Source organism: Fluctibacter halophilus (assembly GCF_020687825.1).
GTDB lineage: Bacteria > Pseudomonadota > Gammaproteobacteria > Enterobacterales > Alteromonadaceae > Fluctibacter > Fluctibacter halophilus.
The window spans coordinates 856009-913679 of sequence record NZ_JAJEWP010000001.1; the positions used below are offsets into that span (position 1 = coordinate 856009).

Annotated in this window: 52 protein-coding genes (1 of these 52 running past the window's edge); 34 read left to right on the forward strand and 18 right to left on the reverse strand. The window is 52.3% G+C overall.

Annotated features, from left to right (window positions below):
• Positions 1-1218: the 3' portion of an NADP-dependent isocitrate dehydrogenase gene (locus LJ739_RS03990; protein WP_229157301.1), read on the forward strand. The gene continues 1014 nt to the left of window position 1, outside the view; the window shows 1218 of its 2232 coding nt (coding positions 1015-2232); its start codon lies off the left edge, out of view; it ends in the stop codon at positions 1216-1218.
• Positions 1219-1316: 98 nt separating this feature from the next.
• Here the strand turns inward: LJ739_RS03990 and cspD are convergent, their stop codons facing one another.
• The gene (gene cspD / locus LJ739_RS03995) at positions 1317-1535 is read right to left on the reverse strand and encodes a cold shock domain-containing protein CspD (RefSeq protein WP_229157302.1); all 219 of its coding nucleotides are present in this window, start codon (positions 1533-1535) and stop codon (positions 1317-1319) included.
• A gap of 207 nt (positions 1536-1742) precedes the next feature.
• Here cspD and clpS point away from each other — a divergent pair, with 207 nt between their 5' ends.
• The gene (clpS, locus tag LJ739_RS04000) at positions 1743-2063 is read left to right on the forward strand and encodes an ATP-dependent Clp protease adapter ClpS (RefSeq protein WP_229157303.1); all 321 of its coding nucleotides are present in this window, start codon (positions 1743-1745) and stop codon (positions 2061-2063) included.
• 19 nt (positions 2064-2082) lie between these two features.
• Positions 2083-4350, forward strand: coding sequence for an ATP-dependent Clp protease ATP-binding subunit ClpA (gene clpA / locus LJ739_RS04005; protein WP_229157304.1), 2268 nt, complete (start codon positions 2083-2085; stop codon positions 4348-4350).
• A 71-nt stretch (positions 4351-4421) separates the two neighbouring features.
• On the opposite strand, the gene infA is transcribed toward clpA, so the two are convergent.
• From infA to trxB, 4 genes are all read right to left on the reverse strand, one after another.
• Positions 4422-4640 carry a translation initiation factor IF-1 gene (gene infA / locus LJ739_RS04010; protein ID WP_229157305.1) on the reverse strand — a complete coding sequence of 73 codons (219 nt, stop codon included), beginning with the start codon at positions 4638-4640 and terminating at the stop codon, positions 4422-4424.
• 71 nt (positions 4641-4711) lie between these two features.
• Entirely contained in the window at positions 4712-5413 is a 702-nt protein-coding gene (locus LJ739_RS04015) for an arginyltransferase (protein WP_229157306.1), read from the reverse strand.
• A complete protein-coding gene (aat, locus tag LJ739_RS04020) occupies positions 5410-6120 on the reverse strand; it encodes a leucyl/phenylalanyl-tRNA--protein transferase (protein ID WP_229157307.1) in 711 nt (236 codons plus the stop codon). The genes LJ739_RS04015 and aat overlap by 4 nt, the downstream gene beginning before the upstream one ends.
• Before the next feature lie 58 nt (positions 6121-6178).
• Positions 6179-7135: a thioredoxin-disulfide reductase gene (gene trxB / locus LJ739_RS04025; protein ID WP_229157308.1), complete on the reverse strand. Its 957-nt coding sequence runs from the start codon at positions 7133-7135 to the stop codon at positions 6179-6181.
• A 287-nt stretch (positions 7136-7422) separates the two neighbouring features.
• Between trxB and LJ739_RS04030 the strand changes: the two genes are divergently transcribed.
• The gene (locus LJ739_RS04030; RefSeq protein ID WP_229157309.1) at positions 7423-8052 is read left to right on the forward strand and encodes a PEP-CTERM sorting domain-containing protein; all 630 of its coding nucleotides are present in this window, start codon (positions 7423-7425) and stop codon (positions 8050-8052) included.
• Positions 8053-8238: 186 nt separating this feature from the next.
• The gene (yfbV, locus tag LJ739_RS04035; RefSeq protein WP_229157310.1) at positions 8239-8691 is read left to right on the forward strand and encodes a terminus macrodomain insulation protein YfbV; all 453 of its coding nucleotides are present in this window, start codon (positions 8239-8241) and stop codon (positions 8689-8691) included.
• Between the two features lie 35 nt (positions 8692-8726).
• On the opposite strand, the gene LJ739_RS04040 is transcribed toward yfbV, so the two are convergent.
• The 3 genes from LJ739_RS04040 to LJ739_RS04050 form a co-directional block, all read right to left on the reverse strand.
• Positions 8727-9212 (reverse strand): SprT family zinc-dependent metalloprotease, encoded by a 486-nt coding sequence (locus tag LJ739_RS04040; protein WP_229157311.1) that lies wholly within the window; start codon positions 9210-9212, stop codon positions 8727-8729.
• Positions 9213-9276: 64 nt separating this feature from the next.
• The gene (gene sppA / locus LJ739_RS04045) at positions 9277-11133 is read right to left on the reverse strand and encodes a signal peptide peptidase SppA (protein WP_229157312.1); all 1857 of its coding nucleotides are present in this window, start codon (positions 11131-11133) and stop codon (positions 9277-9279) included.
• A gap of 104 nt (positions 11134-11237) precedes the next feature.
• The gene (locus LJ739_RS04050) at positions 11238-11435 is read right to left on the reverse strand and encodes a hypothetical protein (protein ID WP_229157313.1); all 198 of its coding nucleotides are present in this window, start codon (positions 11433-11435) and stop codon (positions 11238-11240) included.
• 62 nt (positions 11436-11497) lie between these two features.
• Here LJ739_RS04050 and LJ739_RS04055 point away from each other — a divergent pair, with 62 nt between their 5' ends.
• The gene (locus tag LJ739_RS04055) at positions 11498-12118 is read left to right on the forward strand and encodes an HvfX family Cu-binding RiPP maturation protein (protein WP_229157314.1); all 621 of its coding nucleotides are present in this window, start codon (positions 11498-11500) and stop codon (positions 12116-12118) included.
• Positions 12119-12173: 55 nt separating this feature from the next.
• Entirely contained in the window at positions 12174-12725 is a 552-nt protein-coding gene (locus LJ739_RS04060) for an NAD(P)H nitroreductase (protein WP_229157315.1), read from the forward strand.
• 120 nt (positions 12726-12845) lie between these two features.
• Here the strand turns inward: LJ739_RS04060 and pyk are convergent, their stop codons facing one another.
• Entirely contained in the window at positions 12846-14282 is a 1437-nt protein-coding gene (gene pyk, locus LJ739_RS04065; RefSeq protein WP_229157316.1) for a pyruvate kinase, read from the reverse strand.
• A 162-nt stretch (positions 14283-14444) separates the two neighbouring features.
• Complete coding sequence (locus tag LJ739_RS04070) at positions 14445-15296, reverse strand: MurR/RpiR family transcriptional regulator (RefSeq protein ID WP_229157317.1); 852 nt, start codon at positions 15294-15296, stop codon at positions 14445-14447.
• A 287-nt stretch (positions 15297-15583) separates the two neighbouring features.
• Here LJ739_RS04070 and zwf point away from each other — a divergent pair, with 287 nt between their 5' ends.
• Genes zwf through LJ739_RS04095 form a run of 5 tightly spaced genes read left to right on the forward strand, consistent with a single transcriptional unit; the run spans position 15584 to position 21209 of the window.
• Positions 15584-17074 (forward strand): glucose-6-phosphate dehydrogenase, encoded by a 1491-nt coding sequence (gene zwf, locus LJ739_RS04075; protein WP_229157318.1) that lies wholly within the window; start codon positions 15584-15586, stop codon positions 17072-17074.
• Positions 17074-17766 carry a 6-phosphogluconolactonase gene (pgl, locus tag LJ739_RS04080; protein WP_229157319.1) on the forward strand — a complete coding sequence of 231 codons (693 nt, stop codon included), beginning with the start codon at positions 17074-17076 and terminating at the stop codon, positions 17764-17766. The genes zwf and pgl overlap by 1 nt, the downstream gene beginning before the upstream one ends.
• An 8-nt stretch (positions 17767-17774) precedes the next feature.
• Entirely contained in the window at positions 17775-19610 is a 1836-nt protein-coding gene (edd, locus tag LJ739_RS04085) for a phosphogluconate dehydratase (protein ID WP_229157320.1), read from the forward strand.
• A complete protein-coding gene (locus LJ739_RS04090) occupies positions 19600-20553 on the forward strand; it encodes a glucokinase (protein WP_229157321.1) in 954 nt (317 codons plus the stop codon). The genes edd and LJ739_RS04090 overlap by 11 nt, the downstream gene beginning before the upstream one ends.
• 5 nt (positions 20554-20558) lie before the next feature.
• A complete protein-coding gene (locus tag LJ739_RS04095) occupies positions 20559-21209 on the forward strand; it encodes a bifunctional 4-hydroxy-2-oxoglutarate aldolase/2-dehydro-3-deoxy-phosphogluconate aldolase (RefSeq protein ID WP_229157322.1) in 651 nt (216 codons plus the stop codon).
• Positions 21210-21270: 61 nt separating this feature from the next.
• Here LJ739_RS04095 and LJ739_RS04100 read toward each other — a convergent pair whose 3' ends face one another.
• Positions 21271-22104: a D-hexose-6-phosphate mutarotase gene (locus LJ739_RS04100; protein ID WP_229157323.1), complete on the reverse strand. Its 834-nt coding sequence runs from the start codon at positions 22102-22104 to the stop codon at positions 21271-21273.
• A 66-nt stretch (positions 22105-22170) separates the two neighbouring features.
• Positions 22171-23166, reverse strand: a complete 996-nt coding sequence (gene gap / locus LJ739_RS04105) for a type I glyceraldehyde-3-phosphate dehydrogenase (RefSeq protein ID WP_229157324.1) — start codon at positions 23164-23166, stop codon at positions 22171-22173.
• 232 nt (positions 23167-23398) lie between these two features.
• Here gap and malQ point away from each other — a divergent pair, with 232 nt between their 5' ends.
• From malQ to LJ739_RS04160, 11 genes are all read left to right on the forward strand, one after another.
• The gene (malQ, locus tag LJ739_RS04110) at positions 23399-25600 is read left to right on the forward strand and encodes a 4-alpha-glucanotransferase (protein WP_229157325.1); all 2202 of its coding nucleotides are present in this window, start codon (positions 23399-23401) and stop codon (positions 25598-25600) included.
• 38 nt (positions 25601-25638) lie between these two features.
• A complete protein-coding gene (gene glgB / locus LJ739_RS04115) occupies positions 25639-27828 on the forward strand; it encodes a 1,4-alpha-glucan branching protein GlgB (RefSeq protein ID WP_229157326.1) in 2190 nt (729 codons plus the stop codon).
• A complete protein-coding gene (gene glgX, locus LJ739_RS04120) occupies positions 27825-29894 on the forward strand; it encodes a glycogen debranching protein GlgX (RefSeq protein ID WP_324254894.1) in 2070 nt (689 codons plus the stop codon). The genes glgB and glgX overlap by 4 nt, the downstream gene beginning before the upstream one ends.
• A gap of 58 nt (positions 29895-29952) precedes the next feature.
• Complete coding sequence (gene gndA / locus LJ739_RS04125; protein WP_229157327.1) at positions 29953-31485, forward strand: NADP-dependent phosphogluconate dehydrogenase; 1533 nt, start codon at positions 29953-29955, stop codon at positions 31483-31485.
• A 99-nt stretch (positions 31486-31584) separates the two neighbouring features.
• Positions 31585-31971 (forward strand): peptide-methionine (R)-S-oxide reductase MsrB, encoded by a 387-nt coding sequence (msrB, locus tag LJ739_RS04130; RefSeq protein WP_229159421.1) that lies wholly within the window; start codon positions 31585-31587, stop codon positions 31969-31971.
• A 308-nt stretch (positions 31972-32279) separates the two neighbouring features.
• A complete protein-coding gene (locus tag LJ739_RS04135; protein WP_229157328.1) occupies positions 32280-33728 on the forward strand; it encodes a glyceraldehyde-3-phosphate dehydrogenase in 1449 nt (482 codons plus the stop codon).
• Between the two features lie 44 nt (positions 33729-33772).
• Positions 33773-34306 carry a TlpA family protein disulfide reductase gene (locus LJ739_RS04140; protein WP_229157329.1) on the forward strand — a complete coding sequence of 178 codons (534 nt, stop codon included), beginning with the start codon at positions 33773-33775 and terminating at the stop codon, positions 34304-34306.
• A 69-nt stretch (positions 34307-34375) separates the two neighbouring features.
• Positions 34376-35503: a M14 family metallopeptidase gene (locus LJ739_RS04145; protein WP_229157330.1), complete on the forward strand. Its 1128-nt coding sequence runs from the start codon at positions 34376-34378 to the stop codon at positions 35501-35503.
• A gap of 42 nt (positions 35504-35545) precedes the next feature.
• Positions 35546-37222, forward strand: a complete 1677-nt coding sequence (locus LJ739_RS04150; RefSeq protein ID WP_229157331.1) for an alanine/glycine:cation symporter family protein — start codon at positions 35546-35548, stop codon at positions 37220-37222.
• Between the two features lie 130 nt (positions 37223-37352).
• The gene (locus LJ739_RS04155) at positions 37353-37679 is read left to right on the forward strand and encodes a hypothetical protein (RefSeq protein ID WP_229157332.1); all 327 of its coding nucleotides are present in this window, start codon (positions 37353-37355) and stop codon (positions 37677-37679) included.
• 1 nt (position 37680) lies between these two features.
• Positions 37681-37962 carry a YeaC family protein gene (locus LJ739_RS04160; protein WP_229157333.1) on the forward strand — a complete coding sequence of 94 codons (282 nt, stop codon included), beginning with the start codon at positions 37681-37683 and terminating at the stop codon, positions 37960-37962.
• On the opposite strand, the gene LJ739_RS04165 is transcribed toward LJ739_RS04160, so the two are convergent.
• Complete coding sequence (locus LJ739_RS04165) at positions 37947-39368, reverse strand: sensor histidine kinase (protein ID WP_229157334.1); 1422 nt, start codon at positions 39366-39368, stop codon at positions 37947-37949. The two genes, LJ739_RS04160 and LJ739_RS04165, sit on opposite strands and share 16 nt — an antisense overlap.
• 238 nt (positions 39369-39606) lie before the next feature.
• Between LJ739_RS04165 and LJ739_RS04170 the strand changes: the two genes are divergently transcribed.
• Positions 39607-41742, forward strand: a complete 2136-nt coding sequence (locus LJ739_RS04170) for a methyl-accepting chemotaxis protein (RefSeq protein WP_229157335.1) — start codon at positions 39607-39609, stop codon at positions 41740-41742.
• A gap of 2 nt (positions 41743-41744) precedes the next feature.
• Here the strand turns inward: LJ739_RS04170 and ansA are convergent, their stop codons facing one another.
• Complete coding sequence (ansA, locus tag LJ739_RS04175; protein WP_229157336.1) at positions 41745-42752, reverse strand: asparaginase; 1008 nt, start codon at positions 42750-42752, stop codon at positions 41745-41747.
• Between the two features lie 149 nt (positions 42753-42901).
• Here ansA and LJ739_RS04180 point away from each other — a divergent pair, with 149 nt between their 5' ends.
• The 6 genes from LJ739_RS04180 (at position 42902) to LJ739_RS04205 (ending at position 51815) form a co-directional block, all read left to right on the forward strand.
• Positions 42902-44734, forward strand: coding sequence for a DUF885 domain-containing protein (locus LJ739_RS04180; protein WP_229157337.1), 1833 nt, complete (start codon positions 42902-42904; stop codon positions 44732-44734).
• Between the two features lie 111 nt (positions 44735-44845).
• Positions 44846-45325, forward strand: coding sequence for an Mpo1 family 2-hydroxy fatty acid dioxygenase (locus LJ739_RS04185; protein ID WP_229157338.1), 480 nt, complete (start codon positions 44846-44848; stop codon positions 45323-45325).
• Positions 45326-45464: 139 nt separating this feature from the next.
• Entirely contained in the window at positions 45465-46547 is a 1083-nt protein-coding gene (locus LJ739_RS04190) for a sensor histidine kinase (protein WP_407646759.1), read from the forward strand.
• Positions 46531-47355 carry a LytR/AlgR family response regulator transcription factor gene (locus LJ739_RS04195; RefSeq protein WP_229157340.1) on the forward strand — a complete coding sequence of 275 codons (825 nt, stop codon included), beginning with the start codon at positions 46531-46533 and terminating at the stop codon, positions 47353-47355. The genes LJ739_RS04190 and LJ739_RS04195 overlap by 17 nt, the downstream gene beginning before the upstream one ends.
• A 214-nt stretch (positions 47356-47569) precedes the next feature.
• Complete coding sequence (locus LJ739_RS04200) at positions 47570-50701, forward strand: efflux RND transporter permease subunit (protein ID WP_229157341.1); 3132 nt, start codon at positions 47570-47572, stop codon at positions 50699-50701.
• 28 nt (positions 50702-50729) lie between these two features.
• Positions 50730-51815 (forward strand): efflux RND transporter periplasmic adaptor subunit, encoded by a 1086-nt coding sequence (locus tag LJ739_RS04205; RefSeq protein ID WP_229157342.1) that lies wholly within the window; start codon positions 50730-50732, stop codon positions 51813-51815.
• On the opposite strand, the gene LJ739_RS04210 is transcribed toward LJ739_RS04205, so the two are convergent.
• The gene (locus tag LJ739_RS04210; protein ID WP_229157343.1) at positions 51812-52810 is read right to left on the reverse strand and encodes an ATP-dependent 6-phosphofructokinase; all 999 of its coding nucleotides are present in this window, start codon (positions 52808-52810) and stop codon (positions 51812-51814) included. The genes LJ739_RS04205 and LJ739_RS04210 overlap by 4 nt on opposite strands.
• Before the next feature lie 170 nt (positions 52811-52980).
• Here LJ739_RS04210 and LJ739_RS04215 point away from each other — a divergent pair, with 170 nt between their 5' ends.
• The gene (locus tag LJ739_RS04215; RefSeq protein ID WP_229157344.1) at positions 52981-53829 is read left to right on the forward strand and encodes a DUF6279 family lipoprotein; all 849 of its coding nucleotides are present in this window, start codon (positions 52981-52983) and stop codon (positions 53827-53829) included.
• A gap of 6 nt (positions 53830-53835) precedes the next feature.
• Here the strand turns inward: LJ739_RS04215 and LJ739_RS04220 are convergent, their stop codons facing one another.
• The 3 genes from LJ739_RS04220 to LJ739_RS04230 all read right to left on the reverse strand — a co-directional run bounded on the left by LJ739_RS04220 (position 53836) and on the right by LJ739_RS04230 (position 55725).
• On the reverse strand, positions 53836-54507 hold the full coding sequence (locus LJ739_RS04220; RefSeq protein ID WP_229157345.1) for a 2OG-Fe(II) oxygenase: 672 nt from the start codon (positions 54505-54507) through the stop codon (positions 53836-53838).
• Positions 54508-54585: 78 nt separating this feature from the next.
• Positions 54586-54909 (reverse strand): hypothetical protein, encoded by a 324-nt coding sequence (locus LJ739_RS04225; protein WP_229157346.1) that lies wholly within the window; start codon positions 54907-54909, stop codon positions 54586-54588.
• A 258-nt stretch (positions 54910-55167) separates the two neighbouring features.
• Complete coding sequence (locus tag LJ739_RS04230; RefSeq protein ID WP_229157347.1) at positions 55168-55725, reverse strand: PEP-CTERM sorting domain-containing protein; 558 nt, start codon at positions 55723-55725, stop codon at positions 55168-55170.
• Positions 55726-56295: 570 nt separating this feature from the next.
• Here LJ739_RS04230 and LJ739_RS04235 point away from each other — a divergent pair.
• The 3 genes from LJ739_RS04235 (at position 56296) to LJ739_RS04245 (ending at position 57598) form a co-directional block, all read left to right on the forward strand.
• Entirely contained in the window at positions 56296-56646 is a 351-nt protein-coding gene (locus tag LJ739_RS04235) for a hypothetical protein (RefSeq protein WP_229157348.1), read from the forward strand.
• An 88-nt stretch (positions 56647-56734) separates the two neighbouring features.
• Entirely contained in the window at positions 56735-57160 is a 426-nt protein-coding gene (locus LJ739_RS04240; RefSeq protein WP_229157349.1) for a DUF1761 domain-containing protein, read from the forward strand.
• Between the two features lie 87 nt (positions 57161-57247).
• The gene (locus LJ739_RS04245) at positions 57248-57598 is read left to right on the forward strand and encodes a hypothetical protein (RefSeq protein ID WP_229157350.1); all 351 of its coding nucleotides are present in this window, start codon (positions 57248-57250) and stop codon (positions 57596-57598) included.
• The last annotated feature ends 73 nt before the right edge of the window (positions 57599-57671 follow it).

Here is a 57671-nt window from a genome sequence, read left to right on the forward strand (position 1 = left end):
ATTTCTAATTTGCACGTACCCAGCGATGTTATCGTTGATGCCTCAATGCCGGCCATGATCCGTAGTTCAGGTCAGATGTGGGGACCGGATGGCAAGTTGCATGACACCAAAGCGGTGATCCCGGAAAGTACCTATGCCACCATTTACCAGGAGATGATCAACTTCTGTAAAACCCACGGTGCGTTCGATCCGACCACCATGGGTACCGTACCGAACGTTGGTTTGATGGCGCAGAAAGCGGAAGAATACGGTTCTCATGACAAGACCTTTGAGATGAGTGCTGACGGTACCATGCGCATCATCGATCAGGATGACAACGTGCTGATTGAGCATGAGGTCGAAGAAGGTGATATCTGGCGCATGTGCCAAACCAAAGATGCACCCATCCGTGATTGGGTGAAACTGGCGGTGACCCGTTGTCGTCAGTCCGGCATGCCAGCGGTGTTCTGGTTGGATGACGAACGCGCGCACGATGCTCAACTGATCCTGAAAGTTAACGAGTACATGAAAGAGCATGATACCGATGGACTTGATATTCAGATCATGTCGCCGGTACGCGCGATCCGCTACACCATGGAACGCGCGATCCGTGGTTTGGATACCATTTCCGTGACCGGTAACGTGTTGCGTGATTACCTGACCGATCTGTTCCCAATCCTTGAACTGGGTACCAGCGCCAAGATGCTGTCGATCGTGCCGCTGATGGCGGGCGGTGGTCTGTATGAAACAGGCGCCGGTGGTTCTGCGCCGAAACACGTACAGCAGTTTGTTGAAGAGGGACATCTGCGTTGGGATTCATTGGGTGAATTCCTGGCGTTGGCGGTGTCACTGGAAGACGTGGCGATCAAACACAGCAACAGCAAAGCGAAATTATTGGCCAAGTCGCTGGATGCCGCCACAGAAAAGCTGTTGAATGAAGGTAAATCGCCACTGCGCAAAGCCGGTGAACTGGACAACCGCGGTAGTCACTTCTACCTTGCGATGTACTGGGCCGAAGCGATGAGTCAGCAAACGGAAGATGCGGCACTGGCAGAACAGTTTGCGAAGCTGCATCAGCAACTCAAAGACAGCGAGCAGAAAGTGCTGGCTGAGATTGATGCAACCCAGGGTCAGGCGCTGGATATTGGTGGTTACTACTATCCGGAAGAGGGCAAAACCAAAGGGGCAATGTGTCCCAGCGAAACCCTCAACAGCGTACTGTCCGCACTGGCACAGTAATCAGTTACGGGGTCTTCGGACCCCGACAGATTTCAGACACAGAAAAAAGCAGACCATTGGTCTGCTTTTTTGTTAAGTCTGTTCTCAGTCAGGTCTAACTAGCGATCAGGGTCGTCGGCAATACCGATATTTTCGGCATGCAAACCTTTGGGGCCTTGTTGCACATCAAAGGTCACTTCCTGCCCTGCTTTGAGTGAGCGGTATCCTTCCATTTGAATTGTTGAATAATGGGCGAATACGTCTTCACCACCGTCATCGGGGATGATAAACCCGAATCCTTTCGCGTTGTTAAACCATTTGACTTTGCCAACCGCCATACTTCTGCTTCCTCTGTATCCCTTGAACTGACACTTCTTTGCCCCCACAATAGATCGTAAGGGCGGATCGCTTTCCTACTGCAGAATGAAAAGGTCACAGTTAAAAATGTAGGTTTTTTGACCACATTATGTCAAGGCGAATTTCCGGAATTAATGAAAAAGTAAAAAAACCATCGTTTTTTACACCAGCGGCACTATTATTTTGATATGAGTAAGCAAAACACCATCAGTATCGACCGTGAACGACAACTTGACACGGTGAAAAGGAAAGTTCAGCCACCGCCGATGTATAAGGTGGTCCTGAATAATGATGATTACACGCCGATGGATTTTGTGATTGAAGTGATCATGCGCTTTTTTAACATGGATGCCGAAAAAGCCAATCAGTTGATGCTGACCGTGCATTATCGGGGCAAAGCGGTTTGCGGTATTTTCACCGCAGAAGTGGCTGAAACGAAAGTGATGCAGGTTAATCAGTATGCTCGAAAACATCAGCATCCGTTGATGTGCTCGATGGAACAGGCGTAAGCAGTAAGAGGGTCCGTTAATGTTGAACAAAGATTTAGAGCAAACCCTGAACGAGGCATTTATATTTGCCCGTGAGCACCGCCATGAATTTATGACGGTCGAGCACCTGTTGTTGGCATTGCTGGACAACAAATCCGCCCGAGAGGCACTGAAAGCCTGTGGCGCCAATATTGATGTGATTAAAGGCGAGCTAACGGATTTCGTGAAAGACACCACGCCATTGCTGCTGGAAGAACAACTGGAGGAGCGGGAAACTCAACCAACCCTCGGCTTCCAGCGCGTATTGCAGCGTGCGGTGTTCCATGTTCAATCATCTGGTAAGGACGAAGTGACCGGCGCAAATGTGCTGGTGGCGATTTTCAGTGAGCAGGAATCTCAGGCCGTTTATATTCTCAAAAAGGCCGACGTTACCCGTCTTGACGTGGTCAACTTTATCTCCCACGGCGTCAGCAAAGCCGATGATGAAGGCAGTGCGGTTGAAGGGGATGAGGAGCACGTTGAGGGCGAAGAACAAGAGTCCGTGTTATCCCGCTATTCAACCAACCTGAACGTGCAGGCCAAAGAAGGCAAGATCGATCCTCTGATTGGCCGTGATCTGGAATTGGAGCGGACCATTCAGATTTTATGTCGTCGGCGTAAAAACAACCCGTTGCTGGTGGGTGAAGCCGGGGTAGGTAAGACCGCTATCGCTGAAGGCCTGGCTTACCGCATCGTTCAGGAGCAGGTGCCGGATGTCATCGCCGATGCCACGGTATATTCGCTGGATTTGGGTGGTCTGCTGGCCGGTACCAAATACCGCGGCGATTTTGAAAAACGCCTGAAAGCGATTTTGCGTGAATTGACCAAGGATCCAAACGCGATTCTGTTTATCGATGAGATCCACACCATCATTGGCGCCGGTGCCGCGTCCGGTGGGGTGATGGATGCCTCCAACCTGCTGAAGCCTAAACTCAGCAGTGGCGAACTGCGCTGTATCGGTTCTACCACCTACCAGGAATACCAGGGCGTGTTCGAGAAAGACAGAGCATTGGCGCGACGTTTCCAGAAAGTCGACATCGTCGAGCCCAGTGTGAGCGACACCACCAAAATTCTCATGGGTCTGAAATCACGCTATGAAAAGCATCATAGCGTCAGGTTTACCCAAAAAGCGCTGCGTGCGGCGGCGGAACTGTCGGCCAAATACATCAATGAACGTCACCTGCCGGACAAAGCCATCGATGTGATGGACGAGGCGGGGGCGAGTCAGCGGTTACTGCCGACGTCAAAGCGTAAAAAGACCATCAATGTGGCGGATATTGAGCACATCATTGCCAAAATTGCCCGTATTCCAGAGAAATCGGTCTCAGCATCCGACAAAGAAGTGCTGAAAAACCTGGGTCGCAACCTGAAAATGGTGGTGTTTGGTCAGGACAAAGCCATTGAAAGCCTGACCGATGCCATTCGTCTTTCCCGCTCCGGGTTAGGCAACGAAGAGAAGCCGATTGGTTCTTTCATGTTTGCCGGCCCGACCGGGGTAGGGAAAACCGAAGTGACCCAGCAACTGGCCAAGATCATGGGCGTCGAACTGGTGCGTTTTGATATGTCAGAGTATATGGAACGTCACGCCGTGAGTCGCTTGATTGGTGCGCCTCCTGGCTATGTCGGGTTTGACCAGGGCGGGTTGTTAACCGACGCGGTGATCAAGCACCCATACTCCGTTGTGCTGCTGGATGAAATTGAAAAGGCCCACAGTGACATCTACAACATTTTGTTGCAGGTTATGGACCACGGGACCCTGACCGACAATAATGGCCGCAAGGTCGATTTCCGCAACGTTGTACTGGTGATGACAACCAATGCCGGTGTGCAGGAAACGGTGCGTAAGTCTATTGGCTTCAAGCAACAGGATCACAGTCACGATGCGTTGTCTGAAATCAACAAGGTGTTCACGCCCGAGTTCCGCAATCGACTGGATGGGATCATTTGGTTCAATCACCTTGAACCTGACGTCATTCTGCAGGTGGTCGACAAGTTTATTATTGAACTGCAAGCTCAGCTGGACGTGAAAGGCGTGTCGCTGGAAGTCAGTGAGCCGGCGCGGCAATGGTTAGCCAAACAAGGTTATGACAAAGCAATGGGTGCCCGCCCAATGGCTCGGCTGATCCAGGAGAAGGTCAAAAAAGAGTTGGCCAATGAATTGTTGTTCGGTTCATTGGTGGACGGCGGTACAGTGAAAATTGGCCTTAAAAAAGGCGAATTAACCTTCGATTGTAAATCCCAGGCCAAAGCGTCGGAAAAAGAAACCTGAAATCAGGTGCACTAACGTCATAAAAAAAGCCCGGTATCAGCCGGGCTTTTTTGTCACAACAAGGCAGAAGATTAACGCGCGCGATAAACGATACGGCCCTTGGTCAGATCATAGGGCGTCAATTCAACGGTCACCTTGTCACCGGTCAGAATACGGATGTAATTTTTCCGCATTTTTCCGGAAATGTGTGCAGTGACGACGTGTCCGTTCTCGAGTTCAACGCGGAACATCGTGTTTGGAAGGGTGTCCAATACAACTCCTTCCATTTCAATGCAGTCTTCTTTCGCCATGTAGTGATAATACCTCAGATAGTGTCAAAATAGCCGCGCAGATTTTGCCCAATTCACCCGACGCTGTAAAGTCAAACCTCTGTTTTTTTGCTGACTCGGTGCCATTTATTGTCAAAAAAGCGCTCATGTGGGTAAAAACGCGCCTTATAGTTCATTTTTTGACAGGCATCGATCTGGTAACCCAGGTACAGGAAATCCAGTTGCCATTGTTGTGCCTGTGTAATTTGTTGCAAAATCGCCAGTGTGCCTATTGAGCGATGCGCGTATGTCGGGTCAAAAAAGGTGTACAACGCTGACAGGCTATTGGGAAACCGATCCGTGACCGCAACCACCACCAGTTGACCGTCATCATAGCCTTCAATAAACAGCGGTTCAGACCAACTGCACTGCACAAAGCTTAGGTATTGTGCCCGTGTCGGAGGGTACATGCTACCGTCCTTGTGTCGTGCGCAGATGTACTGGTCATAAAGCTGATAGTAGGCATCCTTGTCCGTATGGCTGACCTGCCAGCGCAATCCTTGATTGCGCTGCAGAATGCGTCGCTGGCTGCGCGACGGTGTAAAGGCACTGACCGGTATTCGGATGGCCTGACAGGCACTGCAACGGGGACAGTGAGGGCGGTAGATTTGTTCGCCGCTGCGTCTAAAGCCCGAAGCAACCAGCATTTCTGCTGTGTGTGGGGTAATGGGACTGTCAGCCACGTGCACCAGCAGCTGTTCATCCTGGTCGGGCAGATAGCTGCATCCGAACTGTTGGGTCAGTCCGAATTTCACGGCGTATATTCCAAGGATTGTGGAGTATAGGTATTGTTCGCAACAGGCATGTCTTGTAACACCGATAGCTCTGCGAGAAACGTGGCTCGTGACATGGCCTTGCACCCCAGACTTTGCAGGTGAGGCGTTGGCATCTGGCAATCGATTAGGTGACCGCCGTGTGTTATCAGGTGCCTGACAAGATAGAAAAAGGCCATTTTCGAGGCATCAGCCTGATGACTGAACATCGACTCGCCGCAAAACACAGCACCGACGGCGACACCGTATAGGCCACCAACCAGCTCCCCCTGTTCAGACCATATTTCAACGCTGTGCGCATCACCGCTGCGATGCAATGCCCGGTAGGCGGCTTGCATGTCTTGCGTGATCCAGGTGCCTGATTGATTACGAGGAATGTTGGCGCATTGCTCAACGACCTTGTCGAAGGCGTGGTTGAGGGTCGCTGTGTGAGCTGTTGTGCGCAACCGTTTGCGCAGGCTTCGACTGCAATGAAACGCTTCAGGTACCAACACGCCGCGGGGATCCGGAGACCACCACAAAATGGGCTCTCCGTCACTGTACCAGGGGAAAATACCCTGGCGGTAGGCTTCCCTGAGACGAGGCACACTGAGATCGCCGCCAAAGGCCAACAGCCCATTGGGGTCGTCCAGTGAATACTGGGGGGAGGGAAAGCACAGCTGTTGATCGAGTTGGTGTAATGCAATCATGACAAAACGGCCCCTTGACGGGGCCGTGAATAACTGACGTCTATGGATCCGTTATAGTTCAGGATTCCAATGCATCCAAGTATTTTTCGGCATCCAGTGCGGCCATACAGCCAGTTCCGGCAGAGGTGATCGCTTGGCGATAGACGTGGTCGCATACATCCCCGGCGGCAAAAACGCCCGGTACGCTGGTTTGGGTCGCATTGCCATTCAGACCACTGTTAATGGTGATGTAGCCGTCTTTCATCGCCAACTGACCTTCGAATATACCGGTGTTGGGTTTGTGGCCGATAGCAATGAACAGGCCCATTACATCCAGTTCTTCGGTAGTGTCAGACTGGGTGTCCTTGATGCGAATCTTGGTCACACCCATTTCATCGCCCAGGACTTCATCCAACGTGCGATCCAGGTGCAGCACGATATTGCCGTTTTTCACTTTGTCCATCAGCCGATCGGTGAGAATTTTTTCACTGCGGAAGGTATCGCGGCGGTGCACAAGGTGAACTTCGGAAGCGATATTTGAAAGGTACAGCGCCTCTTCAACGGCGGTATTGCCTCCGCCGACCACGGCCACTTTCTGATTACGGTAGAAGAAACCATCACAGGTTGCACAGGCAGACACACCTTTGCCCATAAAGGCTTGTTCTGATTCAAGCCCCAGGTATTGAGCACTGGCACCGGTACAGATGATCAATGCGTCACAGGTATAGGTTGCATTGTCGCCCTTAAGTACGAACGGACGTTGCTTGAGGTCAGTTTCATTGATGTGGTCAAAGATGATTTCTGTGTCGAATTTTTCTGCGTGCTTTTGCATCCGCACCATCAGATCCGGGCCGGTCAGACCCTCAGGATCACCAGGCCAGTTCTCCACATCGGTGGTCGTGGTCAGCTGTCCACCTTGTTGAATCCCTGTGAGCAGCACCGGGTTGAGATTGGCGCGCGCAGCATAAACAGCGGCTGAATAGCCTGCCGGGCCTGAACCAAGGATAAGCAAACGTACGTGTCTGTTCTCTGACATGAAAAACTCCGAAAAAATGTTTGGCCGGGATTCTACGCAAAATGCCCAACCGGGGTAAAGGGGGGAAATGCCCATCAATGCTACAGGAGATGTGGGCAGTTGAGATAAATTCAATGGCTGGTAAAAAAGCTATCCCAATCGTCTCGACTGATTGTCGGAATACTTAACAGTAGCTGTATTTCTTGGCATGGTTGAATTTATATGTTGTTGAATATAAAGGAATAAATAATATTGGTATTAAATGTGCTTGTATGTCTTCACTACTCTTTTTGATTGCAGGTGCCATCATGAAATTTTCTACCAAGTTATTCCTATCCGGACTACTCGCGTTATCTGCCTCCACTGCTTCAGCCAGTCTGATCACAACGGCTGACTTTAACGAGCAGTTGTCATTGCCTACCTTGGTGGGTCCTGACGTACGTGAGTTTGAAGTGCTTGGTGCCGCTGTTGGTGCTGGTAATGAACTGACCGATGCGAACGAAATCGCCAATCCCGGTGGATACAGTGGCCATGCCAACATGGATTTGGATCAGTCTGGCTTGCTAACCCTGACCGGCCAGGAGCCCGCAGGTTTTGCCGATTATCAACTGGCAGTGTTCACGTTGACCAATATTTTGTTCGATACGTCTACAGTGATCGCCGGTGTGACGGTGATCGGTCAGGGTAACGAAATTTTTGATGGCCAGAATCAGACGTTGTTCCCCATCCCGTCAGTATCCTTCACCGACAATTCGGTCACCATTACTTACCATGTGGGTCAGCAAAGCATCTCTGATGAGTTTAATTTTGGTCAGGATTTGCAAGCCCAGTTTCAACTGGTGATGCGTGATGTACAGGGTCAGGTGCCTGAGCCGGCTTATCTGGGCCTGACCGGTCTGGTATTGCTGATGCTGAGCATGCGTCGCAAACATCACTGATTTCGCCTTACTCCGCGAATTAAGAACCCGCACTGATTAGGCCCAGTGCGGGTTTTTTCGTTTTGATATTCAATTTGTGGGCGTTTTTATCTTTTCTATAACATTTGGTTTTGGCGAAGTTTGCCGATTCGCGTTACCCTTAAATGACTGTTCGGCATTTGCCGCCACCATGGGGTTCCTGTAGTTATGTCCATGTCTGTCACAACCTTGCTTAAAAGCGGTCAGCAATACATGCGTACCTGGCCCATGCAGAAGGAACTGTATAGCCTTTTTCCTGAGTGCAAAGTCATCAAGGCGACCCGTTTCGCCAATATGGTGATGCCACCGGCGGCGGTGGTGTGCAGCATGTTGCTTTATCAAGCCAATGGGGCGGATGCGATCCCTCAGATATTAACGGTCATGGCGGTGTTTCTCAGTATTCCGCTGCAGGGCGTGTTGTGGCTGGGGCATCGCGCCAATCAGGCGTTACCGCCTTCCATGCGGCGTTGGTATTTTGAAGTGCAGCAGAAAATGCGCAGTGAAGGGTGCTTTGTCGGCCATAGTGGGTCTGACAGTAAATTGCGCTATATGGAACTCGCCCGCTTACTGAAGACGGCCTTCGATGAATTAGACCGGGTATTTACCCGCCAGTGGTTCTAAGTTAATCGGATCGCTATCAAATAGCGATTGTGCTGTCAGTTCTGCCTTGTGAGCGCGTCACCACAGGTCTTGCATACGTACCGTAACTGGTTGCGTGCCACCTTGTTGTGTCGTCGCACCGTCAGTCTCACCGGTCCACAGGCGCATTGATACAAAAACGTTCGACCTTCTACACGCCGGGTGTCGAAACCATGGGTGACCTTGGGCGGCAAACCAAACAATCCTCTCATCAGTGTCTGCCATTCTTTGCCGTGGGGCTTGACGCGTCCATGCTGCTGGTAGACCAGAATATGGCAAAGCTCATGGGGGATCACCGTGTGTTCGAAGGCTTCGATATTGTCCGCCAGTAAAATCGGATTAAGGCGTATTTCATTGCGCGACAAATGGGCACTGCCGGCAATTTTACCCCGTTGATTAAACAGCAAAGTCGGCACGTCAATTGAAAAGGGCAGTTGCGTTTGCGCTTCTGCAATACATTTGTTCAGTCGCCGCTGGGCTCGAAGTTGGAGTGTTTGTGTCATTGGTCTAAATGAGTTCATAAAAAAGCCACGCTGAGCGTGGCTTTTTGAAACGCTAACAAGCTGCTCAGAACGTACATTCCAGGCAGTAAACGTAGGTGCCACGGGGGTCGTTTAGCCGTTGCAAAACACCAAATTCGGACATCACACGGTTGATCATTTTGATCAGTTGCTGATCTGAATCCGCAAAGGCAACTTTGCCGGTCATGGCGCTGGCCTGACCGAACACATCCTGCCAGAAGCGCTCTTGGGCCGACAACGAATGTTCAACGTACTGGGTATCATACTTTTCCAGGTTGGCCAGTTCAGCTGCTGCGCTGACGGCGTCATCCAGGTAACCCAGCTCATCGACCAAACCAAGCTCCAGGGCTTTTTCACCGATCCAGACCCGACCTTGGGCGATACTGTCTACATCCTGCTTGGGAATATCCCGTGCTGTAGAGACCAGTTCAAGGAATTGATCATAGACGTTTTCAACGCTGAGTTGGATCATTTGACCCACCTTATCATCCAACGGGCGTGTAGCGCCTAGGCCAGCGAATTCAGTCGTACCCACGCCATCGGTATGGATACCCAGGTGCGCCAGACTGTTTTCAAAGGTCATGAACATACCAAACACACCGATAGAGCCGGTGATGGTGGTGGGGGCCGCGATGATTTTATCCGCGCTGGCAGAAATCCAGTATCCGCCAGAGGCCGCATAGGTGCTCATCGCAGCAACGACAGGCTTACCGGCGGCTTGCAACTGGGCAACTTCCTGTCGGATCACCTCTGACGCAAACGCGCTGCCGCCGGGCGAATCAACGTACAGGACGACCGCCTTGACGTTGTTGTCCATACGCGCTTTTCGCAGCAAGCGGGCAGTGCTGTCACCACCAATGGTGCCTGGCTTTTGCTCGCCGTCCAGGATTTCGCCTTTGGCTACTACAATGCCCACTTTCTGCATATCGTTGCCCAGTGCAAAGGGCGGTTTGATAACGTGCAAGTAGTTTTCGTAAGAAATGTTGGTATAGCCGCGACGTGAGTCGTCTTTGCCCAACAGCGCGATCAGTTCGTCACGCACCTGTTCACGGGTTTTCAGGGCATCCACCCAGCCGTTGTCCAATGCGTATTGGGCAAAATCGCCATCCGCTTCACGGAACTTGGCCATAAAGTCATCGACGGTGTCATCAAAGTTCTCTGGCGCAAAGCCCCGGGCCTGAGCGACGCTCTGCTTGTATTGACCCCACAAGCTGTCTAGCCATGCTTGGTTGGCTTGGCGGGCAGGCTCTGACATATCGTCGCGAATGAAGGGCTCAATGGCAGATTTATAGGTTCCGACCTTAAACACGTGTGTGGTTGCTTTGAGTTTTTCCAATGCTGACTTGAAATACATGCGATAGCGGCCGTAGCCTTCCATCAACATGAACCCCATTGGATTGAGGTACACATGATCGGCATGGGCAGCGAGAAAATACTGGCTCTGGGTATACACATCGCCAATGGCGTAAACCGGCTTGCCACTGGTTTTGAACGTATCCAGCGCAGCAGCGATCTGTTGTAGCTTGTCCATTCCGGCCCTTTGCAGACCTTGCACATCCAGAACTAAGGCTTTGATACGCTTATCATGCTGGGCATTCTCGATGGCGAAAACAACATCCCGTAACAACACTTCCGGATGTTCTTCCTTCTGACCGAAGGCTTCCTGCATAAACCCTTCAAACGGATCGACGCGGCGTTCCTCAATGACCAATTCACCGTGCAGGTCGAGCACCAGGGCTGAATCTGACGGTACGGTAATTTTGCCGTTATCACTGCTGATAACGATCACAAGGCCGACAACAATGACGATGAAAACAATGTTAAAAAACACTTTTCGGCAGAAATTCAGTACAGTCCAAAGACCGATAAACAGCCCTTTGGTCCAGTTCTTTTCCGATGCCATACTACTCTCTCGCATACTGATTAGACTTTTTCACAGGCTATCGTAATGATTTTTGCCAGGATCACCAGAGTGCAAATGTAATTAAATGTGATTGTTGGTGATGCTTAGCGGGGTTTTGGCGGTTTACGTGAGCTTTCATCTATCCATCGCGCCAGCAGGGCTGCGATGGCGCGGTAATCGTCATCGGCAAAGGTTTTCAGCAACGCGGAATGTCGCTGTGTTGTGTTGAGTTTGGGCTGTTGGCGGGCGTACAGTTTATGCAACGCTGATGAGCGTTTGTCTGCCCCAGAACCATCTGTCATGAAAGATTTCAGTTCGTTGGCCTATCCTTACTCACAGTGTAGCAATTCAACGAGGGTGATTCATGTTGTTATCAGTGGTACGTCAAAGTCAGTCGGTGTGGGAAAGCATTCGCAAGATAGAGGGCATCGGGCCGTTGTTGTTGCGGATTTATCTTGCGCCGATTTTTATCCAGGCTGGCTACGGTAAGCTGACCGCATTCGAGGACACCGCTGCCTGGTTTGGGAATCCTGATTGGGGGTTGGGGCTGCCATTTCCTGAACTGATGGCCGCGCTGGCCGGTGGTACGGAGTTGATTGGGGGCTGGTTGTTGCTGTTTGGTATTGCTACCCGCATTGTCACCTTGCCCTTAATGGCAACCATGGCGGTTGCTGCCTGGACCGCGCACTGGCAATACGGATGGCATGCGTTACCAGAAACCCAGCTCACAGTACCGTGGGAGTGGCGCATGGATCTGATAGAACAAGCCAATGAGCGTAAAGAGGCGGCGCGTAGCTTGCTGCAGGAATATGGCAACTATGATTGGTTGACCCAGGCAGGCCCCATTACCGTGCTCAAAAACGGTATTGAGTTTGCCGCTACGTATTTTGTGATGCTGCTGATGCTGTTGTTCAGCGGGGCAGGGCGCTATACCAGTGTTGATCATTGGGTGGTTGAATGGGCCAATCGTCAGCCGCGCCCTTGATTTCTCCTACTGGTATCCCAACACTGATGGTTTCAACCTTTGTAGGAGGAACGCCATGGATGCTCTGTCGCTGTTATTGAACCGTCACTCTCAACCCCGTCTGGTTGCGCCCGCACCGGAAGGTGAAGCGCTGGAAAACATACTGCAGGCGGCCCTACGTGCTCCTGACCATGGGATGCTGACGCCGTGGCGTTACGTGGTGTGCCGAGGCGAAGGTCTGACCCGATTGGGTGAGGTTTATGCGCAGGCGGCGCAGCAAGGGGACTACACTGAGCGAGATATTTCTCGGGCGCCTACCTTGCCATTGCGAGCACCCATGGTGATCGTCGCGATCAGTTCCTACACAGAGCATCAGAAGGTGCCTTGGGTTGAGCAGGTTGCTTCTGCCGCTTGTGGGGTGCACGCGATGCAGCTCGCGGCACTTGCGCAGGGATATGCAGGCATTTGGCGCACCGGGCCCTATGCCAGGGATCCCCTGGTCAAGGCCGCGTTTGACCTACGCGACGAAGACGAAATCGTCGGTTTCCTGTATCTGGGTACGGCGGAATATGAAACCTCGGCAAAGCCTGCCCGGAATATCGCCGATTTTGTTTCGTTTTGGCAATAACCCATAGAATATGCAACTAGAGTGGCCAGGTGGACTGGAAAACAAGCCACAGCCCGTTCAGTTAGGCACAAAAAAAAGCCACCTGTAAGGTGGCTTTTTTTGTTTTACGTCCGTCAGAGACTAGGGGACCCGCACAATTTTTAACGCGTTGGTCGAACCGACAGTTTCCATTTCGTCGCCGTAGGTCATCACAAACTCGTCACCGCTTTGCAGCAGGCCTTTGCTGGTCAGCACGTCAATCACGTCTTGTTTTAACTGACCGGGCTCGCTACCGGTAGAGTCAAAGTACACCGGTTTGACCCCCCGAAACAACGCCATCGCATTGAGGGAGGCGTCGTGTCGTGACAGGGCATAAATCGGCAGAGAGGTGGTAATGCGTGAAACCAGCTTCGGTGTATTGCCGCTTTCGGTCAGTGCCACAATGGCTTTGACGCTGCTCAGGTGGTTTGCTGCATAGACCGCTGATAATGCGATGCTTTCACTGACGGAGGCGAAGGTTTCATCAATGCGATGTTTGGACAATTTGACGCTGGGGTGGGTTTCCGCCCCTTCACAGACTCTCGCCATGGCTTGTACCGTTTCAACCGGGTAATCGCCTGCCGCGGTTTCGGCTGACAACATCACCGCATCTGTACCGTCCAGAACGGCGTTGGCCACATCCATGACTTCGGCGCGGGTCGGCATTGGACTGCTAATCATCGATTCCATCATCTGGGTTGCAGTGATCACCACTTTGTTGAGCTGACGGGAACGGGCGATCAGCTTTTTCTGCACACCCACCAGTTCTGCGTCACCGATTTCCACGCCCAGATCCCCACGGGCAACCATCACGGCATCGGAGGCGCTGATGACATCATCCATGGCTTCGTCGGTGGCAACGGCTTCAGCCCGCTCGACTTTGGCGCAAATCATTGCATTACAGCCTGCAGCCTGCGCCAAATCTCTGGCATAGCGCAGATCATCGCCACAGCGAGGGAATGAAACGGCAAGGTAATCGACGCCGATTTCGGCCGCTGTTTTGATGTCTTGCTTATCTTTTTCCGTCAGTGCCTCGGCCGATAGTCCGCCACCGAGACGATTGATGCCCTTGTTGTTTGACAGCTTACCGCCCACCGTCACTTTGGTGTACACCTTTTCGCCGTCCACCCGAGTGACCTGCAATTGAATGCGGCCGTCATCGAGCAACAAAATGTCGCCGTTGCCGACGTCTTTGGGCAGGTCTTTGTAATCAATGCCCACCTGTTGCTGATCGCCAGCATCACCGGGCAACGAGGCATCGAGAATAAAGTCTGCACCAATTTCCAGATTCACCGCGCCTTGTTTGAACTTCGCGACCCGTATTTTTGGTCCTTGCAGATCACCGAGGATGGCTACGTATTTGCCCAACTTAGCCGCACAAGCGCGAACCCGTTTGGCGCGCTGAATGTGGTCTTCGGCAGTGCCGTGTGAAAAGTTCATCCGGACCACATTCGCACCTGCGGCGAGGATCGCCTCTATACGCTCTTCGGTGTCAGTTGCTGGGCCAAGGGTGGCGAGAATTTTGGTTCGTCTTAACATGTTAACGTTGCTCGTTGTCTGTCATGGATGGAGAGAATACTACCATCGCGCAAATTAATGTAATTTTATTACAGGAATTGTAGTGCCGATTCCGGTAAATGTGAAATTTTTTAACAAAAAAAGAGCCGTTGGCCCTTTTTGATCGTTTTGCAACTTGCCGTGCTAGTCAGTACGTTTTTCGAAACGAGAACCACGCAGCGTATCTTTAACCCGCTTCAGGTTCTCGCGGAACTTGCCGCCCCGGCGCAGGGTAAACCCAGTTGCCAGAATGTCGATCAGGGTCAGCTGAGCGATGCGCGATGCCATTGGCATGTACATATCAGTATCCTCAGGCACTTCGAGCGACAACACCAGGTTGCATTCCCGCGCCAATGGACTGTTTTTGGAGGTTATCCCGACCACTGTGGCATCGTTGGCGCGGGCTATTTGGGCAATTTCAACCAGACTTTTGGTCCGACCGGTATGAGAAATCAGTACCACAACGTCATCTTCAGAGCAGTTCATACAGCTCATGCGTTGCATCAACACGTCTTCGAAATAGACCACCGGTACATTGAAGCGGAAAAACTTATTCAATGCGTCATGAGCAACGGAAGCTGAAGCGCCCAATCCGAAGAATGAAATCTTCTGCGCCTGAGTGAGCAAATCCACTACGCGGTTGACCACATTGATATCGATGGATTGGCGGGCCACTTCCAGCGATGCCATGGTCGATTCAAAGATCTTCTTGGTGTACTCCTCCGGTCCATCGGTTTCTTCAACATGTCGGTTTACATACGGGGTTCCATTGGCGAGGCTCTGTGCAAGGTGCAGTTTAAAATCCGGATAGCCTTTGGTATCCAGGCGCCGACAAAACCGGTTCACTGTGGGTTCGCTGACATCGGACATCTTCGCCAGAGTGGCAATACTGCTGTGAATTGCGGTCTGGGGATTGGCCAAAATGACTTCCGCAACCTTACGTTCAGACTTACTGAAGGCTGCCTTGCTCTGGGTGATTTTTTCGAGAATATTCATACGCGCCAATGAATCTTACTTATAATTGTCATATGCTTTGCGGCTACAGTAACACTGTCAACCGCGGACTGGGTACAATTGTTGTAACTTTTTGACAAAAAAACCAGCTTTTTGTCCTCCGATGAGGCAATAAATGACCCAGTGAGTTGGTAAAAATTCCGCTAATAAGTTGTAAAATTACTACATTTAGTGCTAGTTTACGCCTATACATCGCAAAGACCCAGCTAAAAATGCGTAAGATTTTACAAAGTGACCCTTCGTTTACACAGATTACAGGTTAATTACATATGGTGTTGGAAAATTCTTTCGAGCCCTGCGATTTTGTACTTTTTGGAACCAAAGGCGATCTGGCGCGCCGAAAATTGTTGCCAGCGCTCTATCAACTGGAAAAAGCTGATCTCATCCACCAGGACACCCACATCATTGGTGTAGCCCGCGATGACATGTCAGTGGAAGATTATGTTGCTCTGGCGAAGAAGAACATCGAAACTTTCAGTGGCTCTCCACTGTGCGAAGAAGCTTGGGCACGTTTCAGTGCGCGATTGGATTACGTACAGGTCGACATGAAAAACGAAAAGGCCTACAACGCCTTTAAAGAGCACGTTGACAGCAGCCGCACCATGGTGTGCTACCTGGCCACACCGCCGTCCATTTACGGGGATATTTGTCGCGGCCTAAATGCGGCCGGTGTGATTGACCCCAGCGTGCGGGTGGTGTTGGAGAAACCCATCGGTCACGACCTGGCGTCTTCCCGAGTTATCAATGATCAGGTGGCGGAATTTTTCGAAGAAAAGCAAATTTATCGCATCGATCACTACCTGGGTAAAGAAACGGTACTTAACCTCGTTGCTCTGCGGTTTGCCAATTCAATTTTTGCCACCAACTGGGACCATAATTGTATTGATCATGTGCAAATTTCGGTGGCTGAATCGGTGGGGATCGAAGGCCGCTGGGGTTACTTTGATGAAGCCGGTCAGATGCGTGACATGGTGCAAAACCACTTACTGCAAATTTTGACCCTGATTGCCATGGAGCCGCCAACGACATTGGATGCGGACAGCATTCGAGATGAAAAGCTGAAAGTATTGAAGGCGCTACGCCCGATCAACGCAAGTAACGTGCAGGCAAATACCGTTCGTGGTCAATACACTGCCGGTTTTGTCAAAGGTCAGGAAGTGCCCGGTTATCTGGAAGAAGAGGGGGCCAATACCCGCTCGACCACAGAAAGTTTTGTTGCGCTGAAAGTGGAACTCGACAACTGGCGCTGGGCCGGCGTGCCGTTTTACCTGCGTACCGGTAAGCGGATGCCGAGTAAGGTCAGTGAAGTGGTGATTTACTTTAAACGTCAACCACACAACCTGTTCCAGGAAAGTTTCCCGCAACTCCCACCCAACAAGTTGACCATTCGTTTGCAGCCCGATGAAGGGGTTGAGGTCACCGTGATGAATAAGGTGCCGGGCCTGACCGGCTCCAAAGCGATGGATTTACAAAAATCAAAGTTGAACCTGAGCTTCTCGGAAGCCTTTAAAGACGATCGCATTGCCGATGCGTATGAAAAACTGTTGCTGGAAGTCATGATCGGTAATCAGGCCCTGTTTGTGCGTCGCGATGAAGTGGAAGCAGCGTGGAAATGGGTGGACGGCATTTTTGCCGCCTGGGAAAGCACAAACGATGAGCCTGAACCTTATCAGGCGGGAACGTGGGGGCCCGTAGCCTCCATCGCGATGTTGGCCCGGGAAGACCGAGCCTGGTATGAAAGTAAGATAGGAAAGAAATAATGACCGTTCATCAGCATATTTTCGACACAGCCGCGTCGCTGAACGCCGATATTTGCAAACGCATCGTGGATATCCTGCAAGACGGAATTGAGCAACATGGTCGCGCCAGTCTGGTGGTGTCTGGCGGTCGCACCCCGGTACCCCTGTTTGCCGCGTTGTCTGAACAACCTCTGGCCTGGGATAAGGTGGATGTGACTCTGGCTGACGAGCGTTGGGTCGATAACAACCACGAGGCCAGCAATGAAAAGCTGGTGCGCGAACACCTGTTAGTCGGTCGCGCTGCCAACGCCAATTTTGTGCCGCTAAAGACATCGGCCGAAGATGCCAGCGATGGTGTCAGTGAGTGCGAACAGCGCATCGCTGCTATGCAACAGCCTTTTGATGTATTGATCCTCGGCATGGGAGAAGACGGCCATACAGCGTCACTGTTTCCCTGCTCAGCGCAATTGGCGGACGGTCTGGATTGCGACTCCGGACGCACATGCATTGCAGTAACCCCCGGGAACGCACCCCATCAGCGAATGTCGCTGACGCTACCCGCTTTGCTCAACAGTAAACACATTTTTCTGCACCTGACCGGTGATAAAAAACGTCAGGTGGTTGAACAGGCGATGGCGTCTGACGATGTCAACGAAATGCCCATTCGTGCCGTTCTGCAACACGCAGACGTCGATTTAATGTGGGCACCTTAGGAGGATAAATGAACGCACTGATCCAAGAAGTTACCGAACGCATTATTGAGCGTAGTCGTCAGTCGCGGGCCGCCTATCTGAACAAAATTGATAAGGCGCGCAGAGACGGACCCCATCGCGGCGTATTGTCGTGCGGTAACCTGGCCCACGGGTTTGCAGCCTGTAATCCACAGGACAAGTCTGATCTCCGCAGTATGACCAAGGCAAACATTGCCATTGTGTCATCTTACAATGACATGCTGTCAGCGCATCAACCTTATGAAGCATACCCTGCCATTCTGAAACAGGCGGTGGCCGAGGTTGGCAGTGTGGCCCAGTTTGCGGGTGGCGTACCGGCCATGTGTGACGGTGTTACACAAGGTAATCCCGGTATGGACCTGAGTCTGATGAGCCGTGATGTGATAGCCATGTCCACTGCGGTGGGCCTGTCGCATAACATGTTTGACGGTGCGTTGATGCTGGGAATTTGCGACAAAATCGTTCCCGGATTACTGATTGGATCACTGAGTTTCGGTCATTTGCCGACCGTATTTGTGCCGGCCGGCCCCATGCCATCCGGTATACCGAATAAAGAAAAAGCCCGTGTGCGTCAGGCTTTCGCGGAAGGGAAGGTTGGCCGTGAAGAGCTGCTGGAAGCAGAGTCGAAAAGCTACCACAGTGCGGGTACCTGTACTTTCTACGGCACCGCCAACTCCAACCAACTCGTGGTTGAAGTGATGGGATTGCATTTGCCTGGGTCTTCGTTTGTGAACCCGGGAACCCCATTGCGTGACGCGCTAACCAAAGCCGCCGCACGTCAGGTGACCCGCCTGACCGATCTGGGTGACAACTACATGCCAATCGGACACATTGTCGATGCCAAGGCAATCGTCAATGGCCTGGTTGCCTTGTTGGCTACCGGAGGCTCGACCAACCATACCATGCATCTGGTCGCCGTCGCTCGGGCGGCCGGCTATCACATTACCTGGGATGACTTTTCTGACATCTCCAATGCGGTACCGTTGTTGACCCGTATCTACCCCAATGGCTCGGCGGATATCAACCATTTTGTCGCAGCGGGTGGCATGGCATTGCTGTTCAAAGAGCTGTTGGATGGCGGGCTGCTACACAATGATGTGAACACCATTTGTGGCCCCGGACTTGAGCGTTACACCCAGGAACCGCGCCTTGAGGACGGTGAACTGGTGTGGCGGGACGGTCCGGTTAGTTCCCATGATACAGAGGTATTGGCCAGTGTCGCCAAGCCGTTCAAGCCCGATGGCGGGTTGTCCGTGCTGAGCGGTAATCTGGGACGGGCGGTGATGAAAACCTCCGCGTTGCGTGAAACCCATTGCCGTATCAAAGCGCCTGCTGTGGTGTTTGAAGATCAGTTTGAACTGGATGCCGCGTTTAACGCCGGTGATCTCAATAAAGACTGTGTGGTGGTGGTTCGTTTCCAGGGACCTGCCGCTATTGGGATGCCGGAATTGCACCGCCTGACGCCACCGCTGGGTGTATTGCAGGACAAAGGCTACAAGGTCGCATTGGTCACTGACGGACGAATGTCTGGTGCCAGCGGCAAAGTGCCGGCGGCCATTCACGTCACGCCGGAAGCCTACAAAGGTGGACTGTTGGCCAAGGTGCAAGACGGTGACCTGATAGAGCTGAACACTGAAACCGGCGATCTGCAACTGTTGGTGGATGTTGAAGAGCTGGCTCGCCGCGAAGCCAAAGTGGCCGACATTGGTCACCACCAGATCGGGATGGGCCGGGAAATGTTCGCCGGCATGCGCAGCACGTTGACGGGCGCCGAAGAAGGAGCCTGCTCATTGTTCGTTGATCAGGAGCAGGAAAATGTCGACTAGGTTTGTTGCGGACGTCGGCGGTACTAATATCCGTCTGGCGACCATTGTTGACGGTACGTTGCACAATATTCGCAAGTACCTGTGTGACAATTACCCCACCATCGATTCGGCTATTCAAACCTACTTTGCTGAGTTTCCGGACACCACTTTTAGTGCTGGGTGTGTGGCGATTGCCTGTCCGGTGCCCGGTGACTGGGTGAAAATGACCAATCATTTCTGGGCGTTTTCGGTTGCACAACTGAAGTCCAACCTCGGCCTGGAGTATCTGGCCGTGATCAATGATTTCACCTCGGTAGCGCATTCATTACCGGTACTGGCTGATAGCCAGAAAGTTCAAATTGGTGGGGGGCAAGTAAAGCCCGAAGCCAATATCGCGGTGTGCGGACCCGGTACGGGCCTGGGTGTGGACCATCTGACCTGGACCGAGCAGGGCTGGAAAGCGCTGGACGGTGAAGGCGGGCATGTGGATTTTGCGCCTCAGGATGAAAACGACCTGGTGGTTTGGCAATTCCTGCACAGGGTGCTGGGTCATGTGTCGGCCGAAGAAGTGCTGTCCGGGCGCGGATTAGTGCACATTTATCAGGCATTGGCGGCCGATGCCGGTGTTGAAGCGAAGTATTCCGATCCTGCCGATATCACGCCGCGGGCGCTCAGTGGCGAATGTCCGTTGTGCGAAAAGACCCTGGCCCAGTTCTGTCGGATTCTGGGCAGTTTTGCAGGCAATCTGGCGCTGAATCTGGGTACCGCAGGTGGCGTTTACATCGGTGGTGGCATTGTTCCCCGTTTCGTTGAATACCTCGCCAACAGCGATTTTCGTCAGCGCTTCGAAGCCAAAGGACGTTTTAAGGATTACGTGGCCTCGATCCCCACGTTTATTATCACTGAGCCTGATCACGGTTTGCTCGGCGCAGCAGCGTATCTGGATCAGAACCACAAAGGTTAATGAATATGACTAAAAACTGGAAAGTGTCTTCACAGGACGTCTTCAATGCAGGTCCAGTGGTCCCGGTATTGGTGATCAAGGACGTGGCACATGCGGTTCCACTGGCCAAGGCGCTGATCGCCGGTGGCATACGGGTACTGGAAGTCACATTACGCACCCCGGCGGCATTGGATGCTATACGTGCCATTGCGAAAGAAGTGCCAGAAGCGCTGATCGGCGCAGGTACGGTAACCAACGAGGCCCAATTGAAAGAAGTGCAGGACGCCGGTGCGTTATTCGCGATCAGCCCAGGAATGACGACTGAGCTGCTCAAAGCAGGTAATGATGCTTCAATCGCCCTAATTCCAGGCATTTCGTCCATTTCAGAATTGATGAAAGGGATTGATCTGGGCTATACCCATTTCAAATTCTTCCCGGCAGAAGCCTCTGGCGGTATTAAAGCGATCAAGTCCATCGGTGGTCCGTTCCCCGATGTGGTGTTTTGTCCTACCGGCGGTATCGGTCCGAACAATTACCTGGATTACCTGGCGTTGAGCAACGTCCGTTGCGCCGGCGGTTCCTGGCTGGCACCGGATGACGCGGTGGAAGCCGGTGATTGGGATCGCATTACCGAGCTTGCCAAACAGGCGGTGCAGGGTGCCAGTACGCTGAACTAGTATTGAATCAGACACTAAAAAAGCCGGTCAATGACCGGCTTTTTCTTTTCGACAACAACCTTTAGCCTATGCGCTGCGACAACACCAGATTTTCCCCGGCGGGCAGAGACAACATAGGGGCTATTGCCGCCTCAACGCACAGCATCTGTCTGTAGCCATCGTCTGGCATGTCAGTCATGGTTCGGCTTTTCTCCACCCAGGGGTTCCAAACAACGACGCTGTTATGGCCCGATTGATGGAGGTGCGTAATCTCTCCGGCGCTGGTTACCGTGACCGCTGGAACAGGCGATGTGTGTATACGATCGACTTCGCCCGATATCTGATAGGGACGCGGAGAGTCCTGTTGAACAAGCCCGCTCACTTTGTCGCTATAGGGACCCTCGATACCGTCGATGGTGACTGAGTCGATGTCATTGATGGCCAGGTAGCTGTGCAGAGCGCCGCCGATTAAAATGGCTTCATTGTCGCGGTTGTGGGTTATCAGGGAAACGGTTAATTGTTTGCCGATGTCCACCACCAACGTCACCTCCACCGCATGATGGAAGCCGGGACCGTTCACGTCACCAGGGAGTAGACGTACCGTGGTTGATTCCGCTGTCTCACTGATACTGTCAACATGCCATTGTTGATTGCGCAAAAAACCGTGTGAAGGCAGGTCCGGGTTGTCAGGGTGGGCGGCAAACCATGGCCAGCACACAGGAATGCCACCACGAATGGCGGTTTTGCCGTCAAACCGGGCACAATCGCTGAGCCATAGTCGTTCCCGGCCATCCTTTTTGGGCACGAAACTGATCACATGGGCACCAAACAACGCAATGCGCGCGCTGGCATATTGATTGTCAATCGACAGGATATCGACGTCATCGCGGGCGGTAATGGTGTGGGATGTTTGCATGACAAGCCTCCTCGCTGGACGGGAACAAAAAAGGCGACCGAAGTCGCCTTACAACATGGGGTGGGGCTATTGGCTGATATGCGCAACCAGGTCCAGCACCTTGTTGGAATAACCGATTTCGTTATCGTACCAGGATACCACTTTTACGAAGGTATCGGTCAGCGCTATACCCGCTCCTGCATCAAACACAGACGTGCGGGGGTCACCGTTAAAATCGGTACTGACCACCGGGTCTTCGGTGTAGCCGAGAATACCACTGAGCTCGCCCTCCGAGGCTTGTTTCATGGCCTGACAAATCTGTTCATAGGTGGCTGGTTTTGCCAGGTTGACGGTCAGGTCAACCACCGAAACGTTGGCGGTAGGAACGCGAAATGCCATCCCGGTCAGTTTACCGTTCAGGGCAGGGATAACCTTGCCGACCGCTTTTGCCGCACCGGTTGAGGACGGAATGATGTTTTGTGACGCGCCACGACCACCGCGCCAATCTTTGGCAGACGGACCGTCTACGGTTTTCTGTGTAGCGGTGGTGGCGTGTACGGTGGTCATCAGGCCATCAACGATGCCAAAGGTGTCATGCAACACCTTGGCAAGGGGCGCCAGGCAATTGGTCGTACACGAGGCATTAGAGACGATGTCTTGCCCTTCGTAGGTGGTGTGGTTCACGCCCATCACGAACATAGGGGTTTCGTCTTTGGACGGCGCGGACATGACCACTTTCTTGGCGCCGGCCTGAATGTGTTTGCGGGCAGTTTCGTCGGTCAGGAATAACCCGGTTGACTCGACCACCACATCCACGTCCAGTTCATTCCAACGCAAGTTGGCAGGGTCCCGCTCAGCCGTTACACGGATCGATTTACCGTTCACAACCAACGTTCCGTCGATAACCTCGACCGAACCATTGAACTTTCCATGGGTAGAGTCATACTTGAGCATGTACGCCATGTAGTCTGCATCCAGCAAATCGTTGATGGCCACAATCTCAATGTCGTTGCGCTCAGAGGCGGCGCGAAAAACGAAGCGTCCAATGCGGCCGAAGCCGTTGATACCTACTCTAATCGCCATGTGAGAATCCTTAACGTTTTGTCAAAAGTGAAATTAAATTACAGAAATTATGGATCAAAACACCCCTCAACGCAAAGAAATACGACTAATATGTTATAAAATTACCACCAAATTGGCGGTGGTCGAAAAATGACCCATTGAATGCAAACGTATTCAATAACGAAAAATTAACAATTTGACGGATAATGGTAGACCGATAAGTTTAGCCAATAATTACAGGACACGTATTCGAATGACTTCTTCTCTCAAGGATAAGCTGGTCGAGTTGCGCGGCATTGAGTCCAATTATATTGACGCCTGGGGCAAGCCGGCGACAATTAATCCCGCCAGCAAAGACAAGCTTCTTGCCGCGATGGGGTATCCCGTTGATGACGACGCGGCGTTGCAGGCAAAGCTCGACCAGGAAATCCGCGAAGCCTGGCTGTCTCCCCTTAATCCTGTACAGGTAAACCGTGAAGATGAAGAGGTGTTCATCACTGTCCGTTTACCGATTGAATTGGTCACAGACGACTATGAGCTTGCGATTGATGTAGAGGGCAGCAACACCATCAAACAGCCTTTCACGCCTGCCGATGGTGAGTTGATTGGCGTTCAGCATATCGATGATGTTGAATTTCAGGAGTATCTGATCAAGCTCAATGCAGCATTACCGCTGGGCTACCACTCGGTGCGCCTGGTTGCCAGCGGGGATGACGAACTGGCGCACATGCGCCTGGTCATGGCGCCACACAGCTGTTATCACCCTGACGCGATTCAGCAGGGCGGCAAGTTGTGGGGCCTGAGTGTGCAGCTTTATTGCTTGCGCAGTGCAAATAATTGGGGGGTTGGTGATTTTTCTGACCTGGCGGCATTGCTGAAACAGGCCGCTACCCGGGGAGCTCACTTCGTCGGCTTGAACCCTATTCATGCACTGTACCCCGCCAATCCTGGTGCCTGCAGTCCTTATGGCCCCAGCTCTCGTCGATGGTTGAACTTCATCTACATTGACGTCACCGGCATTGAAGGGTATGACGATCCGTCGGTGCAGTCGCTGGTCAATGACAGCGAGTTCCAGGCCACACTGCAACACGCCAGAGACGTCGATTATGTGGATTATGATGCGGTTACCCGTCTTAAGCTGAAAGCGTTGAATCAGGTGTTTGAGGTTCAGAACAGCCGCTTCCTGAGCAAAAATACCCGCCAGAATAAAGCCTTTAAGGCGTTCGTTGCCGAGGGGGGGGAAAGCCTTGAAACACTGGCGGTATATGATGCGTTGCAAGAGCACCTGGCTGAGCAGGGCAAGCCCAACTGGGGTTGGCCTGTGTTTCCCAAGGCCTATGAAGAATTCCATCAACCCAAGGTGGCGGCGTTTAAAAAGTCCCATGCCAAGCGGGTCAAATTTTTCCAGTGGCTGCAGTGGCAGGCTGCCCAGCAACTGGAAGCGGCCAACAGTGTCGCTCATGAGCACAATATGGTGATTGGCCTGTACCGGGACCTGGCCGTCGGCGTCAGTGAAGGGAGTGCCGAAATCTGGGGTAATCGCGATTTGTATTGCACCGAGGCGAGCGTGGGCGCGCCACCTGACGTGCTGGGACCCTTGGGGCAGAATTGGGGATTGCCGCCGATGGATCCGAAAAAGCTGTATGAGCAAGCGTATCAGCCGATCATCGATCTGTTTTCGTCCAATATGCGCGCAACCGGTGCGTTGCGTATTGACCACGTGATGGCATTACTGCGTTTGTGGTGGGTTGTTAAAGGCGATACCGCCAAGCAGGGCGGTTATGTCTACTATCCGGTGGATGATTTGCTGGGCATTTTGGCATTGGAAAGTCATCGTCACCAAAGCCTGGTGATTGGTGAGGATTTGGGCACTGTGCCTGACGAGATCCGGGACAAACTGGCAGCCAATGGTGTGTATTCCTATCGGGTGTTCTTCTTCGAACAGGCCGAGGACGGTGGCTTTTTCTCGCCGGGTCATTATCCGGTGCAGTCCATGTCGACCCTTACCACCCATGACATGCCTACGTTATTGGGTTACTGGCATTGCCTTGATTTGGAGTTGGGCAAGGAGCTGGGTTTGTATCCCACCGACGAAATCCTGTCTACCCTGTACACCAGTCGACACGACAACAAGCAACAGATCCTCGATACCCTGCACGGACATGCGTCGATCCCTGACTGGATTGGCCGACAGGTCGAGCAACAGGGAATGAACCAGGCGCTTAATTTTGGTATGCAAAAGCACATGGCAACAGGTTCAAGTGCATTACTCAGTCTACAATTGGAAGATTGGCTAGAAATGGACAAGCCTGTTAATGTTCCTGGTACGTTCAATGAATATCCAAACTGGAAACGCAAACTGACCCGTCCATTGGAGGCCATTTTTGCCGATCCGGCGTTGAATGAACTGGCTGAACAATTGACCCGTTTGCGTCAACAGGCAAGCGAATCGTGACAGCGGAGGGTTAACCCTCCGGCGACAAAGGTGAACCCATGGTGTTATCGCAACAATTAGCGCAGGCTGCCTGCACGTACCCGTTTTCGCAATTGGGACCGTGCTTCGACAATGGAATTGCAACGGTAACCGCATGGGTTCCTCATGCAACCTCGGTGGCAGTGTTTGATGTTGCCAGTGGAAATACACTGGCCGCGTTATCTTGCGTGGATGACAGTTTCTTGTTTTCGGGCCAGGTAAAAGGCCTGACTGAAGGGACTGTGTACGGCCTGCAGATTGTAAACGAAGAAAACGAATACGAGCTGATCGACCCTTACCAGTTCCAACAACAGGCCTATCACGCCGTGCATTTTGTCGATCACGCACCGGAAAATGTCTATCGACAACTGGGTGCGCAGTTGGTGGAACTGGATGTTGGCCTCAGTGCGCCGCTACAAGCCACCCGTTTTGCCGTTTATGCACCGAATGCCAGTGCCGTGTCGCTGTTGGGAGACTTTAATTACTGGGATGGTAGCAGCCATCCGATGCAGAAAACCGATCTTGGTTACTGGGTGCTGGTGGTGCCGGATATTCATGCCGGCATGAAGTACAAGTACCAGATCAAAGACGCAGACGGCAATCAACTTCCCCACAAGGCCGACCCGGTCGGTTTTTACGCTGAACAATACCCGTCACACACCTCAGTGGTGTTTGACCATGAACAGTATGAGTGGCAGGACACGGCGTGGATGACCCGTCAGCGGGACGATAAATACCATCAACCCATGAGCATTTATGAAGTTCACCTTGGATCGTGGAAACGTCCGGGTGATGATCCTACTCAGTACCTTAGTTACCGTACTTTGGCCAAAGAGTTGGTGGAGTATGTGGTTGACATGGGCTACACCCACATTGAAGTGTTGCCGGTGTCGGAGTTTCCGTTCGACGGCTCCTGGGGCTATCAACCGGTCGGGCTGTTTTCACCCACCAGTCGCTTCGGCGACCCGGATGATTTCAAATACTTCGTTGACCAGTGCCATCAACAGGGGATTGGCGTGATCATTGATTGGGTTCCTGCGCATTTTCCGGAAGATGGGCATGGACTTGCACGGTTTGATGGCACCCATGTGTATGAATATGCCGATCCGCGCAAGGGCTGGCACCCGGACTGGAATTCTTGTATTTACGATTTTGGCAAGGACACCGTGCGTCAGTTTCTGGTCGCCAATGCCCTGTTTTGGCTGGAAAAATTCCACATCGATGGCTTGCGGGTCGACGCCGTAGCATCGATGCTATATCTGGACTATTCACGTAAGGACGGCGAATGGATCCCGAACGTCGATGGTGGCAACGAAAATTACGAAGCCATCAGCCTGCTGCAGTGGATGAATCAGGAAGTGTATAGCAAGTTTCCGCTGGCCATGACCATTGCCGAAGAGTCTACCTCATTTCCCAAGGTTTCCCGGCCGGTGTTTGAAGGTGGTCTGGGCTTTGGCTTTAAGTGGAACATGGGTTGGATGCACGATTCTCTGCATTACATCTCTAAGGATCCGTCTTATCGGCGCTATCACCACGGTGAAATGACCTTTTCCATGGTATATGCCTTTGACGAGAACTTTGTGTTGCCGATTTCCCACGATGAAGTGGTACATGGTAAGGGGTCATTGCTCAGAAAAATGCCCGGTGATGAGTGGCAACAGGCCGCTAACCTAAGGGCTTACGCGGGTTTTATGTACCTTCATCCCGGCAAGAAGCTGAACTTTATGGGCAACGAAATCGGCCAGGCCAACGAGTGGAACCATGACAGTTCGGTGAACTGGCATTTGCTGACGTTTGAAAAACACGCCGGTATTCAGCACCTGTACCGTGATTTAAATCACCTGTATCGCCAATACCCGGCTCTGCACCAACTGGATCATGACATTCACGGGTTTGAGTGGGTTGATCATGGCAATGCCGAACAGAGTATTGTGTCGATGCTGCGCAAAAGCCAGCAGGGTGAGCAGATGGTCTATGGTATCTGTAATTTTACCCCTGTGCCCCGAGATGGTTTCCGCATGGGCGTGAATTTGCCCGGACGTTATCGCTTGCTGTTAAACACCGATGATAAAAAATACTGGGGCAGTGGTTACCCGGTGGTCAGCGAATGTGTCAGTCAACCGCAGGGCTGGAATCACCGCGAGCATTCTATCGTGTTTGATTTACCGCCGCTGGCGACATTATTACTGGTGTATGAGGGCGCTGAGTGAATCAGACCGGCTTAACCGTCACCGCGGGTCGTCCCCATCCGATGGGGGCAACGCTGACTGCTACCGGGTGTAATTTTGCGGTCCATTGTCCGGATGCCGATGATGTGGTGCTTGACATTTTTCATGCTGATACCGAAGAACACTTACATCGGGTATCGCTGATCGCCAAGACCGGCAAAATCTGGCATGCCCATGTGGAAGGGATTCAAGCCGGTCAGTTGTACGGCTACCGAACCTTTGGTAAACAGCTCGCTGAAATGGGCTTGATATTTGATCCCGAAAAGCTGCTTATCGATCCGTACGCCAAATGCCTCAACCGCCCCCAGGTGTGGAGCCGGCGTCAATACCAGGGTGACAGTCAGTTCATGATGGCAAAGGCGCGCATCCTGCCTGTTGAACCGGCGTTTTTTCAACACCCCAAACCCGAGATTGAACTGGCCGATACGGTGTTGTATGAAGCCCATGTCAAAGGACTTACTGCGCTACACCCGGATATTCCAGAGCCTTTGCGGGGCAAATACCTCGGCGTTTGTCATGCGTCGGTTATCGCCCACCTGGCGTCACTGGGTATCACCAGCATTCAGTTGATGCCTGTGATGGCGTTTATGCCCGAACCTTACATTACCGAAAAAGGCCTGACCAACTACTGGGGCTACAACCCGGTGAACTTTTTCAGTCCAGATCCCCGTTATGCGATTGATGATCCGGTCGCCGAATTCCGCCAGATGGTTGATGTACTGCATGGCGCGGGCCTGGAGGTGATTCTGGATGTGGTATTCAATCATACCGCCGAAGGAGGTCGGGACGGACCGATGTTGTCGTTCAAAGGCTTCGACAACACGTCATTTTATCTGTTTGAGCGCAGCGAATACGGGGTGGTCAACTTCCACAATTACCTGAATAACTCTGGCTGCGGCAACAGTGTAAACACCGCTGCACCCTACGTGCTAAAGCTGGTGATGGATGCCCTGAGATACTGGGTGACGGACATGGGCGTCGATGGCTTTCGTTTTGATTTGGCCGCCAGTCTCGGACGGGATCCGTATGAATTTTCCAACATGGCCGGTTTTTTCCGTACCCTCAGACAAGACCCGGTGTTACAGCGGGTTAAACTGATCGCAGAGCCCTGGGACATTGGACATGGCGGTTACCGGTTGGGGCAATTTCCGTCCAATTGGGTCGAATGTAACGACAAATACCGGGATACGGTGCGCGGTTTCTGGCGCGGAGATAAAGGTCTGGTGGGGGATTTTGCCACCCGACTGCTGGGTTCACGGGACATTTTTCCAAAAGGCAACCGCAGTATTCACAGTTCCGTCAACAACGTGACTTATCACGATGGCTTTACCTTGCAGGATCTGGTCAGTTACCGGGAGCGTCACAATGAGGCCAATTTGGAGCAGAATCGCGACGGTCATAGTCACAACGTGTCGGACAATTACGGAGAAGAGGGCCCTACCCAGCATCATGGCACGCTGGTGTTGCGTGAAAAGCAAAAGCGTAATCTGTTTGTTACCCTGATGTTGTCGCAGGGGATCCCCCATGTACTGGGGGGGGATGAGCTGAGTCGCAGCCAGCAGGGCAACAACAACGCCTATTGTCAGGACAATGAGATCAGTTGGCTAAACTGGACGTTAAACGAGCGTCAATCGGATTTCCTGACCTTCTGTCAGCAAGTGATCGGTTTGCGGCGCGCCAGCAAGTTGTTGCACCACATGTCGTTGGCAGATGATTGCTACACCCATGATTGCAACGTTGCACATATTCGTTGGTATCGGCCTGACGGCGCTACCAAGGGGCGGGAAGACTGGCAGGACCCCGATAATCAGGCCTTTGCGGTGGAAATCCTTGGCACTGCAGACGCTGCCGATGAGCACTGGTTTATCATCTTTAATGCCTTTGATCAGGACGTACGTTTTCACTTGCCGCAGGACACGCCGGATGGGTGGGAACTGTATCTGGATACCCGCTACGCCAAGGTTTCACTGCAACCGTCAATCAAAGTCAGTGAGGTTTTCCTGCAGGCGTACCGGAGTGTGAGTGTTTTTCGTCGGGTGACTGGTTAATCGTCACTGAGCGTGTATAATCGCGCCCGACTTTCAATTGCAGACAGCGAGATGGCAAATGACGAGCAACGAAGCATTGTGCGACATTGGTTTCATTGGTTTGGGGGTGATGGGCAAGAACCTGGTCCTCAATCTGGCAGACAATGGATACAGGATAGCGTGTTTCGACCTCGACAAAGACAAGATTGATGCCATCATCGCCCAGGATCGGGAAGAGCACGGTCAGGGCACACCTCGCGTCGTGCCGTGTCGTTCTTACACCGAACTGTTGTCCAAGCTTAAAGCCCCTCATCTGATCATTTTATCTGTTCCTGCGGGTGAACCGGTCGACCATGTGTGTCACCTGTTGATCGATGCAGGCATCAATGCCGATGACATTGTGGTGGATACCGGTAACAGCTTGTGGACTGACTCGGTTGAGCGGGAAGCAAACTATAAAGGCAAGTTCATCTTCTTCTCCACCGCGGTGTCCGGTGGCGAAGTTGGCGCCCGTTTCGGGCCGTCGCTGATGCCTTCCGGCGACCCGTATGCCTGGACGCGTATTGAGCCTGTCATGCAGGCCATTGCGGCCAAGGTCGATCCGCAAACCGGATTGCCCATCGAATCCCATGTGCCCGGCAAACCGGTCACTGAAGGGGAGCCTTGTGCCACTTACATCGGTCCGGTGGGCTCGGGGCACTACGTCAAGATGGTGCACAACGGCATTGAATATGCCGACATGCAGTTGATCTGTGAAGCTTATCAAATCATGCGTGACGGCTTGGCCATGAGCCCGGCTGACATTGCGGCGACCTTTCGTCGCTGGAACGATGGCAAGCTCAACAGCTACCTGATGGAGATCAGTGCCGAAGTGCTGGAGCAGACCGATGCGCAGACCGGCAAGCCGCTGGTGGATGTGATCCTCGATAAGGCGGGTCAGAAGGGCACCGGGTTGTGGACTGCAGTCAGTGCACTGCAGGTGGGTAGTCCGGCGCAAACCATCGCCCAGGCGGTGTTTGCCCGCAGTATCTCAAGCCTCAAATCCGAACGGGTCAAAGCAGCAACCCTGTTGACCGGTCCGGCCAAGCAGGCGGTCAGCGACAGTGAGCGAGAGGATGCCATCAACCAGTTGGAAGATGCCCTGTACTGCTCCAAGATCTGCGCCTATGCACAAGGCTTCCAGTTGATGGCGATGGCATCGAAAGAGCAGGGCTGGTCACTGGATTTTGCAGAAATTGCCAAAATCTGGCGCGCAGGTTGTATTATCCGCGCGGTCTTCCTGCAAAGCATTACCCAGGCTTACGAGAACGATGACAAACTCGAAAACCTGCTGTTAGACCCATTCTTTGCCCGGCAAATCGCACAATTGCAACAACATTGGCGTCAGGCAATTGCCCGCGCAACCATGCTGGGTATCCCCTGTGCCGCCATGTCGTCGGCACTGAATTACTATGATTCTTACCGGGCCGACGTGTTACCGGCCAGCTTGCTGCAAGGACAACGGGATTATTTCGGTGCCCACACCTACGAGCGGGTCGATCAGCCGGCGGGCAAAAAATTCCATACTGAGTGGAGTCAGCCAGGACGACCGGAAGTGAAAATCAAACGCTGATCATTGCACGTTACCACCTTTTTAAAGCGGCCCCCGGGTCGCTTTTTTAATGCGCTTCTGCCAGACTCAACCCATCACGTGGAACAGGTTGAGCGAATGATGAAACTGACGGAACAACAATGGCGGGAACGGCTCAGTGATGAGGAATTTCGCGTCTGCCGCCAGAAGGGCACGGAATACCCCGGTAGCGGTGAACTCCTGCACACCACAAGCAAAGGGCGCTATTGTTGCAAATGCTGTGGTGCACACTTGTTTGACAGCGACACCAAGTTTGATGCCGGGTGTGGCTGGCCGTCTTTCTTTGCCCAGGCGGCTGCCAATAATGTGGTGTTTCAACCGGATAACAGTCATGGCATGGAACGCACGGAAATCCTGTGTAAACACTGTGATGCGCATCTGGGGCATGTGTTCGAGGACGGTCCTGCACCCACAGGGCAGCGATTCTGTGTGAATTCCGTGTCGTTGACCTTTGAAAATACGCCCTAGGTCTGTTTTGTAGGCTTTACAGCTAAAAAATGACTTTTTTTGCTTTTTTTGTTTGAAATGAAGTTACAGATTTTTGCGTTTAGACCCCTGTAAAATGGCTGCTTTGGGCCAATTTGTCGGGTGATGGACCAATTTGATGGAAAATTACTTTCAAAAATGAACCAAGGTGGTTCTTGCTCTGTCGGGGTGAAACTTTTCGACAATTTGGCCAATTAACAACCTTTCATTAGAATGGCGCGCGTTTTCGGTACTGTTGTGCCGGGTAACCATACTTTCGCCACATTATTTTGTCGTAAGGGCCAATCATCATGAACCAACAATACGAGCAGGAATTGCAAGCCAGCTGGCAAGAACGCCAGGAATTTGCCGAACTGATGCAACCGCTTCTGGGTAAACTGTACCGTGATCAAGCGGTCGAAGTGTCTGTCTTCGGTCGTCCATTGCTGGGTGCCAGCACGATTGAGATCATCAAGGCACACCGTACTGTTCGCTTGTACACCGGTAACAAACTGCGTTTGCGCGAGAGCTTCCCGCTGTTGGAAACACTGGCCGGTATGAAACTGGCGCCAGCCCAGATTGATCTGGGTAAGTTGGCCTACAGCTATCACTACGAAGGCAAGTCCGAGAACATGGACATCGACACCTACCTGCGCGAAGCGCTGGGCGAGATCGTTGGCAGTGCCGACAACCATGCCCCGCAAGACGTGGTGTTGTACGGTTTTGGCCGTATCGGTCGTTTGTTGGCCCGTCTGCTGATTGAGCGTCAGGGTAAAAGCAACAAATTGCGCCTTAAAGCCATCGTTGTGCGTGGCGGTAAAGAGGGTGATCTGGAAAAACGGGCCAGCCTGCTGCGTCGTGACTCTGTGCATGGGCCGTTTAACGGCAGCATCACCGTTGATCATGAACGCAATGCCATCAAAGCCAATGGCGCTTACATCCAGGTGATCTACGCCAACGGTCCTGAGGAAGTCGATTACACCCAGTACGGTATCAACGATGCTATCGTGATTGATAACACCGGTATGTGGCGTGACCGCGATGGCCTGGGTCTGCACCTTAAATCAAAGGGCGCTAAGAAAGCGATCCTGACCGCGCCCGGCAAAGGTGATGTGAAAAACATCGTATTCGGTGTTAACGATGCTGACATCCTGCCAGAAGACACGATTTTATCCGCCGCCAGCTGTACTACCAACGCCATTACTCCGGTACTGAAAGTGTTGGATGAAGAGTTTGGTATTGAGAACGGCCATGTTGAAACGGTTCACTCGTTTACCAACGACCAGAACCTGATCGACAACTTCCACAAAGCCGAACGCCGTGGACGCAGTGCGTCACTGAACATGGTGATCACAGAAACCGGTGCTGCCAAAGCCGTGGCCAAAGCCTATCCCAAACTGGCGGGTAAGCTGACCGGTAACGCGATTCGGGTGCCCACACCGAACGTGTCCATGGCGATTTTGAACCTGAACCTGGCGAAATCGACGGATCGTGAATCATTGAACGCCTTTTTGCGTGATGTGTCGCTGTTCTCAGGTCTGCAGCACCAAATCGAGTTCACTGCCTCAACCGAAATTGTATCTACCGACCTCGTAGGTACCCGTGCAACGTCGGTGATTGATTCACAGGCGACGATTGTGGCTGACAATCGGGTCACTTTGTACGTCTGGTATGACAACGAATTCGGCTACAGCTGTCAGGTAATGCGCTGTGTGCAGGCTATGGCGGGATTGACCTATCCCACCATTCCGGCAAAATAAGCCCAGTCTTCGTTACTTAAGCCCGCTGACGCGGGCTTTTTATTATGTCTGAAAATTCTGAAACTGTTGTGCCCAAAACCCGCTGGCAACGCCTGAAATGGTTGCGAGAGGGCCTGTTGTGGAGCGCATTGCTGTTCGCGATCATGGCCTGGCAAGGGCGGGATTTATTGCCGGACGACGGTACAGTGACGGTACCCCATCGCGTACTGCCATCGTTACAGGGGGCGTTAATGCCGCTGCATCAATCAGGACAGCGAACGCTGGTGTACTTTTTTGCACCCTGGTGTCAGGTGTGTGCGGTCAGTATCGGTAGTCTGGAGTCAATGACCGACGAAGATATTCGCGTGGTGGCGGTGGCGTTGGATTTCCAGGCCATCGATGAAGTGCAACGGTTTGTGCGTCGTCATGAGGTACAGGTGCCGGTGTTGCTTGGTGATACCGCGTTAAGGCAGCAATTTGCGGTCAAAGGCTATCCCACTTATTACATCATCGATGGGCAAGGCAAAGTGGTTGCCGGTACCATGGGATACAGCACGGGGTGGGGCATGCAGTTACGAAATTATTTGTCGCGGGACTAAAACTTGCTATGCGGAATGTGTTAGATTAGCGCGGTCAAATTCAACCCCCAAAAGGGGCAGGGAACAATAATGAGAATTAGCAGTAACTTTGACAGCGGCAATATCGACGTCATCAAGGCGGATGCCGCCGACGATATTCAGCTACGTATTCGAAAAGACAATCAAAGCGACTTTTATCAGTGGTTTCATTTCCGTCTGGACACCATGCCTTTTGTGGCGCATACCCTGACCATTGGTGATCTGAAAACCTCTGCCTACCCGGATGGCTGGGCCGATTATCAGGCCGTTGCGTCCTATGACCGGGACACCTGGTTCCGTGTTGATACCTCATTTGATGGCAGCAGTCTGACCATTGAGCATACGCCAGAACACGGCCAGGTCTATTACGCCTATTTTGCGCCATACAGTTATGAACGTCATCTGGACCTGCTGGCCAGTGCTCAGGTTGAGGGGCTGAGTCACCTTGAACACCTGGGTGAAACCCTTGACGGTCGCGATATGTCACTGTTGGTGATTGGACAACCCGAAGCCGGCAAAAAGGCCATTTGGATCACTGCTCGTCAGCACCCCGGTGAAACCATGGCTGAATGGTTGGTCGAAGGGCTGATCAATCGTCTGCTCGATCAGGACGACGGTGTCGCGCGTCGATTGCTGGAAAAAGCCGTGTTTTATATCGTACCGAACATGAACCCGGATGGCAGCGTGCGTGGTCATTTGCGTACCAACGCGGCAGGGGTCAACCTCAATCGGGAATGGGCAACACCGAGCATGGAAAACAGCCCCGAGGTGTTCCTGGTGATGGAAAAAATGGCCAAAACCGGCGTTGATATGTACCTTGACGTGCACGGTGATGAAGCCTTGCCGTACAACTTTGTTGCGGGTTCAGAGGGTAATCCGGGCTATTCTGCGCGCATCCAGTCGTTGGAAGAGCGTTTCAAACAAGCCTTGATCAACACCACGCCAGAATTTCAGGATGAACACGGCTATCCCAAAGACAAGCCAGGTGAGGCGAACATGACCGTTGCCTCCAATGCGGTGGGGCAATTGTACGATTGTTTAGCCTATACCCTGGAAATGCCGTTTAAAGACAATGCATTGCTGCCTGACCCGCTATTCGGTTGGTCGCCGGCACGCTGTAAGCAGTTGGGTGAAGACGTATTGGTTGCTACTATGGCGGTGGTTGAAACATTGCGCTAATCGTTCGCTGGGAATAAAAAAACAACAATAAGGGGAATAACCTTGGAATCGTTACACAGCTTTCTGAACATGCTTGACGGCCATTTGGGCGGAGCCTTCTGGTTTCCGTATGTGCTGCTGGGCGTGGGTCTGTTTTTCACAATCTATCTGAAGTTTCCACAGGTTCGCTATTTCAAACACGCCTGGAAAGTGGTGACCGGTAAATACGATCGCAAAGGTGCGCCGGGTGATACTACCCACTTCAGGGCACTGGCAACGGCCTTGTCCGGCACGGTCGGTACGGGAAATATATCCGGGGTGGCGTTTGCCATTTACCTCGGTGGGCCTGCCGCACTGTTCTGGATGTGGGCAACGGCCTTTTTGGGCATGACCACCAAATTTGTTGAAGTGACCTTGTCGCACAAATACCGTGTGCAAACCGAAGACGGCACGATGGCTGGCGGTCCGATGTATTACATGGATCGTCGCTTGAACATGAAGTGGTTGGCTGTGGCGTTCGCCATTGCGACAGTGATCAGTTCATTCGGAACCGGAAACCTGCCACAAAGTAACGGCATCGCCAGCAGTATCGAAGCCACGTTTGGTTTTGAGCCGTGGATTGTCGGCAGTGTGTTGGGTATCTTTCTGGCCCTGGTTATCCTCGGTGGTATCCAGCGAATTGCCGCAGTCACGTCCAAAATCGTTCCCTTTATGGCGGTGTTGTATGTGATTGGTGCCTTTGCGGTGATCTTCGCCAATCTGGAAAACATCGGTCCTGCGTTTGCCTCCATTGTTGGTGATATCTTTACCGGGTCGTCAGCGGCCGGCGGTTTCCTTGGCGCTACCATCGCTTACGCGTTCAACCGTGGGGTCAACCGTGGCTTGTTCTCTAACGAAGCCGGTCAGGGTTCCGCGCCGATTGCTCACGCTGCCGCCAAGGCGGATGAGCCAGTGTCCGAAGGGATGGTGTCGATCCTGGAACCGTTCATCGACACGATTATGATTTGTACCCTGACAGGCCTGGTGATTTTGTCATCTGGCGTATGGCAGGAAAAGCACCAAAATACCTTCGAACGCGCCAGCCTGACCATCGTGGCCGGTGAATACCAGCAGGATGTCGATGCTGATCGCCACGCCCTGTTTGAATTCCTCAATGAAGTCGATGGACATTCAGTAGAACCGTTCAACGGTACCATTGAAGTGGTCAATGGCAAGGCGGTAAGTGACGGTTTCACCATAATTCATGCCCGCTCTATTGCTGAAGACGTGCGCTTCAGTGTGGCCACTGAGGAAGATCCCTATACAGGTACACTTAAGATCACCCAGGGTAACCTGGAAAAAGACAACATCGTTTTGTCCGGTAAGTCGCTGGTGCACTCGGCTGCATTGACCACCATTGCATTTACGCGCGGATTTTTCGGCGACTTCGGTCAGTATATTGTGTCGATAGGTTTGTTGTTGTTCGCGTTTTCAACGGCGATTGCCTGGTCTTACTACGGTGACCGTGCAATGACTTATCTGTTGGGTCCACGCTCGGTGATGCCGTATCGGGTTATCTATGTTGCCGGTTTTGTCTGGGCCAGCTTCTCTGATACTGAATTGGTGTGGGCGCTGGCCAGTGTGGCCATTGTGGTGATGACCCTGCCCAACCTGTTTGGCATCATGATGCTGCGCAAAGAAATGAAAGCATCCGTTGCGACCTATTGGGAAGACTTCCATAAGCAGCACCCCAAAGAGTAAAACAGCCTGTCAGATGTAAAAACGCGGCACTGGCCGCGTTTTTTGTGCCCTTGATAGGGCGTAGTGTGAACCGGGTGGCATTTTACGGTATAGTCCGCCCATGATATCCACCAAAGCGAGGGAGTGAAGTATGGCCCTGATTGATTGTCCAGCCTGTAGCAAAAAAATTTCCGACAAAGCACCTAGCTGTCAACATTGTGGTTTCGCAGTCGGTGAGGCTTCCAGCGAAGATATCGCGCGCAAACAAAGTTTGCAGAAGTTTCAGAAGGTACACAGCATTCAGAACCAGTCTCTGGTCGCCATGCTGCTGTTTGTGGCCGGTTTCGGCTTTATGTACTGGGGCGGCACACGCCCGGGCGATGTACAGCACACCGCGGCGATTGCCTGCTCAGTGGTGGGGTTTTGTTGGTACGTGGTTAACCGTGTGCGGTTAGTGTTTGCTAAACGGGCGGACTGACATGAACATTGATGCATTGGTCAGCCACATTACGCCGGAAACATACCAACGCTTGCTCAGCGCGGTTGAGACGGGGAAGTGGGCTGACGGTACACCGTTAACCGACGATCAGAAAGCATCGACCTTACAAACGGTGATGTTGTATCAGGCCAAAGTGCTGAAGTCCCGGGAACACATGTCGGTCGGTGAGAGCGGCGATATTGTGCACAAGAGCAAACAGCAGCTCAAAGCCCAGTTCAGTGACAACGAAGACATTGCCCGTTTTGGTCACGATGATCTGTGAGCCATCTGGGGTACCTCGACAGCCCGTCGCTCTTTCGGTACCAACACTCTGGGCAGGCGAATGTCAAAGCGGGTCCCTTGGCCTTGTTCTGACGTCAGACTGATACTGCCCTCCAACGTCTGGGTGACCAGATTATGCACAATGGATAACCCCAGTCCGGTACCTCCGGAGTGGCGCTGTGTGGTGAAAAACGGCTCCAGCGCATGCTTTAACACCTCCGGCGCCATACCATTGCCGTTGTCCGCAAAGGTGATCATGACCTGTTCGCCCTGTTGAGACAGTGTGATGGTAATCACCGGTGCTTCAACCGGCGGATTGAACGCATGTTTGCTGGCATTGATCACCAGGTTGGTGAAGATTTGCGCCAGAGCACCGGGTAATGTGCGCATGGCAATGGGGGCTGAACCCTGCACATCAAAGGTGACCTGTTGTTTTTTGGTCACCGGTCGCAAGCTCTGTAGTGTGCTGTTGACGTAGCCGACTAGCTCAATCTCCATCACGTCGAAGCGATTCTGATCGACTGCGGTGTTTTTGAAGTGACTGATCAGTTCAGCTGCACGGGACAGGTTGCGTTGTAACACATCCTGAGTCTCATTGAGCTGGGCAAGCTGGTTTTCCATATTGCGGCGGGTGAGGGTCTGTGTGTCGAGCTGTTTAGACAATTGTTTCAGTACTTCTGATGCGGTGGTACTGGCGGTGATTGCCACACCCAATGGCGTATTGACTTCGTGGGCCACCCCTGCAACCAATGAGCCCAATGCCGCCAGCTTTTCCGATTCAATCAGTTTTTTCTGTGTTTCTTTGAGGTAATTGAGGTTGTCTTGCAGTGCCTGTGTACGCTCCTGGATCCGCTCTTCTAGCTGCTGATTGAGGGTTTCCAGTTGACGCTGGTATTGTTCCCGCTCACAGGCCGTCAAGGCCCGGCCATAGAGGTCTGCCAGGGCGGCGACAAAAGTGGCCTCATCCGTTTGCCACTGGCGTGCACAGCCAATGTGCTCACAACAGATGATCCCGATCATATCGCCGTGATGGCGAATGGGCACATCCAGCATTGCCGCTATGTTCAGCGGTGTCAGGTAGTTTTCACTAAACGCACGGGTTGCCGGGTGTTGATGTGCATCATCCGCCAGAATACTGCGTTGGGTATCCAGGGCGGTGAAATAGTCGGGAAAGTCTGCGCGCTCTAAACGCAGGTTTTCACTGCTGGTCGCGTGGTAAGTGTCAATCAATTGCTGGCACACGATACCTTGTCGCTTGCCTTCCCACAGCCAAATCCCCACCCGCTGCAATGATAAGCCTTCGATCACGGCGTTCAGTATCACTGTATTGGCGGCAACCATGTCTCCGCTGTCGATATCGGGGTGCATTGACACGTTTAACAACACGTTTTCCAGATCGCTTCGCACGGTTCCTGCCAATAAAGAGTGTTGATTAAAGGTTAGCCTATTTGAGAGTGGCTAAAAACACAATCTCATTGGTGTAGGTGCAAACCAGGCCTGAAAGATGGAGACACCCTAATCGTTATTTTCATTCACCTGTGAACAGATCTTGAACTATTGTTTTTGATGAACAATAAAAAACGTTCATAAATATCAAGGCGGATCAGCGACTTGGTTATTGTGGGCTCGTCTTGAGGAATGCATTGTGGATTTCGCAAAACTACGTTTATCAATAAAGCTCGTCGTCATTGTCGGCGCCTTGATGGCAGCGGTAACCCTTATCTTTCTGTTGGTCACACAACTGTCACTGGGGGGCAGTCAGAAAGACATTGTGGCGGAAGTAGAGCAGACCACTCTGGTGCAGATTGAATCCAGTTTGAAAGCCCAGGCCGGTCAGAGTGGTGAACAAGTGGCGACACTGATTGAGCGTATGTTCCAGTTTCCTCGCACGGTGGCCAGTCAGTTGAGTGGCACCATTGAACGTAACGACCGACAGGTATTGTCGCGCGAGCAGGTGAATTTGTTGGTCAAAGACACCCTTGCAGTAAGTAAATCCTCAGCATTGTATGCCCAGTTTGAAGCCAATCAGTTTCATGATCCTGACAGCCAGTATGTGTCCGGTACCGTGCATTCCGTACCCGGTGTTGGTAGTCTGGAAATCTACTTCGTGCGCGAGCCAGACGGTACCCTGGTGCAGGAAATCGTCGATGATGCTGATGAAAAATACGACGACACGGTGGATGAATACGGCTTTCGTGCCGCCGAGTGGTTTCTGTGTGCCAAAGACAGTGGTAAAGCCTGTGTCGTGAATCCCTATCAGTACGAGATCAGAGAGGGTTACGAAGAGCTGATGACCAGCCTGATTGTACCGGTGATGGCCAACGGGCGTTTTCGCGGCGTGGTCGGGTTAGACATGAACCTGCCCATCATTCAGCAACGGGCACTGTCGCTGCAAAGTACCCTGTATGGCGGCAAGTCAGAAGTCTATGTGGTCAGCCAGGATGGCTTCCTGGCGGCTGCCACCGGCGCCGAAGAGAGCCTGGCAAAACCGTTTGCGTCGCTGAAAGGCGAAAAGCAAGCCGCTCAGCTGATGGCATTGGCGACTTCCCAGGACAGTGTGCGGATTGGAGACAACCTGTATGTTGCCGCCCCCATTAATATTCCCAGCGCAAACACCCAATGGACCATCATTTTGGGGGTGGATTATGACGTGGCGATGGCGCCGGTACAACGGGTTGCTATGGCCGTTGATGATGAAGTGGCAGCCTTGATGCTTAAGTTGTTGATGGTCGCTTTAGTACTGATTGGCGGCGCGTTATTGTTGGTTGCACTGTTCAGTCGCTCGGTGGTCAGGCCGGTATCGCTGGTCGCACAGCGGATGGCCAGTCTGGCGGGACAGGGCGGCGACCTGACCCAAAAACTGACGGTCACCAGCCATGCAGAGCTAATCCAGTTAGCAGATAGCTTTAATGGTTTCCAGGCAAAAGTCAGGGAGTTGCTGGAGCAGGCTAAACAAGCGAGCCGTGAGGTGTCAGACAGTGCAGGCCAGACACAGTCATTTGCCAACAAAACCAATACTCAGATTTCTCGCCAGAACGACGAAGTCGACAGTGTGGTCACTGCAATTACCGAGATGTCACAAACAGCCCGTGATGTCGCTCAAAATGCCGCAGAAGCGGCCAGCAGCGCGATGGCCGCCAGCCAGGAAGTGGAAGCTACCGAGAAGTTACTGAGTAACTCGGTGTCTGAAGTGAACGCGATGTCGGATGAAATGGGTAAAGCGTCGTCTGCAGTATCGGCGGTATCCCAGCGCTCCGATAATATCCGCAAAATCCTGGATGTGATTGGTGAGATTGCTGATCAAACGAATTTGCTTGCGCTTAATGCAGCCATTGAGGCGGCCAGGGCAGGGGAGCACGGTCGGGGCTTCTCTGTGGTGGCTGATGAGGTCAGAACACTGGCATCCCGCACCGCCGAATCTGTGGGTGAAATTGGTCGGGTAATTGATGATCTGCAGCGGGAAGTGACCCACACGGTCAGTGTGATTGACCAAGGTACGGGTAGAGCGTCATCGGCCACCGAACGATCGGCGGAGTCATTGGCGCGGATGCGCTCGATCGTTGGGGATATCAGCCAGATCAGTGATCGGGTCACGCAAATGGCCGCGGCAGCCGAAGAGCAAAGCACCGTCAGTGAAGATCTTAATCAGAACATGGTCAACATCAGCGACGCGACGGCGGAGATCACCCAACTGTCATCTTCTTCACTGGCCAGCGCCCAAGCGATATTGGCCAGTACGCAGCGCCTTGAAGCACAACTGGCCAAACTAAAAACCCAGTAGGCTCAGGGCGTCAGCTCACCACACAGGTTTTGTTGTAGCTGCTGTTTGATTTGTTCAACGCTGAGGGATTTACTCAATAGGTAGTGTAACTTTGCCAGCGCCGCCTCGGGGGTCATGTCCATGCCTGATACCACGCCCACTTCGCGCAATACATGGCCATTGGCATAGCCCGCCATGTTGACTTTGCCATGAATACATTGGGTGCAATTCAGCACGATAATGTCGTTATCACGGGCGTTTTCCAGTTGCGCCAGCAAGGCCGGATTTTGCGGCGCGTTACCCACACCATAACTGAGCAATATCAGCGCTTTTACCGGTTGTTGCAGTGTATTTCTAATCACTTCGGCACTGATGCCGGGATACAGGGTGATAACGCCAATGGGTTGGGGAGACACTGGGCTGACGGTCAATGCGTTGCGTTGGTGTGGTTTCACGGTTCCGGCTTTGACTTCGATGTTGATACCCGCGGTCAGCAACGGGTCACAGTTGGGCGATCCAAAAGCGTCGAAGCCATCCGCATCAAGTTTGCGGCTGCGATTGCCGCGTAATAGCTTGTTGTTGAAAAACAGTGACACTTCCGGGATCGGAAAATTGGCGGCGATATACAGGGCATTGAGCAGATTAACCTGACCGTCTGAACGCAGCTCAGCCAAGGGAATTTGCGAGCCGGTCACAATCACTGGCTTACTCAGGTTCTCGAGCATGAACGACAACGCAGAAGCGGTGTATGCCATGGTGTCGGTACCGTGCAGGATGATAAAACCGTCATAGTCATCGTAATTGGTCTGTATATCATCGGCGATTTGCTGCCAGTCCGAAGGACTCATGTCGGATGAATCGATCAGGCTGTCGTACTCGTGCAAAGTAAAGTGGGGCATTTCATCGCGATGAAATTCAGGCATATCCGCCAATGTATCACCCAGAAATCCTTTGGCGGGCACGTATCCGTGCTCGGAAGGCCGCATGCCAATGGTGCCACCGGTATAGGCGACGTAAATGTGTTTTTTCATCGTAGCTTCGCAGTCCAGCATTCGTTGCGCGCTAGTGTACAACCTGCATCCCCTCGCTGGCAAAGTTGTTACAGAATTTTACCGTGGCTTTCCAAGCTCCGGCTTTCTGCTAGCATGCCCATTCACTGCATAACGAAAATGAGAACCCTATGAAGTCTACCATCCCTTTTAAAACCCTGGCGCTGGCCGCCAGCATTGGCCTGTCATTGGCGAGTGCCAACCCTGCGTATGCGCACCCCGCCCCTGAGCATGAACAGACCCAATACGCCGAATCGGCGGCGTCTGTGTTGAAACAGGTGGTAGAAGACTACTTCAACGAAAGTCTGGCGCGTAGCCCTGTGTATGCAACCTTTGTTGGTGTTCATGATTATAACGATCAGTTTGGCGAGCCGATCTCTGAGCAGGCTTTGGCCGATGATCTGGCATTTCATAAGCGCTACCTGGCGCGCATTGACGCCATCGACGTTGATAAACTGCAAGGGCAGGACTGGTTGAGCTACAAAATTTTTAAACGGGATCGGGAAATGGCCATCAAGTGGCATCGTTTTCCCGGCCATCTGATGCCCCTTTCTCAAATGGGTGGACCCCACACTTACTTTGCGATGCTCGGCTCGGGATCCAGTGCCCAGCCGTTCAATACCGTTAAGGATTACCGCGACTTTATGTCCCGCTCACAAGGCTTCGCAACCTACATGGACAGTGCCATTGCTGCGATGAAGCAGGGCATGGAGTCGGGGGTCGTGTTGCCCACACCGATTGCACAAAAAGTATTGCCGCAACTACAGGCGCACGTGGTTGATGATGTCACGCAAAGCGTTTTCTACGGACCTGTTGCGGGCATCGATGGGCTTGCGGATATCAGCGATGAAGAAAAAGCGTCCCTCAAGCAACAGTACATTGACACCATCAATTCGGTGATCATCCCGGCCTATCAACGTACTTATGCGTTCATGAACGATGAATACCTGGCGAAAACCCGAGAAACGGTGGGTCTGTCCGGGCTGCCGGACGGAAAAGCCTGGTATGAAATGCAAATCGCCAGTAACACCACGCTACCGCTGACAGCAGAAGAAATCCATGACTTTGGCAAGCAAGAAGTGGCGCGCATTCTGGATGAAATGAACAAAGTGAAGCAGACCGTTGGTTTCGACGGTGATTTGCCGGCCTTCTTTGAACACCTGCGTACGGATGACCAATACTATTTCGATTCTGAGCAGGCGGTGATTGATGGCTACAACGCGGTGAAAGAAAAGATCAACGCGCGGGTAGGCAAACTGTTTGAGGTATTCCCTAAAGCTGACTACGAGGTGCGTCCGGTAGAAGCCTATCGGGCTGCATCCTCAGCCGGTGCAAGCTATCAGTCGCCAGCACCTGACGGCTCCCGCCCGGGCATTTTTTACATCAATACCCATGATCTGAAAGCCCAGCCCAAGTTTCTGATGGAAACGCTGAGCATTCATGAGGCAGCACCGGGTCACCATTTCCAGATTGCAATCCAGCAGGAAGTGGAAGGGCTACCGTCATTCCGGAAATTCGGTGGTTACACGGTGTTTGCTGAAGGATGGGCGTTATACGCGGAAAGCCTGGGCAAGGAACTGGGATTGTTTACCGATCCGCTGATGTGGTACGGACGTCTGGCGGACGAGCAGTTGCGCGCCATGCGTTTGGTGGTTGATACCGGCTTACATGCGTTCGGCTGGTCCCGTGAAAAGGCCATTGCATTCATGCGCGATAACAGCTCCATGGCTGAGAGCGACATTGTGTCCGAGGTTGAGCGCTACATCTCTATTCCGGGACAGGCATTGGCGTATAAAACCGGTGAACGTCACATCCGTCACCTGCGTGAAAAAGCCCGTCAGGCGCTGGGTGAACAGTTCGACATCAAAGCCTTCCATACCCAGATATTGATCGACGGCTCACTGCCGATGCCGGTGCTGGAAGCCAAAATTGACCAGTGGATCGCGGCGCAGCAATCCACCTAAATGGTTTGAGCGGCGTTTTTGTGTCAACGAAAGCGCCGCACACCTTGCCATGGCGGCGCGGACTGTGGTTAACTGGGAATGTAAATAAACTGTTAACAGGTTCAGCGCCACATGATGCAACAAGTTGATGTCCGTCAGGTCGATGCATTGCTCGAAGAGTACGGAGAAAGCCACCAAAACAAGACCAATGTTTTCATTCATGTGATCGCGGTACCCGCGATTTTCTTCGTCACCCTCGGCCTCGTCTGGTCGATACCCACCCCTGCTTTTTTGGACTATTTTGCTGTCACCTGGGCCCATGTCGCGGTCATTCCGATGCTGTGGTACTACTTTAAATTGTCGGGGCCAATTGGCGCCGCGATGACGTTGATGACCATCGCCGGTTTTATGGGCATCAAGCTATTGGAATATTGGCAGTTGTCGGTCTGGCAGGTGTGCCTTGGGCTGTTTGTGGTGATGTGGATCCTGCAATTTGTCGGTCACCATATAGAGGGTAAAAAGCCGTCATTTTTCAAAGATTTGCAGTTTTTACTGGTGGGCCCTGCATGGTGGTGGACCCATTGGTTGAAGCGCATGAACATTCACTACTGATCTTCACGCTTATTGGGTAGAATCCGCCCTTTGGGCCGGGTTCTGCGACCAGTGACGAAATGCACAAGACCAACGACAACGATCTGTTGCCTCGCTCCCGTATACTATTCAACAATGGTAAAAATGAGATTTCACTTTGATTCAGTGGCAAAAACTGTACGAAAACCGTGAACGCCTCTTCTGGACACTGCATACCGCAGGGTGGGGCGGGTTTGCAATCGTCTACTACATCGGTTCCTTTCTTCATGACATGCGCAGTATTTGGCTGTTCGTTATTGTCCTGAATGCTTATTCCGGTTGGTTACTGACCATCCCTCTGCGTTACATCTTCCGTTGGGCCCGTCAGCAGAATGTATGGCGCATGTTATTGACGGTGTTTGGCAGCGCCTACCTGACTGCATTGGCCTGGGCGGTGGTGAAGAACATCAATTACTGGGAGATTTACAAGCACGGTTATCGCCCGGATGAGTGGTACATGTATTTCCAGAACACGATCAACTCGTTGATCATGGTGGTGTGTTGGAGCGGCTTGTATTTCGGGATCAAAAACTTCCAGATGCTGCAAAAAGAGAAGCAAAATGCGCTTAAAGCGTCAACCATGGCCCACCAGGCACACCTTAAGATGCTTCGCTACCAGCTTAATCCGCACTTTTTGTTCAACACCCTGAATGCCATTTCCACGCTGGTGTTGATGAAAGAGAATAAAACCGCTGAAGCCATGGTAAGCCGGTTGAGTGACTTTTTGCGTTACTCGCTGGACAAGGATCCGATCAAGAAAGTGCCATTGCAGCAGGAGATCCAAGCACTGGATTTATACCTGCAGATTGAAAAAGTCCGTTTTGATGAGCGTCTGTCGGTAACCTGGGATGTGCAGGAATCGGTCAAGCAGGGTCTGGTGCCAAGCCTCATTCTGCAACCGCTGATTGAAAATGCCATCAAGTATGCCATTTCAAAAATGGCCGCCGGCGGTCAGATCAGCATTGTGGCGAAATCCTTTGGTAAAGATTTGTTGCTCGAAGTAGCGGATAACGGCCCCGGTGCCGACATTGAAAAGGGCCAACTGCACCGTAACAACGGTGTCGGCTTGCCAAATATTCAAGAACGTTTACAGTCACTGTACGGCGATAATTTCTCATTCACGATTGCCCACAATCAACCGACGGGCGTCAAAGTCAGTATTCGGATCCCATTTGAAGTCAATGAAGATGCAAACCAACATTAAAGCGCTTATCGTTGATGATGAGCCCCTGGCCCGCAAAGGCCTGGCATTACGCCTAGCGGAGTTTGACCATGTAACCGTGATTGGCGAATGCCAGAACGGACTGGATGCCGTCACCGAGATTGTTCAATCCCAGCCGGATTTGGTGTTTCTGGACATACAGATGCCCGGGTTAAACGGTTTTCAGGTGATCAATAAGCTGCGCGAGTTGCAACAGCCCATTCCATTGATCATTTTTGTTACCGCCTACGACACCTATGCCATCAAGGCGTTTGATATCCACGCGTTGGATTACGTGCTCAAACCGGTCGATGATGCCCGTCTGCAAGAAGCGCTGGAGAAGGTGGAGCAAGTGTTTGCCATGCACCAGGAAGGTGAGCACAAACACAAGCTGGCGCGTCTGGTGGCCGATTTTACCGGCGATGACTGTGAAGACATTCTGCGCCGACTGGCTGCTGGTGAGGCGTTGGATACCCAACGTTATCCGGATGTGCTGGCGATTAAGGATGGTACGGAGGTAACCCGCGTACCGATCAGCGACATTCAGTGGATTGACGCCGCCGGCGATTACATGTGTGTACATGCAGGCGATAGCACCCACATTATGCGCCGCACCATGAAGGAGCTCGAAGAAGAGCTCGATCCACGCCGTTTTGTGCGGGTGCACCGTTCCGCGATTGTGAACATTGCCTATGTCAAAAAGCTGGTCAGCCATGTGTCCGGTGAGTATCACCTGGTGCTGGAAAATGGCACCGAATTGAAGGTCAGCCGCAGTCACCGTGACCGGGTCAAGGAAATGATCCACCACTGAGTCGCTGCGACCAAACCCGGAAAAACCACGCCCTGTAGCGTGGTTTTTTTATGCCCTGTGTGCGCCAGAATCGGGCGAAATTTTACATTTTGTTACAGCTTGTCCGTGGGCGGTTGTTCAACGCAAGAAACCAGCGTCTAACGGATTTAAACTTTTTTGTAAAACCGATCGACCTATAGTTAGCCACACACAATCTTATTGCTATGTGCTCGCTATGGACATCACTCGCACCGCCATCAAAAACGCCACCGGGATCGGTATTGTCGTCGCCATTATCGCCGTTCTGGGTTTATACAGCTTATTCAACCTGCCGGTTCAATTGTTCCCGGACATCGAACGACCCACCATTTCGGTGCAGACGTCCTGGCGTGCCGCGTCGCCTCAGGAAATAGAGTCGGAAATCCTTGAGCCTCAGGAAGAGGTGTTGCAGGGGCTGCCGGGCTTACAAAGCATGCGGGCCTTTGCCAATCAGGGTAACGCCTGGATCAATCTGGAATTCGGCTTAGAGACCGACATGCAAAAGACCCTGATCGAAGTGATCAGCCGCATGAACCGGATCCCACCCTTACCCCGTGATGCGCTGTCGCCCAACATTATGTTGGGGGGATGGGGCGGCGGCACACCGGCGCTGACCTATTTCTTTTTACAAAAACTGCCGGGCAATCCAAACCCAATCAACAGCTACGTCACCTATTTTGAAGATGCCGTTCGCCCTCAACTGGAGTCAATTCCCGGTGTGGCAAGGGTCAGAATGGAAAGTGGCGTGGGCGGCGCGGAAGAATTCCAAATTGTGTTCGACCCTTACCGCGCGGCAGAGCTGGGCGTTGATCTGACCAACATTACCCGTATGTTGGGTTCCGCCAACGATGTATCCGGTGGCTTTGTCGAAGTGGGGCGGCGACGCTATACCATGCGTTTTGAAGGCAAATATGAGCCCCAGGAAATGGGCGAGATGATCCTCGAGTGGCGGGATGGCAGCCCAGTTAAACTGTCTGACATCGCCGATATCCGCATTCAGCGTGCCGACGGTTCCAACTTCAGCGTGCAAAACGGAAACCCTGCCATTTCGATTCGCATCGATCGGGAGAACAGCGCCAACGTGTTGTCTACCCTTGAAGCGGTGAAAGCCAAAGTAGAGGAGCTCAACCAATCGGTACTGGCGGATGAGCAACTCACCATGGCGCAATCCTTTGACGCGTCGGTGTTTATTTATCGAGCCATCAACCTGGTGACCAGTAACCTGATGATTGGTGTGTTGCTGGCGGTGGGTATCCTGTGGTGGTTTATGCGTCAGGCCCGGGCAACCTTGATTGTGGCGCTGGCGATTCCGATTTCTCTGCTGTCGACCTTCGTTGTGTTGCAAATTACCGGGCGCTCGCTGAACGTGATTTCACTGGCCGGTCTGGCATTCGCGGTGGGAATGGTGCTGGATGCCGCCATTGTGGTGCTGGAAAACATCGTTCGGCAACGTAAGCACACACCCGATAGTCATGAGGCCGCGCACATTGCCACCAAGCAGGTGTTTGGCGCCTTGATGGCATCCACTGCAACCACGGTGGCGATTTTTATTCCGGTCATGTTCCTCAACGATGTAGAAGGGCAGTTGTTTGCCGATCTGGCCCTGACCATCGCCATCGCCGTGAGCTTTTCATTTCTGGTTGCGGTCACGGTATTGCCGGTGGTGGCCAGTCGCTGGTTGCAAAAAAGCTTGCCAGCGGATCGCCTCGAAGGGGTGTGGGAGCGTATTGCCTCGGGGGTGATGAAACTCAGTCAGACCACTCGTCGCCGCATTGCCATTATCGCACTGATGATGAGCATCCCTGTGGCGGCCAGTTATCTGCTCATGCCGAAACTGGATTACCTGCCGCCGGTGAAGCGGGATGCCATCGACGCGTTTTTCAATTTCCCGGCCGGTGCCAGTGAGCAGTTCATTGAACAGGAAGTTATGTCACTGGTGGTGGAGCGTCTTAAGCCGTATATGGCCGGTGAAAAAGAGCCGGCGTTGAAAAACTATTACATCATTACCTGGCCCAACGGCGGCACCATTGGTGTCCGCGCCAAAGATCAGGAAGATGTGCGTGCGTTGGAAACCCTGGTGCGGGATGAAATTCTCAAGGATCTGCCCGACACCCAGGCGTTTGCCATGCAAGGCAACCTGTTTGGCGGTTTCGGCAATGGCCGTTCGATCGACTTGCGCCTGCAAGCCACAGATCAGGAAGGCCTGACCGCAGCGGCCCAGCGAGGCCTTGATTTGCTGCGTGAAAACTTCCCCGGTGCCAACGTGCGTGCCAACCCCAACCTTGAACAAGCAGAGCCGGAATTGCAGTTCTACCCCAATGATGCCCGCATCATGGAAGTGGGTTATGACCGTGCCCGGGTCGCCAACCTGATCCGTGCCATGGGCGATGGCATGTATGTTGGTGAATATTTTGACGGCATCAAACGGATGAACATCATCTTCCGTACCCAGGACTGGCAGGATCCGGAGCAACTGGCGGTCACCCCAATCCTGACCCCCAGCGGTGAAATGGTCCAACTGGGCGAGTTGGTGCGCGTCGAACGTGCGGTCGGCCCGAGCCAAATCCAGCGTGTTGATCGTCGCCGTACCCTGAGCCTGAACCTGAACCCACCGGAAGGAATGTCATTGGAAGAAGCGATGACCATCATCCGCGAAAAGGTTGAACCGGGTATTCAGGCCGTAATGCCACCGGACGGTGCCATCAATTATGGCGGCAGCGCAGATAGCCTGAACACCGCAATTGCCACCATGAGCCAGAACTTCCTGTTTGCCATGGGCTTGTTGCTGGTGCTCATGGCAGGGCTGTTCCGCTCGATCAAAGACAGCCTGCTGGTGATCCTGTCGATCCCACTGGCCACTGTCGGCGGTATCATTGCCATCCGCCTGCTGAACCTGGTGACGTTCCAGCCGATGGATCTGTTGACCATGATTGGTTTTATCATTTTGCTCGGTTTGGTGGTGAATAACGCGATTTTGCTGGTCCACCAGACCCGCCTGGGCGAAGGTGAAGGCCTGTCCCGTCGTGAAGCGGTCCACCAGGCGCTGCTACTGCGCCTGCGGCCCATTTTTATGAGCACCCTGACGTCCATCTTCGGCATGTTGCCACTGCTCCTGTTGCCGGGGGCTGGCAGTGTCATCTATCGCGGCCTGGCCGCGGTGATCGTTGGCGGTATGACCGTCAGTACCATTTTCACTCTGGTGTTGTTGCCTACCTTGTTACAAATCGAGGGGCTGGGGCTGCGCAAGACGCGCTCCGCCCGCGCAGGCAATGGTGTGCCTACCGAGTTGGCAACCCAGAAAATGCAGAAACTGCATGACAACGCATAACACATTGAACCATTAAGGATATTTGATCATGAAAGCGATGTTTAAGTCTCAAGCAACAGCGCTGGCCCTGGCAATCTCATTTAGCATGGGCGCGCTGGCGCAACAAGCGCCGCCAGAGCCTCCACCGGCTCTCGTAGAAATTGACGATGTGCGCTCAGAAATGATCGCTGAACAAATCTGGGTTCCGGGTACGGTGGTCAGTCGTACCGATTCCGACATTGCCTCGGAAGTGGCCGGGCGGATCACCTGGATGGCGGACGTTGGCGAAGTGGTTCAGGCTGGTGATGTGATGGTGCGCCTGGACGACAAACGCCTGCAACTGACACTGGGACAAAACGACGCCAATATCGCCAAGTGGCAATCCCGGGTCGATTTGCTGGAGCGCAAGCAGGGCCGTTTTACCACCATGGCGGCACAAAATGCCACCTCCAAGGATCAATTGGATGAAATCACTTCAGAACTGGAAATTGCCCGCCAGGAGCTACAGCAGGCCCGTCTGGATCGTGAACTGACCGCCTATCACATCGCCCAAAGCCAGGTGAAGGCGCCGTTTACGGCCATGGTTGTTGACCGTCTGCAAACGCCGGGTGAATACACCAGTATTGGCCAGAACCTGTTGCGCATTGTGGATACCACCAACATTGAGGCGAGTATCCGTGCACCGCTGTCAGCGATCCCGTTTATCAAAACTGATATGGAAGTGCTGGTTAAAAACAATCACCAGTCATTGACCGAAAAAGTGCGTGCCATTGTTCCGGTGGGTAACGCCCAATCGCGCATGATGGAAGTGCGGGTACAGTTACGTCCGGGGGATTTTGCGATCGGCAGTGCGGTGCGGGTAGCGCTGCCCCACAGTGACTTCCACCAGGGCACCACAGTCCCCCGTGATGCCCTAGTGCTGCGTAAGGCAGGGGCATTTATCTACCAGGTAGATGATGACAATCTGGCCCAGCAGGTGGCCGTGCGTACCGGCATCGGGGTGGGTGAGCGCATCGAGGTGTTTGGTGAAGTGAACGATGCATCACCTGTGATCATCCGTGGTGCGGAGCGCTTGCGTCCGGGGCAGAAAGTCCGCTACCTGGACGAAGGGGAACAAACCGCAGCGATCAATTAAGGTCGCTGCAGCAGATCAAACAACGACTCCATGATGGTGATCAGGTAAGGGTCGAGGGCTTTTCGCTCGGCCCAGGTTTGTGCAAAGGGTACGGTGACCACCTGATGATGGTGTTCACCGACCATAATCCCAGTGGCGCCACTACGGGCAATTTCAACCGCGTGAGCACCCAGACGGGTAGCCAGTAAACGGTCCTGAGCCACCGGAGAACCGCCCCGCTGTACATGCCCGAGGATCACCGGGCGACATTCAATACCCGAGCGACTGTTGAGTTCCTCAGCCAGTCCGGTTACACCGCCTGGCCACAGGTTTTCCGTCACCACAATGATGTAGCTGGAGTCACCACGGCGGGCCTTTACGCCCTCGATATGGGCGAGAATATCAGTCACGGTGTTTTCACTGTCTTTGAATAACTCGGGCAGCAACACCTGATCCGCGGCGGACGCTACTGCGGCATTCAGCCCGATAAAACCGGCATGACGTCCCATCACTTCGACCAGAAAAATGCGTTCGAAAGCATCGGCGGTATCGCGGACTTTATCGATGGAGTCCATCGCCGTTTCAATGGCCGTGTAGTAGCCGATGGTGGCATCCGTGCCGGCGATGTCATTATCGATGGTACCGGGCAGGCCGATGATTTGTCCGTCCCAGTAATTCGACAAGTGCTGGGCGCCGCGAAATGAACCATCTCCGCCGATAACCAGTAATGCTTCTATACCCAATGCGTTGAGGTTTTTTGCGGCGGTTTGTGCGCCTTCCTCGGTTTTAAATTCGTGGCAGCGGGCGCTACGCAGGATGGTGCCGCCCCGTTGAATGATGTTAAGTACATCTTTGGCCCGCAGGCGTCGGTATTCCTGTCCGATGAGTCCGTGGTAACCGTGTTGATAGCCGTACACTTCAATATTGTAGTGAAGTGCTGTCAGTACCACTGCCCGAATGCAGGCATTCATGCCGGGGGCGTCTCCCCCTGAGGTCAGCAAAGCAATTTTTCGCATGGTATGTCATCCCGTTAAACCAGATTCAGAGTAACAGGCCAGGGTGATAAAACACAATCAGCGACAACGGTTTTTGGCGCGTAAAAATGAGTGTAAGAAATCGTGTCGTTGGATTGTCAATGGGGTGGTAGCAGGGCAAAGTATACCCATACAGGAGAACGGAAAATTCCATGAAACAGATGCTTCGCACAGCGGTATTGCTGGTACCCCTGGTACTGGCCGGGTGTTCATCCACCTTTGCTTACAACAACCTTGACTGGTTGTTGTACTGGTATCTGGATGACTATGTCGATTTACAGCGTGATCAGAAGCAGGTGTTCGACCAGCAACTCGACACCTGGTTACAGTGGCACCGCGCAGAGGAGTTGGGGGCTTATCGCAACCATTTGAATGATTTACGCGAGGACCTGTCACAGCCCCACATCAGTGCCGAGACACTGTTGGCGCACATGAACCGGGGACGTGGCCATTGGGAGCGATTTAGGGACCGTATTGTGCCTGGACTGGCCGAGTTTTCCCCCCGTCTGAGTGATGAACAGGTCAATCAGCTGTTTGACGAGCTGGAAGAGCAGAACCGCAAAAACGAACAGGAGCGCTACGAGGGCACTGAACAGGAGCGTCAAGCTCAGCGTGTTGAGGACTTGCAGGATCAGGTCAAAGGTTACATCGGCCGTTTGACCGATAGCCAAAAAGTCCTTATCGCCGAACATGCGCCGTTGTTTGAAAGCAGCTTTGACGGGTGGATACAGTACCGGCGTCAAATCCAGGCCAAAGCGCGGGCGTTGTTCGATGCACGTCACGACAACCCGGCGTTTGTGGCTGAGCTCAAAGCATTGATGTTGGATCCGGACCAGGAAAAATCAGACGAGTATGTGGCGATCAGTAACCGTAACCGTGCCCGTTTTGCACAACTGGCCAGCCAGTTGCACGACACGTTAACGGACAAACAGCGTAAACGGTTATTGGGTGAAATCGACGACCTGATTGATGATCTGACCACGTTGATTGAGGACGACTAGCCGGTATCAGCGGGGTGGGTCCAGGCGGCCACCGTGGGTGCCGTTGATCCGGAACCAGCCCGCGATAGACCAGCGGTCGCGGACGGCGGGCAGGACTTCATGGGGAAATTGCTCGCTCAGAAAAGCCACCAGGGTACCGAAGCCGGGCAAGACTTTTACACCCTGATGATCGTGCTCGTCCTGATACAACACCAGTTCGCCACCATCGTCGCTCAGCCATTCGGGATTGAGGTATACCACCAGGGATAAAACCCGGTTGCCTTGCCCCTGAAAGGCATCCATGTGGCGTTTATAGAAAGCACCCGGCTGATAGTGGGCGTAGTGACTTTCAAACGAATACAGGCCCATGAACAACTGCCGGTTAAGGTGCTGCTGTAGATCGGCGGTCCAGTTTAACCACCGTTGGCCGGTAGGGGTATTGCCGTCAATCCAGCAAATCTCATCGCGACGCACAAACGGGTTGTGGCTGTGCTGTTGTTCACGACCGATACCGGCAACGTGTAATTCACTGTCGTGCAGGCTTTGGGCCTGTTCAAACAAGTCGTTGGCCAAATCAACGGGCAGGGCAAAGGGTTGTACGCTGTAGCCTTTGTCAACGATATCGTTGGCAATGGATTCGAACAATCCCACCGATTCATCGGCATGGGAAGTGAGTTGTGGTTGTTGCTGATCAAACATGAAAGCGACACGGTGAATCACGGTGACGCTTTTTATGCTGAAAATGCGAGTTTGGCAAGCAGATTTTGCCGCTATTGGCTAATTTTTATCCTTTTCTTTGACCGCACCGATAGGCTTCTGATCACCTTTGCAGATGGTGTCATAGTCATCGCGATAATAACGCAGGTTAGTACAGGCCTCCTCATAACGCTTCTGTGCGGTCAGTGCTTGTTGCGGATAGCCCTTTTTATTCATGATCTTACGCAGATCTTCACACTCCTGGTGCTGCCGTTTAACTTCCAGAATCTCTTCACAAGGGCGTTCATAATTGGCGCAACCGGACAGAACCAGGGCAACGGTGGCAAGGGCTGAATACGCCAGGGTGGTAACAGGGCGTGAGAATGCTTTGAAGGCTGAGTGCATGATGTTTTCTCGTTGTGTACTACACCCTAAACCCTAGCCCAGCGCTGATACGAAGGCCAGAAAAAAGTAAAAAACTTACCGAAAAAGAGACGGTTGCGTGACTTTCGTCGTTGATTGGCGACAGGTTTGCTGGTTGTTTTGCTGCTGACGCTGCAAATTGTCGGGGGTTGTGCCCTGAATACCAAAAGGCCTGCTGGTCAGCAGGCCTTTATCGAAACGGTGTTGTGCCGGGTCGCGGCAATATCCATTCTACGTACTTTATTGACGTCGTTTGAAGCGGCCCAGTGCGAGTAACGCAAGGCTGAACAGTCCCAGCATCGCAGGTTCAGGCACCGAAGTGCGCTGGTAGGCCTGGAAAATGATGTTGTCGTTGTCACCGAAACCCAGGTCTCGCGAGCCTTCAAAGAAATAACCTAAATCCACATAGTTGCCGGCACCCAGAAAGGTTGCGGAGCCTGAAATCACTTCACCGGCATAGTTACCGGGCATATAAACCCAGGTGGCGTTGCCTGACGTGCCGAAAGAGTCGCCAGCCAGGATGCCGCCGGACAGGTTGGTACCACCACTGAACCAGTTGTGGGTGCTGCCGGTCCAGATCAGGTCAACGTTGCCACCTAAAGCATGCATGCCGTTGCCGTTTTGCAGGATCACGGTGTTGGAATCAAAGTTGTTGGTTCGGGTCCAGTTATCGATAAAACCGTCCCATCGGATCACCAGGTCACCACCGCTGTTTTCCCAGGTCACAATAATGTTTGCATTTGCGCTGAAGGTGGTTAAACAACATATCGTTGCGATAACCCCAAAAACTTTTTTCATCAACATCGTATTCACCTTAATCTGCTCCGCAATGCTGCGTAACAGGCAAAATGCAGGATTTATGCCTTAAAACGTAAGCGTTTACATTTCAGTGACATACGAGCATTGCCTGGTAGAGGAACGTGTGAATTGTAAAAAATGCCGACATTTTTTACTGGATCTTTAACAGTTTAGCGAAATAAAATTACCGATAATGGGCCGGTGTTTTATTCATTACAGCTAAAAACCAGCGTTAATATGGTGGTGGGGGCTAAGGTTTTTTCGGCAATAGGCATCGGGATGCCGATTCTTAGAAGCTGCATTTGAGCGCGAAAAGCGAATTGCGGACGTTGATTCGTTCAACGCTGGCAGACCGCCTTTTAAACAAAGAGCAGACATTCAATCACGCCGTTTTAGACGGCGCTGAAATTCTCCTTACTTTCCACAAAGTCTCAATCACAACGCGAGAGTAGAAATGCATGCTAACCCATTGCTAATATTGGGCTAATTAATGGAAAGCTGTGGACTTCCCAGTGGCTCTGAGACGGGAATACCGCGAAATTGCGTTAGTGCACTGTTAGGAATTAAGGAATGAACGGACTTTTGGATAAACATTCATACGTCAAACTAATTGAATTCACTATTGAGAATCGAAATTTCACCAAAGTTCAAGCATGTGAAGTTTCTGGAATGTCACAGAGTGATTTCGACTTCATCACACATGAACTCTTTGTATTAAGTGCAGCTCAAAATGAATATGTACATCCAAATCAAAATTACGAATGGAAACTAAGTCCACAAGCATATTTTAATTATCTTCAGTTTTGTGAATATCAGCATGCTATACAAACATCCAACAGGGCCCATTGGACATCAATTGCCGCAATAGTAATATCAGGCGCGTTGGCGTTGGGCTCTATCGTTGTTAGCATTTATGGCTAACAAGTAAAACATCTGCAAACCACTCGCTTCGCATGCGTTTTCCGCTGTTCAAAGCGTTAGGTTACTCAGAAAATAGGCGAGGAAAGATATGGATATTGTCTCAGGATTACAAAACCTTAACTACATGGCTGTAGCAGTCGCAACGATAGTGAGCTATGTGCTTGGCTTTAGCTGGTATCATTGGGCACTTTTTGGTGAAGCATGGGCAAATGCTTTAGGGCTCACAAAAGAAGAAGCGGATAGTACTGAAGGTCTTGGCGGAGCTTTTGCTATATCTTTAGTTTCAGGGCTAACAAAAACTGTATGTATTGCTTTTCTTATGTCGGCAACAAATATGTCTGGTGTTTTAAGCGGGGCATTTTTGGGGGCAGTAATTGCAAGTGTGTTTACTGCCACATCAATAGGTTATTACAATGGATTTGCACGAACACCTTTAAAATTAACAGTAATAAATTCAGCGCATAGTGTTGTCGAGCTTGCTCTAATAGGTGCAATCATTGGCGTGTTTGCTTAACAAAATATGCCTGGCAAGGCCACACATCCGGCCTTCTGCACCTGTCTCTAACGAACGGTGGCGGCGTCAAATACCTATGGAAGCAGTATGAAGCTAGTCTCCAAAATTGTTTTGTCTCTTTTTATACTATTGGTTGTTGCCTATTATGGCAGTGCTTTTGTTATGCCCAGTGTGACTGTCGTAAACAAATCAGGCGTCGCACTTGAAGAAGTGGAGGTTGCTTTACCAAGTTCCAATTTAGATTTTGGAGCATTAGAGAATGGTGAGGAGAATACACTGCATTATTCTCTAGACCAAAGCGATGGTGTTTACAACTATCACTTTAAGCGTAATAGTTCAGTCATTTTTCGTGGTAGTTGTGGTTACGTTACTGGTAATGAACTTCACAAAAGAGTTGTAATTACGTTTAATGAAAACAACGAAGTCGTATGCAGCTAGGCATTATTGCAAGTGCCATTCAGCCACAACTGTCACTCAATACTTAACTAATGATTCTCCACTGACCTTTGAG

Excerpts from the sequence above, each read along its gene's own strand:
- cspD (WP_229157302.1), bottom strand. The coding sequence starts at position 1,535 with ATGGCGGTTGGCAAAGTCAAATGGTTTAACAACGCGAAAGGATTCGGG.
- clpS (WP_229157303.1), top strand. The coding sequence starts at position 1,743 with ATGAGTAAGCAAAACACCATCAGTATCGACCGTGAACGACAACTTGAC.
- clpA (WP_229157304.1), top strand. The coding sequence starts at position 2,083 with ATGTTGAACAAAGATTTAGAGCAAACCCTGAACGAGGCATTTATATTT.
- infA (WP_229157305.1), bottom strand. The coding sequence starts at position 4,640 with ATGGCGAAAGAAGACTGCATTGAAATGGAAGGAGTTGTATTGGACACC.
- aat (WP_229157307.1), bottom strand. The coding sequence starts at position 6,120 with ATGATTGCATTACACCAACTCGATCAACAGCTGTGCTTTCCCTCCCCC.
- trxB (WP_229157308.1), bottom strand. The coding sequence starts at position 7,135 with ATGTCAGAGAACAGACACGTACGTTTGCTTATCCTTGGTTCAGGCCCG.
- LJ739_RS04030 (WP_229157309.1), top strand. The coding sequence starts at position 7,423 with ATGAAATTTTCTACCAAGTTATTCCTATCCGGACTACTCGCGTTATCT.
- yfbV (WP_229157310.1), top strand. The coding sequence starts at position 8,239 with ATGTCCATGTCTGTCACAACCTTGCTTAAAAGCGGTCAGCAATACATG.
- LJ739_RS04040 (WP_229157311.1), bottom strand. The coding sequence starts at position 9,212 with ATGACACAAACACTCCAACTTCGAGCCCAGCGGCGACTGAACAAATGT.
- sppA (WP_229157312.1), bottom strand. The coding sequence starts at position 11,133 with ATGGCATCGGAAAAGAACTGGACCAAAGGGCTGTTTATCGGTCTTTGG.
- LJ739_RS04050 (WP_229157313.1), bottom strand. The coding sequence starts at position 11,435 with ATGACAGATGGTTCTGGGGCAGACAAACGCTCATCAGCGTTGCATAAA.
- LJ739_RS04055 (WP_229157314.1), top strand. The coding sequence starts at position 11,498 with ATGTTGTTATCAGTGGTACGTCAAAGTCAGTCGGTGTGGGAAAGCATT.
- LJ739_RS04060 (WP_229157315.1), top strand. The coding sequence starts at position 12,174 with ATGGATGCTCTGTCGCTGTTATTGAACCGTCACTCTCAACCCCGTCTG.
- pyk (WP_229157316.1), bottom strand. The coding sequence starts at position 14,282 with ATGTTAAGACGAACCAAAATTCTCGCCACCCTTGGCCCAGCAACTGAC.
- LJ739_RS04070 (WP_229157317.1), bottom strand. The coding sequence starts at position 15,296 with ATGAATATTCTCGAAAAAATCACCCAGAGCAAGGCAGCCTTCAGTAAG.
- zwf (WP_229157318.1), top strand. The coding sequence starts at position 15,584 with ATGGTGTTGGAAAATTCTTTCGAGCCCTGCGATTTTGTACTTTTTGGA.
- pgl (WP_229157319.1), top strand. The coding sequence starts at position 17,074 with ATGACCGTTCATCAGCATATTTTCGACACAGCCGCGTCGCTGAACGCC.
- edd (WP_229157320.1), top strand. The coding sequence starts at position 17,775 with ATGAACGCACTGATCCAAGAAGTTACCGAACGCATTATTGAGCGTAGT.
- LJ739_RS04090 (WP_229157321.1), top strand. The coding sequence starts at position 19,600 with ATGTCGACTAGGTTTGTTGCGGACGTCGGCGGTACTAATATCCGTCTG.
- LJ739_RS04095 (WP_229157322.1), top strand. The coding sequence starts at position 20,559 with ATGACTAAAAACTGGAAAGTGTCTTCACAGGACGTCTTCAATGCAGGT.
- LJ739_RS04100 (WP_229157323.1), bottom strand. The coding sequence starts at position 22,104 with ATGCAAACATCCCACACCATTACCGCCCGCGATGACGTCGATATCCTG.
- gap (WP_229157324.1), bottom strand. The coding sequence starts at position 23,166 with ATGGCGATTAGAGTAGGTATCAACGGCTTCGGCCGCATTGGACGCTTC.
- malQ (WP_229157325.1), top strand. The coding sequence starts at position 23,399 with ATGACTTCTTCTCTCAAGGATAAGCTGGTCGAGTTGCGCGGCATTGAG.
- glgB (WP_229157326.1), top strand. The coding sequence starts at position 25,639 with ATGGTGTTATCGCAACAATTAGCGCAGGCTGCCTGCACGTACCCGTTT.
- gndA (WP_229157327.1), top strand. The coding sequence starts at position 29,953 with ATGACGAGCAACGAAGCATTGTGCGACATTGGTTTCATTGGTTTGGGG.
- msrB (WP_229159421.1), top strand. The coding sequence starts at position 31,585 with ATGAAACTGACGGAACAACAATGGCGGGAACGGCTCAGTGATGAGGAA.
- LJ739_RS04135 (WP_229157328.1), top strand. The coding sequence starts at position 32,280 with ATGAACCAACAATACGAGCAGGAATTGCAAGCCAGCTGGCAAGAACGC.
- LJ739_RS04140 (WP_229157329.1), top strand. The coding sequence starts at position 33,773 with ATGTCTGAAAATTCTGAAACTGTTGTGCCCAAAACCCGCTGGCAACGC.
- LJ739_RS04145 (WP_229157330.1), top strand. The coding sequence starts at position 34,376 with ATGAGAATTAGCAGTAACTTTGACAGCGGCAATATCGACGTCATCAAG.
- LJ739_RS04155 (WP_229157332.1), top strand. The coding sequence starts at position 37,353 with ATGGCCCTGATTGATTGTCCAGCCTGTAGCAAAAAAATTTCCGACAAA.
- LJ739_RS04160 (WP_229157333.1), top strand. The coding sequence starts at position 37,681 with ATGAACATTGATGCATTGGTCAGCCACATTACGCCGGAAACATACCAA.
- ansA (WP_229157336.1), bottom strand. The coding sequence starts at position 42,752 with ATGAAAAAACACATTTACGTCGCCTATACCGGTGGCACCATTGGCATG.
- LJ739_RS04180 (WP_229157337.1), top strand. The coding sequence starts at position 42,902 with ATGAAGTCTACCATCCCTTTTAAAACCCTGGCGCTGGCCGCCAGCATT.
- LJ739_RS04185 (WP_229157338.1), top strand. The coding sequence starts at position 44,846 with ATGATGCAACAAGTTGATGTCCGTCAGGTCGATGCATTGCTCGAAGAG.
- LJ739_RS04195 (WP_229157340.1), top strand. The coding sequence starts at position 46,531 with ATGCAAACCAACATTAAAGCGCTTATCGTTGATGATGAGCCCCTGGCC.
- LJ739_RS04200 (WP_229157341.1), top strand. The coding sequence starts at position 47,570 with ATGGACATCACTCGCACCGCCATCAAAAACGCCACCGGGATCGGTATT.
- LJ739_RS04205 (WP_229157342.1), top strand. The coding sequence starts at position 50,730 with ATGAAAGCGATGTTTAAGTCTCAAGCAACAGCGCTGGCCCTGGCAATC.
- LJ739_RS04210 (WP_229157343.1), bottom strand. The coding sequence starts at position 52,810 with ATGCGAAAAATTGCTTTGCTGACCTCAGGGGGAGACGCCCCCGGCATG.
- LJ739_RS04215 (WP_229157344.1), top strand. The coding sequence starts at position 52,981 with ATGAAACAGATGCTTCGCACAGCGGTATTGCTGGTACCCCTGGTACTG.
- LJ739_RS04220 (WP_229157345.1), bottom strand. The coding sequence starts at position 54,507 with ATGTTTGATCAGCAACAACCACAACTCACTTCCCATGCCGATGAATCG.
- LJ739_RS04225 (WP_229157346.1), bottom strand. The coding sequence starts at position 54,909 with ATGCACTCAGCCTTCAAAGCATTCTCACGCCCTGTTACCACCCTGGCG.
- LJ739_RS04230 (WP_229157347.1), bottom strand. The coding sequence starts at position 55,725 with ATGAAAAAAGTTTTTGGGGTTATCGCAACGATATGTTGTTTAACCACC.
- LJ739_RS04235 (WP_229157348.1), top strand. The coding sequence starts at position 56,296 with ATGAACGGACTTTTGGATAAACATTCATACGTCAAACTAATTGAATTC.
- LJ739_RS04240 (WP_229157349.1), top strand. The coding sequence starts at position 56,735 with ATGGATATTGTCTCAGGATTACAAAACCTTAACTACATGGCTGTAGCA.
- LJ739_RS04245 (WP_229157350.1), top strand. The coding sequence starts at position 57,248 with ATGAAGCTAGTCTCCAAAATTGTTTTGTCTCTTTTTATACTATTGGTT.